The sequence below is a fragment of the Pseudomonas fluorescens group sp. PF-1 genome (genome assembly GCF_054481335.1).
Map to the genome: position 1 here is coordinate 1 of NZ_JBTMNG010000003.1, position 56,103 is coordinate 56,103.

General features: G+C 56.2%; 53 protein-coding genes and 11 pseudogenes (1 of these 64 only partly in view). 34 read left to right on the forward strand and 30 right to left on the reverse strand.

The window, feature by feature from the left end; genetic code table 11:
* The 10 genes from ACX3YD_RS31765 to ACX3YD_RS31810 all read left to right on the forward strand — a co-directional run.
* Nucleotides 1–529: hypothetical protein (locus ACX3YD_RS31765; protein ID WP_458962117.1), on the forward strand; the 529-nt coding region annotated here is incomplete at its 5' end.
* A gap of 26 nt (nucleotides 530–555) precedes the next feature.
* Complete coding sequence (locus ACX3YD_RS31770) at nucleotides 556–1,086, forward strand: protein-tyrosine phosphatase family protein (RefSeq protein ID WP_080963868.1); 531 nt, start codon at nucleotides 556–558, stop codon at nucleotides 1,084–1,086.
* Nucleotides 1,087–1,357: 271 nt separating this feature from the next.
* Nucleotides 1,358–2,101 (forward strand): hypothetical protein, encoded by a 744-nt coding sequence (locus tag ACX3YD_RS31775; RefSeq protein WP_047297025.1) that lies wholly within the window; start codon nucleotides 1,358–1,360, stop codon nucleotides 2,099–2,101.
* 76 nt (nucleotides 2,102–2,177) lie between these two features.
* A complete protein-coding gene (locus ACX3YD_RS31780; protein ID WP_047297023.1) occupies nucleotides 2,178–2,870 on the forward strand; it encodes a hypothetical protein in 693 nt (230 codons plus the stop codon).
* Between the two features lie 104 nt (nucleotides 2,871–2,974).
* A complete protein-coding gene (locus tag ACX3YD_RS31785) occupies nucleotides 2,975–3,286 on the forward strand; it encodes a hypothetical protein (protein ID WP_169715572.1) in 312 nt (103 codons plus the stop codon).
* Entirely contained in the window at nucleotides 3,255–3,581 is a 327-nt protein-coding gene (locus tag ACX3YD_RS31790) for a hypothetical protein (RefSeq protein WP_047297040.1), read from the forward strand. Before ACX3YD_RS31785 ends, ACX3YD_RS31790 begins: the two co-directional genes overlap by 32 nt.
* A 66-nt stretch (nucleotides 3,582–3,647) precedes the next feature.
* Nucleotides 3,648–4,001 carry a hypothetical protein gene (locus ACX3YD_RS31795; protein ID WP_084341938.1) on the forward strand — a complete coding sequence of 118 codons (354 nt, stop codon included), beginning with the start codon at nucleotides 3,648–3,650 and terminating at the stop codon, nucleotides 3,999–4,001.
* Between the two features lie 116 nt (nucleotides 4,002–4,117).
* Entirely contained in the window at nucleotides 4,118–4,375 is a 258-nt protein-coding gene (locus ACX3YD_RS31800; protein WP_047297019.1) for a hypothetical protein, read from the forward strand.
* A 332-nt stretch (nucleotides 4,376–4,707) separates the two neighbouring features.
* Complete coding sequence (iscB, locus tag ACX3YD_RS31805) at nucleotides 4,708–6,048, forward strand: RNA-guided endonuclease IscB (protein WP_099169972.1); 1,341 nt, start codon at nucleotides 4,708–4,710, stop codon at nucleotides 6,046–6,048.
* Nucleotides 6,049–6,095: 47 nt separating this feature from the next.
* Complete coding sequence (locus tag ACX3YD_RS31810) at nucleotides 6,096–6,491, forward strand: hypothetical protein (protein ID WP_047296792.1); 396 nt, start codon at nucleotides 6,096–6,098, stop codon at nucleotides 6,489–6,491.
* Between the two features lie 15 nt (nucleotides 6,492–6,506).
* On the opposite strand, the gene ACX3YD_RS31815 is transcribed toward ACX3YD_RS31810, so the two are convergent.
* Nucleotides 6,507–7,226, reverse strand: coding sequence for a hypothetical protein (locus ACX3YD_RS31815; RefSeq protein WP_084342284.1), 720 nt, complete (start codon nucleotides 7,224–7,226; stop codon nucleotides 6,507–6,509).
* A gap of 120 nt (nucleotides 7,227–7,346) precedes the next feature.
* Here ACX3YD_RS31815 and ACX3YD_RS31820 point away from each other — a divergent pair, with 120 nt between their 5' ends.
* From ACX3YD_RS31820 to ACX3YD_RS31865, 10 genes are all read left to right on the forward strand, one after another.
* A complete protein-coding gene (locus ACX3YD_RS31820) occupies nucleotides 7,347–7,847 on the forward strand; it encodes a hypothetical protein (RefSeq protein WP_099169459.1) in 501 nt (166 codons plus the stop codon).
* A 53-nt stretch (nucleotides 7,848–7,900) separates the two neighbouring features.
* Complete coding sequence (locus tag ACX3YD_RS31825; protein WP_033045051.1) at nucleotides 7,901–8,140, forward strand: hypothetical protein; 240 nt, start codon at nucleotides 7,901–7,903, stop codon at nucleotides 8,138–8,140.
* Between the two features lie 13 nt (nucleotides 8,141–8,153).
* Nucleotides 8,154–8,438 (forward strand): hypothetical protein, encoded by a 285-nt coding sequence (locus tag ACX3YD_RS31830; protein ID WP_099169458.1) that lies wholly within the window; start codon nucleotides 8,154–8,156, stop codon nucleotides 8,436–8,438.
* 14 nt (nucleotides 8,439–8,452) lie between these two features.
* Nucleotides 8,453–8,728, forward strand: coding sequence for an RNA-binding protein (locus tag ACX3YD_RS31835; RefSeq protein ID WP_099169457.1), 276 nt, complete (start codon nucleotides 8,453–8,455; stop codon nucleotides 8,726–8,728).
* 12 nt (nucleotides 8,729–8,740) lie between these two features.
* The gene (locus ACX3YD_RS31840; RefSeq protein ID WP_099169456.1) at nucleotides 8,741–9,091 is read left to right on the forward strand and encodes a phosphatase PAP2 family protein; all 351 of its coding nucleotides are present in this window, start codon (nucleotides 8,741–8,743) and stop codon (nucleotides 9,089–9,091) included.
* Nucleotides 9,092–9,149: 58 nt separating this feature from the next.
* Nucleotides 9,150–10,883, forward strand: coding sequence for a DUF4942 domain-containing protein (locus ACX3YD_RS31845; protein WP_169884892.1), 1,734 nt, complete (start codon nucleotides 9,150–9,152; stop codon nucleotides 10,881–10,883).
* A 123-nt stretch (nucleotides 10,884–11,006) separates the two neighbouring features.
* Nucleotides 11,007–11,396: a hypothetical protein gene (locus ACX3YD_RS31850; RefSeq protein WP_458962118.1), complete on the forward strand. Its 390-nt coding sequence runs from the start codon at nucleotides 11,007–11,009 to the stop codon at nucleotides 11,394–11,396.
* Nucleotides 11,397–11,421: 25 nt separating this feature from the next.
* Nucleotides 11,422–12,108: a GNAT family N-acetyltransferase gene (locus ACX3YD_RS31855; RefSeq protein ID WP_102685585.1), complete on the forward strand. Its 687-nt coding sequence runs from the start codon at nucleotides 11,422–11,424 to the stop codon at nucleotides 12,106–12,108.
* 365 nt (nucleotides 12,109–12,473) lie between these two features.
* A complete protein-coding gene (locus tag ACX3YD_RS31860; RefSeq protein ID WP_084342291.1) occupies nucleotides 12,474–12,881 on the forward strand; it encodes a hypothetical protein in 408 nt (135 codons plus the stop codon).
* Nucleotides 12,878–14,137, forward strand: a complete 1,260-nt coding sequence (locus ACX3YD_RS31865) for a tyrosine-type recombinase/integrase (protein WP_084342292.1) — start codon at nucleotides 12,878–12,880, stop codon at nucleotides 14,135–14,137. The genes ACX3YD_RS31860 and ACX3YD_RS31865 overlap by 4 nt, the downstream gene beginning before the upstream one ends.
* Nucleotides 14,138–14,238: 101 nt before the next feature.
* Here the strand turns inward: ACX3YD_RS31865 and ACX3YD_RS31870 are convergent, their stop codons facing one another.
* The 9 genes from ACX3YD_RS31870 to ACX3YD_RS31910 form a co-directional block, all read right to left on the reverse strand.
* Nucleotides 14,239–15,537 (reverse strand): hypothetical protein, encoded by a 1,299-nt coding sequence (locus ACX3YD_RS31870; protein WP_011600732.1) that lies wholly within the window; start codon nucleotides 15,535–15,537, stop codon nucleotides 14,239–14,241.
* A 65-nt stretch (nucleotides 15,538–15,602) separates the two neighbouring features.
* Nucleotides 15,603–16,088, reverse strand: coding sequence for a hypothetical protein (locus tag ACX3YD_RS31875; protein WP_011600731.1), 486 nt, complete (start codon nucleotides 16,086–16,088; stop codon nucleotides 15,603–15,605).
* 144 nt (nucleotides 16,089–16,232) lie between these two features.
* Nucleotides 16,233–16,592, reverse strand: a complete 360-nt coding sequence (locus ACX3YD_RS31880) for a histone-like nucleoid-structuring protein, MvaT/MvaU family (protein ID WP_011600730.1) — start codon at nucleotides 16,590–16,592, stop codon at nucleotides 16,233–16,235.
* A 187-nt stretch (nucleotides 16,593–16,779) separates the two neighbouring features.
* Nucleotides 16,780–17,406 carry a hypothetical protein gene (locus ACX3YD_RS31885; RefSeq protein ID WP_047229586.1) on the reverse strand — a complete coding sequence of 209 codons (627 nt, stop codon included), beginning with the start codon at nucleotides 17,404–17,406 and terminating at the stop codon, nucleotides 16,780–16,782.
* Between the two features lie 64 nt (nucleotides 17,407–17,470).
* Nucleotides 17,471–18,454 (reverse strand): ParB/RepB/Spo0J family partition protein, encoded by a 984-nt coding sequence (locus ACX3YD_RS31890; RefSeq protein ID WP_011600728.1) that lies wholly within the window; start codon nucleotides 18,452–18,454, stop codon nucleotides 17,471–17,473.
* A 966-nt stretch (nucleotides 18,455–19,420) separates the two neighbouring features.
* Nucleotides 19,421–19,726 carry a hypothetical protein gene (locus tag ACX3YD_RS31895; RefSeq protein ID WP_011600727.1) on the reverse strand — a complete coding sequence of 102 codons (306 nt, stop codon included), beginning with the start codon at nucleotides 19,724–19,726 and terminating at the stop codon, nucleotides 19,421–19,423.
* Nucleotides 19,727–20,120: 394 nt separating this feature from the next.
* A complete protein-coding gene (locus ACX3YD_RS31900) occupies nucleotides 20,121–21,137 on the reverse strand; it encodes a ParB/RepB/Spo0J family partition protein (protein WP_013100867.1) in 1,017 nt (338 codons plus the stop codon).
* Between the two features lie 155 nt (nucleotides 21,138–21,292).
* Nucleotides 21,293–22,426 carry a ParA family protein gene (locus ACX3YD_RS31905; RefSeq protein WP_011600725.1) on the reverse strand — a complete coding sequence of 378 codons (1,134 nt, stop codon included), beginning with the start codon at nucleotides 22,424–22,426 and terminating at the stop codon, nucleotides 21,293–21,295.
* A 209-nt stretch (nucleotides 22,427–22,635) separates the two neighbouring features.
* A complete protein-coding gene (locus ACX3YD_RS31910) occupies nucleotides 22,636–23,115 on the reverse strand; it encodes a hypothetical protein (protein ID WP_011154371.1) in 480 nt (159 codons plus the stop codon).
* A 1,024-nt stretch (nucleotides 23,116–24,139) separates the two neighbouring features.
* Here ACX3YD_RS31910 and ACX3YD_RS31915 point away from each other — a divergent pair.
* A complete protein-coding gene (locus ACX3YD_RS31915) occupies nucleotides 24,140–25,006 on the forward strand; it encodes a replication initiation protein (RefSeq protein ID WP_011154372.1) in 867 nt (288 codons plus the stop codon).
* Nucleotides 25,007–25,175: 169 nt separating this feature from the next.
* On the opposite strand, the gene ACX3YD_RS31920 is transcribed toward ACX3YD_RS31915, so the two are convergent.
* A complete protein-coding gene (locus tag ACX3YD_RS31920; protein WP_016502326.1) occupies nucleotides 25,176–25,517 on the reverse strand; it encodes a hypothetical protein in 342 nt (113 codons plus the stop codon).
* Nucleotides 25,518–25,617: 100 nt separating this feature from the next.
* Complete coding sequence (locus ACX3YD_RS31925; RefSeq protein ID WP_028622368.1) at nucleotides 25,618–25,938, reverse strand: hypothetical protein; 321 nt, start codon at nucleotides 25,936–25,938, stop codon at nucleotides 25,618–25,620.
* Between the two features lie 147 nt (nucleotides 25,939–26,085).
* On the opposite strand from ACX3YD_RS31925, the gene ACX3YD_RS31930 reads away from it, so the two are divergent.
* The 5 genes and pseudogenes from ACX3YD_RS31930 to ACX3YD_RS31950 all read left to right on the forward strand — a co-directional run.
* Complete coding sequence (locus tag ACX3YD_RS31930; protein ID WP_033050535.1) at nucleotides 26,086–27,588, forward strand: 3'-5' exonuclease; 1,503 nt, start codon at nucleotides 26,086–26,088, stop codon at nucleotides 27,586–27,588.
* A gap of 59 nt (nucleotides 27,589–27,647) precedes the next feature.
* On the forward strand, nucleotides 27,648–27,833 hold the full coding sequence (locus ACX3YD_RS31935; protein WP_016502325.1) for a hypothetical protein: 186 nt from the start codon (nucleotides 27,648–27,650) through the stop codon (nucleotides 27,831–27,833).
* A 196-nt stretch (nucleotides 27,834–28,029) separates the two neighbouring features.
* On the forward strand, nucleotides 28,030–29,001 hold the full coding sequence (locus ACX3YD_RS31940) for a DNA replication terminus site-binding protein (RefSeq protein WP_011077913.1): 972 nt from the start codon (nucleotides 28,030–28,032) through the stop codon (nucleotides 28,999–29,001).
* Nucleotides 29,002–29,377: 376 nt separating this feature from the next.
* Nucleotides 29,378–30,505 carry an integrase gene (locus ACX3YD_RS31945; RefSeq protein ID WP_458962119.1) on the forward strand — a complete coding sequence of 376 codons (1,128 nt, stop codon included), beginning with the start codon at nucleotides 29,378–29,380 and terminating at the stop codon, nucleotides 30,503–30,505.
* A 51-nt stretch (nucleotides 30,506–30,556) separates the two neighbouring features.
* A pseudogene (locus ACX3YD_RS31950) lies at nucleotides 30,557–31,627 on the forward strand (tyrosine-type recombinase/integrase); the annotation flags it as partial.
* Between the two features lie 63 nt (nucleotides 31,628–31,690).
* Here ACX3YD_RS31950 and ACX3YD_RS31955 read toward each other — a convergent pair.
* Both ACX3YD_RS31955 and ACX3YD_RS31960 read right to left on the reverse strand, forming a co-directional pair.
* Nucleotides 31,691–31,948, reverse strand: a pseudogene (locus ACX3YD_RS31955) (transposase domain-containing protein); the annotation flags it as partial.
* A gap of 316 nt (nucleotides 31,949–32,264) precedes the next feature.
* Nucleotides 32,265–32,786, reverse strand: a pseudogene (locus ACX3YD_RS31960) (IS5 family transposase); the annotation flags it as partial.
* A 96-nt stretch (nucleotides 32,787–32,882) separates the two neighbouring features.
* On the opposite strand from ACX3YD_RS31960, the gene ACX3YD_RS31965 reads away from it, so the two are divergent.
* Complete coding sequence (locus tag ACX3YD_RS31965; RefSeq protein ID WP_144000662.1) at nucleotides 32,883–33,110, forward strand: group II intron maturase-specific domain-containing protein; 228 nt, start codon at nucleotides 32,883–32,885, stop codon at nucleotides 33,108–33,110.
* Nucleotides 33,111–33,157: 47 nt separating this feature from the next.
* Here ACX3YD_RS31965 and ACX3YD_RS31970 read toward each other — a convergent pair.
* The 7 genes and pseudogenes from ACX3YD_RS31970 to ACX3YD_RS32000 all read right to left on the reverse strand — a co-directional run.
* Nucleotides 33,158–33,823 (reverse strand): annotated as a pseudogene (locus tag ACX3YD_RS31970) (IS3 family transposase); the annotation flags it as partial.
* A 171-nt stretch (nucleotides 33,824–33,994) separates the two neighbouring features.
* On the reverse strand, nucleotides 33,995–34,963 hold the full coding sequence (locus tag ACX3YD_RS31975; RefSeq protein ID WP_144000661.1) for an NAD(P)H-dependent flavin oxidoreductase: 969 nt from the start codon (nucleotides 34,961–34,963) through the stop codon (nucleotides 33,995–33,997).
* Between the two features lie 40 nt (nucleotides 34,964–35,003).
* A complete protein-coding gene (locus ACX3YD_RS31980) occupies nucleotides 35,004–36,416 on the reverse strand; it encodes a hypothetical protein (protein WP_144000660.1) in 1,413 nt (470 codons plus the stop codon).
* Nucleotides 36,417–36,427: 11 nt separating this feature from the next.
* Complete coding sequence (locus ACX3YD_RS31985) at nucleotides 36,428–37,570, reverse strand: acyl-CoA dehydrogenase family protein (RefSeq protein ID WP_144000659.1); 1,143 nt, start codon at nucleotides 37,568–37,570, stop codon at nucleotides 36,428–36,430.
* A gap of 75 nt (nucleotides 37,571–37,645) precedes the next feature.
* Complete coding sequence (locus ACX3YD_RS31990; protein WP_223817456.1) at nucleotides 37,646–38,785, reverse strand: acyl-CoA dehydrogenase family protein; 1,140 nt, start codon at nucleotides 38,783–38,785, stop codon at nucleotides 37,646–37,648.
* Between the two features lie 125 nt (nucleotides 38,786–38,910).
* Complete coding sequence (locus ACX3YD_RS31995; protein WP_263398594.1) at nucleotides 38,911–39,162, reverse strand: nitroreductase family protein; 252 nt, start codon at nucleotides 39,160–39,162, stop codon at nucleotides 38,911–38,913.
* A 208-nt stretch (nucleotides 39,163–39,370) separates the two neighbouring features.
* Nucleotides 39,371–39,550, reverse strand: a pseudogene (locus tag ACX3YD_RS32000) (nitroreductase family protein); the annotation flags it as partial.
* Between the two features lie 304 nt (nucleotides 39,551–39,854).
* Here ACX3YD_RS32000 and ACX3YD_RS32005 point away from each other — a divergent pair.
* Nucleotides 39,855–40,585 (forward strand): annotated as a pseudogene (locus ACX3YD_RS32005) (IS630 family transposase); the annotation flags it as partial.
* A 35-nt stretch (nucleotides 40,586–40,620) separates the two neighbouring features.
* On the opposite strand, the pseudogene ACX3YD_RS32010 reads toward ACX3YD_RS32005, so the two are convergent.
* The 6 genes and pseudogenes from ACX3YD_RS32010 to ACX3YD_RS32035 all read right to left on the reverse strand — a co-directional run.
* A pseudogene (locus tag ACX3YD_RS32010) lies at nucleotides 40,621–41,256 on the reverse strand (transposase); the annotation flags it as partial.
* Between the two features lie 688 nt (nucleotides 41,257–41,944).
* The gene (locus ACX3YD_RS32015; protein WP_319298043.1) at nucleotides 41,945–42,850 is read right to left on the reverse strand and encodes a transporter; all 906 of its coding nucleotides are present in this window, start codon (nucleotides 42,848–42,850) and stop codon (nucleotides 41,945–41,947) included.
* Between the two features lie 155 nt (nucleotides 42,851–43,005).
* Nucleotides 43,006–43,758 (reverse strand): glucose 1-dehydrogenase, encoded by a 753-nt coding sequence (locus tag ACX3YD_RS32020; protein WP_057006140.1) that lies wholly within the window; start codon nucleotides 43,756–43,758, stop codon nucleotides 43,006–43,008.
* 30 nt (nucleotides 43,759–43,788) lie between these two features.
* The gene (locus ACX3YD_RS32025) at nucleotides 43,789–45,384 is read right to left on the reverse strand and encodes a flavin-containing monooxygenase (protein ID WP_458962120.1); all 1,596 of its coding nucleotides are present in this window, start codon (nucleotides 45,382–45,384) and stop codon (nucleotides 43,789–43,791) included.
* Between the two features lie 117 nt (nucleotides 45,385–45,501).
* A complete protein-coding gene (locus tag ACX3YD_RS32030; protein WP_319298803.1) occupies nucleotides 45,502–46,404 on the reverse strand; it encodes an alpha/beta hydrolase in 903 nt (300 codons plus the stop codon).
* 743 nt (nucleotides 46,405–47,147) lie between these two features.
* Nucleotides 47,148–47,309, reverse strand: a pseudogene (locus ACX3YD_RS32035) (transposase); the annotation flags it as partial.
* Between the two features lie 78 nt (nucleotides 47,310–47,387).
* Between ACX3YD_RS32035 and tnpA the strand changes: the two are divergent.
* From tnpA to ACX3YD_RS32065, 6 genes and pseudogenes are all read left to right on the forward strand, one after another.
* On the forward strand, nucleotides 47,388–47,582 hold the full coding sequence (gene tnpA, locus ACX3YD_RS32040) for an IS66 family insertion sequence element accessory protein TnpA (RefSeq protein WP_458962121.1): 195 nt from the start codon (nucleotides 47,388–47,390) through the stop codon (nucleotides 47,580–47,582).
* 99 nt (nucleotides 47,583–47,681) lie between these two features.
* On the forward strand, nucleotides 47,682–48,020 hold the full coding sequence (gene tnpB, locus ACX3YD_RS32045; protein WP_319298805.1) for an IS66 family insertion sequence element accessory protein TnpB: 339 nt from the start codon (nucleotides 47,682–47,684) through the stop codon (nucleotides 48,018–48,020).
* Between the two features lie 63 nt (nucleotides 48,021–48,083).
* A pseudogene (gene tnpC, locus ACX3YD_RS32050) lies at nucleotides 48,084–49,406 on the forward strand (IS66 family transposase); the annotation flags it as partial.
* Between the two features lie 576 nt (nucleotides 49,407–49,982).
* Nucleotides 49,983–50,717 (forward strand): annotated as a pseudogene (locus tag ACX3YD_RS32055) (reverse transcriptase N-terminal domain-containing protein); the annotation flags it as partial.
* Between the two features lie 297 nt (nucleotides 50,718–51,014).
* Entirely contained in the window at nucleotides 51,015–52,769 is a 1,755-nt protein-coding gene (locus ACX3YD_RS32060; protein ID WP_319298807.1) for a recombinase family protein, read from the forward strand.
* Nucleotides 52,705–53,643 carry a group II intron maturase-specific domain-containing protein gene (locus tag ACX3YD_RS32065; protein WP_319298808.1) on the forward strand — a complete coding sequence of 313 codons (939 nt, stop codon included), beginning with the start codon at nucleotides 52,705–52,707 and terminating at the stop codon, nucleotides 53,641–53,643. Before ACX3YD_RS32060 ends, ACX3YD_RS32065 begins: the two co-directional genes overlap by 65 nt.
* A 223-nt stretch (nucleotides 53,644–53,866) precedes the next feature.
* Here ACX3YD_RS32065 and ACX3YD_RS32070 read toward each other — a convergent pair.
* The 3 genes and pseudogenes from ACX3YD_RS32070 to ACX3YD_RS32080 all read right to left on the reverse strand — a co-directional run.
* Nucleotides 53,867–54,070 (reverse strand): annotated as a pseudogene (locus ACX3YD_RS32070) (hypothetical protein); the annotation flags it as partial.
* Nucleotides 54,071–54,214: 144 nt separating this feature from the next.
* The gene (locus tag ACX3YD_RS32075) at nucleotides 54,215–55,207 is read right to left on the reverse strand and encodes a site-specific integrase (RefSeq protein ID WP_319298809.1); all 993 of its coding nucleotides are present in this window, start codon (nucleotides 55,205–55,207) and stop codon (nucleotides 54,215–54,217) included.
* A protein-coding gene (locus tag ACX3YD_RS32080) for a tyrosine-type recombinase/integrase (protein WP_319298810.1) crosses the window boundary here: on the reverse strand, nucleotides 55,204–56,103 show its 3' portion. The gene runs 45 nt beyond the window's last position; 900 of the gene's 945 nt are visible here — the last part of the coding sequence; its start codon lies off the right edge, out of view; its stop codon occupies nucleotides 55,204–55,206. Before ACX3YD_RS32080 ends, ACX3YD_RS32075 begins: the two co-directional genes overlap by 4 nt.

The window sequence follows — 56,103 nt, forward strand, 5'->3', positions numbered from 1 at the left end:
GGTGCCGATCACCAACGAAGATATGCGGAACGCATCGTTCCTCAGCCCTCGAGTTGGTCTTTACTGGCATGGCTCCGTAATGGGGGGACTACTCGCGCTGTATGGGCTAGGGCAACTGCTAAGTCTGCGCGTGGCCGGCTTCTTCCTGATCGTGCTGGGCATGTCCTTCATCTTCGCAACGTCCGAGGTAAGTGCTCTGCGTCAAGGCATCTTGGACGGTGATATGAAAATCGGCTGTTTCAGCTACGAGTCACTGGAGTGTCGGAAAATGCTCAAGCTGCCAGAGGGTGACGGACAATCCATCTACCGCAATCCGAGCCAAAAGAGAGGGGGTGGTTACGCGCCATGGTATGAGCCGATCCGGGCACATTTGCATACCAAGGTTACGGCGCTGCTGCCAAACACCATTCCCGGTGTTGCTTTTCTTCAGAGCCCGGTCATCGCCGCGTTTCATGTCGGCAAACTACAGAACGTAGTGGAAGCCCAGCGCAGCGATGTATCGAAATTCAGGGCCTCGGTAACCCAGTAGACATGCCGGTGGCAACGGAGAGAAAAATGCACCGAACCATACCCAGCTGCACCTTCTTATCGCGCAGCGAGGCTGAAGCATACTCGCCAGGCCCTGACTGCCATCTGATATCGATATCTGATGGCCTTGAAGATCAGGCCTGCATCGACGAAGCACGCTGGAAGAGCGTGAGCTACCACCACTTCATTGATGCTGGCTTTGACGAAGAAGTCATTGAGATATACGGGCCAGATTTTGAGCGGAATTACGTCGATTACCTGCTCAGCAGCAAGGCTGACGTGCTGCGGGAGCGCATACGAGAAATTGCAGATAGAGGGGAAAATATCGCTGTCAATTGCCAGGCCGGCCGATCCCGCAGTGCCGCGGTTGCTTTGTTTATCAGCAAACATCATGGGTACCAGCTGCATAAGCCGACCCCAGACGCAAACCAGTGCGTCTACCGGATGTTGGCCAACGATGTTCGCCTGATGGCAGCCTACCGTGCAGCATGCACCCCAGTGGAACCAGAAGCGCCGAGGCGAAGCCTTCTCTCGGCAATCAAATCGCTGTTCTCCTGAGAGAGCAGAAGACCGCAGCGAGTCATGGTAAATTAGGCCCTGGGCAGCTTCATGGTAGAAGCTACGCTCCCAAGGCACTCCTCCCCCCTCCTGTCTCGTCTGTGGTGTCGCTGAAGCTGCTCGTTTTATTACCGGAGCCCGCCAGGCTTGCCCTCGGCGGGCTTTTCTTTGAGCAACGCACTGTCGCTCCACCAGCCATTGGGTTTTCGGCTAGCCGCAGTACGCTCATAGCTGAATCTTTTGTCACCCACATGCAGTCAAGGAACGGATCATGAATGTTGAAACAACGCGAGCGGCTTACATCGAAGATCGCCGGCAGACAGAGGCCGAGCGCAAGGCCCGTGCCGCCGAAAAGCTCAAAAATCACCAGTACACCTGCCTGGTGAAGCAGGCCGACGTTGAGGTCTGGCGTTGCAAGGCCGAGAGCACCACCGCCTATGCCTTCGACATAATGATGACCCGGTTCGGAATCGCCGTTGTCGGCGATATCGGCGACCTGACGTTCAGTGTCGGCCTGGGCTATGGCATATCGTTCCTGGCGGGCGATGACGTCACTTACTACCTGCACACCAAGCTCAACGAGTCCCACAAAAAGCAGGTATTCAGCACAACCCTATTCCGTCAGGTGCTGGTGTCGAGCATCTGCAGGGCGTTGCATGACGAGTGCTCTGAGGAAATTTGGGACACCCTGCCGGCGTGGGCTCAGGATGCTGATCTGGTTCGTGGTTCGCACTGGCAGGAGTTTCGGGCGCTGACCCTGATTCATCGCCGCGACCTCGATAATGGCGATGATCGCTGGATGCACTGGGACGACCTCTTTGATACTGCCGAACAGATCGGCTGCACCGAGGAAGCGCACCAGTTCATGCGCGACAATGCCGAGGTGCTTTGCCTGGGTGAAGAATGGTACGAGCACCGCATAACGAAGACCTGCGACAGCCTTTATGCTCAGCTCTACATGATCAACCACGCGGCCAAGGCGATCATGTCTCAGGCCGATCAAGCGGCCGCTTGACGGAAAACGCCCAGCCCCCAAGCCCCGACTTCGCCGGGGCTGAGCCAGTAGAAGAGCCTAATCCAGAGGATGAGTCATGGTTACAGCAGCACACTATGTCGCAAATGCGAAGGAACTGTTGACCGATTTTGGCGTGCACCAAGTCGCTGAAGGCGTGTGGTCATTGACTGACGTGCAAACGGCCAGTGAAGCCTACATTCACCATTCCCAGCAGCCGGCAGCTCTGGCCGCATACGCAGCTGTGAACCCTACGTTTGCTGCTGGTCGGTTTCCAAGCTACGCCCTGGTTGATCTGGTCGACAAGATCCCGAGCATGGATTACGCAGAGTATGCGGCACTAGCCATCGTATGCGGTGCGCAACTGCCATCCTTCGATGGTTCCGATGCTCGAGCACGCATCTTCGGTCATGCTGTTTGGGGCATCGTCGACAAGTATCAGCTCCAAGGGTGTTTTGAGCGGCACGATCAAAAATACCCAAGCAATGGGGATCACTACAGCATGCGTCCCCGTGGCTATGACTGGGCCGGTGACTGGAGTGCGATCCCGGATGCACTCAAGGCCATGCGCAAGTCCTATCGCTCCATGACTCCTCTCCAGCAAGTGATGACGCTGACAATCATGCACCTGTACCGCCAAGGGAAGGACAAGATGTTCCTGACTGGCGGCTGCCCCACAAAGATCCACGCGGCCGAGGCACTGAAAATTCTTCGCGAGCATTCGGCTCTGTCCGACTGGGGTCACCTGGTCACGAACTACGCCGGCTGGTAAGGAAAACCGCACCAGGTACCCCCCAAGCCCAGCCCTAATCGAACTGGGCCGAGGCAGCTGAGAGAGGCGCGATTTTCGCGCCCGCGAAAGTGAAGGAAAGGAATATGGCCGCCAAAGCATCTGATACCCACCATCCACTGATCGACGGCCCTTGGCAGGGCGGAACGATGAGTTTTCGCCGAAATACCTTTTGCGTCGATATCTGCGAAGGTGTGGAAAATCTCAATGATATGGCACTCCCAGGCACAGTGATTCAGCAGGGCTGCACTCGCCATCGGTATTACCTTCAGCAACAAGAAGGACGTTCGGTCTGGAGTGTCATTGAGCCGCCCAATGCTGAGGCTATGGCAGCGAAGGAACTGGCAGATTTTCAGGCGTTTCTTGATGCACCCGAGCACGCAAAGGCGTATTGGTGACGCAACCCTTCAAGTGAACGCAAAACCCTACCAAGGCATGCTTGGCCAACTGCTCGTTGCTGGCCGGGCCGTTTCTCCCCACTACTGGATCGAGCTTGGGATTTACCGGGTCGACTACCGCGCCCGGATGTGGCTCGGCACCGATCCTGAAATTCCCCACGGCGTTTTTCCTCTGGATGGGAGGCCTTCAGCCCAATACACCGGCATCAGGGTGCAAATTGATCCCCTGCCCCCTTCTGTCTACGAAATCCTGATCATGCCGCCGCTTGGCATCGCCCCTCCCGTGGCTCGTTGAGTCTGGTTGGGATTCCCAGCTCATGCCGTAGCCTGATGGCATCTCCTGGATAACTCGGATCGCCATATGTCTTACACCACCGCCACCATCACCGAACTGTTTGGTCTACGCGACAAGGTAGGCCTTACAACCGCTTCGGGCTTCAAAGCTCGTGTGCGCTTTGTTCAGCTGGCCTACCGCCACAATCTCGTGCATGAGATCACCAGCTACCAGTTGTGGGATCGTGGGTTTGAAGGGCTGGGCGAGCGTACTTTTGATACCTGCTTCGAGATGGGAGATAGTCCCGAAGTTATCGCAGAGCTGATCCGTGACGCGCGCACCCACGGCTATGCCGGAAACATAGAGATGGAGGTAGGAAATCCCGACTGCTTCGCCCGTTGGTGCGGCTACGCAGACCGCCAGCAAGAGCTTGCATTTTGAGGACTAGCACCTAGAGCAATCTCAGCCCGGTTCGCCGGGCTTTTTGTTGGCTTGGGATATTCCGGAATGGAAATAGCCTGAAGGCATCTCCCCCTCTGACAACAAGGAGTTGCCTCATGCAGTCCCCTTCATTCAAGTCGAGCTATTTGCCGGAATACCTTGCATGGCTCATGTTCCTAGCCGGGGTGGCCAATGCCACGCTGATCTGGTCTGGGGTGTTCGCAGCCGCGCCTCAGGCCTTCCTGCTGCTTTTTGGCGGGCTTTTCGGCACCGCTGGCATCGCACTCCTCGGCTTACTCATGTTGGCCACCTGGTGCGCCCTGGGGTTGCTGCTGGCCGCTCTTACCCGCCGGGCGCTGGAGTGTCGGTCATGAGATTCAAGAAGTACCTGCTACGTCAGGAAAAACGCACTGTCACAGAGCGAGTCAACTACCCCGGCCTGAAGGTCGGAGCTTGTGAAAGCAGGCTGGGTTGACCAGGGAAAGCGGTATTAACCCGCTCCGTTTGCACCAGGTCGAACCGACCCACCCCGGAATGCTTCCTCAGTTCCGGGCACTGGAAGGTCGGGATCATGCTGGCGAAAGGTAAAACGCCGAAGATTCCGACCGCCGCGACAGCGGGAGCCGGGTGCAGACATTCCCGAGGGGAGCGAGCCGCAAGGCTCCGTCACCAGGCCCGTAAGGGCATAGTTCAAAGGAGGATCGCCGTGGCGGTCTATGTGTTGGATAAGACAGGCACGCCGTTGATGCCATGCAGCGAGAAGCGAGCGCGATTGTTGCTGGAGCGCGGTCGCGCCCGCATACACCGGCAGGTGCCGTTCGTGATCCGTCTAGTGGATCGGCGGCAGGCCGATAGCGCGCTGCAATCGCTGACGCTCAAGTTCGATCCGGGCAGCAAATTCACTGGCATTGCCTTGGTACGCCAGAAGGGCCAGCGGGTGTCTGTTCTCTCACTGATGGAATTGGCCCATCGGGGCGCAGCGATTCGCCAGGCCATGCAGCAGCGGGCGGCGTTTCGCCGTCGCCGCCGTGGTCAGAACCTGCGCCACCGCACACCGCGCTTCGACAACCGCACCCGGCCGGAAGGCTGGCTGCCGCCAAGCTTGCGCCACCGGCTGGACACCACGCTGGGCTGGGTCGGGCGGATGCGTAACTGGGCTCCGATCAGCGATCTGGCAGTCGAGCGGGTCAAGTTCGACATGCAGGCCATACAGAACCCGGAGATCAGCGGCGTCCAATACCAGCAGGGCGAGTTGGCCGGCTACGAGGTGCGTGAATACCTGCTGGAGAAGTGGGGCCGCTGCTGCGCCTACTGCGACGCTGAAAATACGCCGCTGGAGATCGAGCACATCGTTCCGCGCAGTGCCGGCGGCAGCGACCGGGTGCCCAACCTGACCCTGGCCTGCCGGCCCTGTAATCAGCGCAAGGGCAACCAGCCAGTCGAGGTGTTCCTGAAGGCCAGGCCAGAGCTGCTGGCCCGAATCAAGGCGAAAGCCAAAGTCCCACTTCGGGATGCCGCCGCCGTCAACGCCACCCGCAATGCCCTGTTCCGTGCCCTGCTGGATACCGGCCTGTCGGTCACCACGGGCACCGGGGCGCAAACCAAATTTAACCGACGATGCCTCGGCCTTCCGAAGACCCACGCGCTCGATGCAGCCAGTGTCGGTGAGATCAGGGCCATCGAGCACTGGCAACGCCCCACGCTGGCGATCAAGGCCACCGGACGCGGCGAGTACCAGCGCACCCGCCTTACCGCCCACGGTTTTCCACGCGGCTATTTGACCCGACAGAAACGCCATTTCGGTTTCCAGACCGGCGATCAGGTGCGCGCCGAGGTGCCGACCGGCAAAAAGGCTGGCACCCACCAGGGTCGCGTCGCCGTGCGCAAGACCGGCAGCTTCAACATCCAGACGCCTGATGGCGTAGTGCAGGGCATCCACCACCGCCACTGCACCCTGATCCAGCGAGCCGATGGCTACGCCTATTCCGACACCCCGACCGATAGCGCCCAACCCCAGAAGGAGGCAGCGAGAGCAGGGGCGCGCTGAGCGCGCCGCGCTATCCTCGCCGTTCAGGCAAGGTTTCTCGCCGCAAAATGATGAAGAAGGCCTTTGAGCGCAAACAGGCGCGGGAAGCTGAATCACTGCCACTCTTCGGCGATCAGATTCGCGAGATCCAGCACAGCTGGGAAGAAGAAAAGCGTCTGCGTGACCTTCACGAGGGCAAGGTCACCGACCGTATGCGTCAGAACCATGCCGCCGTGTGGCGTAAAGCACGAGCTGCGTATTTCGCCTTGAATGCAGAGACCCGAGCCAAATGCCGTGCAGCCTGGAACGCCTGGGTAGGCCCGAGCGACCCGCTGTACCTGATCTATGTCGTAAACCAGTTCAACGGCGTAGGTGCTGCCAGAGAGGCCAGAATGGCCGCAGACCGGCGGGCCTTGAACAGCCGAATCATGGCCCGCCTTCAGGCTCAGCCTGAATTGCTGTGAGAAGGTTTGCTGTGGCTACCTGCCGGCCGGCTTCTTCTTGACCGGCAATCTCTCTACGTTGGCCGAGTGCTCAATCGCTATTTGACGATGGACAAACTCCAGGAATTCTTGCGCCGTCCGGTGTTTTGGCTTCCAGCTTTCACACAAGCTAAGTGCGGCCGCGATGTCCGCCTTTGGACTCCCACTCTGCCGATAGTCGAGGGTTTCAGATAATCCGCGCACGATGTCTGTATGAGCGTAATCGACGTAGCCACCCAGTGCCTTTTCCTTGAGCGCTCGCTGTAGTCGCTCCTGATACTGACTTGTCATGGTTGGGACATCATAGAAATCCAGGATGAATTTCTCCTGGTGAAGCGCCATCGCCAGCGTTGTAATCCGTATTGCGTCCTCCGCCGTTGCCTGGGGCCTCCGGAATGCAGCTCTAACCTCGGCGTCAATCAGGGCCTTGCGAGCTTTAAGCCGAGCCTCCCTCTGCTTCTCCTCCCGGCGCTTGATCTCTTTGGCGTGCTCAACACGAATATTGATCGAGCGGACGATCTCCCCGGCCTTTCGGATGGCGTCAGCCTCCTCCGGCTCGAGGAGTTTATGCAGTGGGCCTCCCAACAATTTCTCAAGCTGGGTCGCCGTGCCAGAAAGCGCCGTTTGTTGGGCCTTCAGGCTAGCGGCGTTGTAATACTCCAGAACGGCCAGGACATCCTCCGCGCTGATTCTCCAGTGAATTTTATCTTTTCCCATTTTCACTCTTCGCTTGTCCGGGCAGCCAGTGCGTTCAATCCAGCTTCAGGCCAGGTGCTTGGGTTGTGCCTGGCAAGTGGGATAATCCATAGATCTTAGTAGCTCTCCAACAGGAAACCTATGCGCAGCGGACTAGATTCGGCTGAGGATGACTTCAAAAAATGGCTCAGCCCTTCCGTGGTGGTTGACTCCTCGGGTTCTCCTTTGCTGCTGGAACATCGAACCAATGAGGAGTTCGACACCCTCGATCCGTCCAAAACGGTAGACGGTGGGCTTCATTTTGGTACCGCAGTACAGGCCTCCATGCGAGCTGGCAAGGGTTCTCGTGTGATCCGGGCCTATCTGAAGGCGAAGAATATTCGCCGAAGCAAAGATCGCGGCGGAAACTGGAAATCCATTATCGCGAGCGCGAAACGTGCGGGGATGGATGCAATCGTCTATCTCAATCGCTACGAAGGGCTCACCACTGAGGTGATTGAGCGGCTAAGCGCTAGTGGCGACCTCAGCCGGCTCGACGACATGACAGATGCGCAGTTTAGAAAGGTAGTGCCCGAGGCTCGGGACAGTTACATCGTGTTCAGTCAGGATCAGCTTTGGATTCAACGCGAACGCTCTGAATAGACACCCTAAACCCAACCGATAGCGACACCCAACCACAGAAGGAGAATGACCAAATGGCCGATCAACTGGATTACCTCGACGCATTGGCGCTGCGCGTGGCCAAGGGCGACCTTGACTGTGTTGGTGCCCTGAGTCGTGGCGAATACCTCTATGTCGCACTGGCCGCGAACAGCGCCGAGCTGCTGAACCAGAGCAATGACACTATCGCCGAAGCACTGGCCCGCCTGGGGCCTGAATGGACTGCGGCGCTGATCGAGCGCTGGCAGTACAAAGGCAATCCAGCCCGCTACTGAGGGAACTCGTGCCATGCGTGCCGACCTGCTAGACCGCTACATTGCCCGCCTGTGCGCCGAGTCGGCGGGCCTCGATTCACTGCATATTGACGTGCCCTATATGGCCGGCCGCAAGCGCTACGAAGCCGGCAGGCCCTGGCCCAACCCGCTCGGCCTGGTCTACCGCGCGCAGCGTATCGCCCGCCTGGGTTATGCCGACGCCGCGCACGGCCGCCCGGTGCGGAAACTGCGCGACCGCGCTGCGCCAGTTACTAACGTGACCTACCCAGCGCCTGACCCCGTAACCGTAACGAACTGAAAGGAACCCGCTCCATGCGAACCCTGACGCTGCCGCTCAAAGGCGAGTATTTCGACGCGATCAAGGCTGGCGTCAAGCTGGAAGAATTTCGGGCTGCCACACCCTATTGGCGTCGGCGTTTGGAGGGGCAGGGCTTCGACCAGATAGAGCTGACACGTGGCTATCCGAAGCGCGCAGATGACGCACGAAGACTTGTGTTGCCCTGGAAGGGCTATCGCTTGACGACGATCGTTCATCCGCACTTTGGGGCAGATCCAGTCGAGGTTTTCGCCATTGATGTATCGCGCTAAGGAAACGGTTCAGTGAATCCGATCAAGCAGCACTTCCGACTGAAAAAACCATGTGCGAATTGCCCGTTCCTGAAGGAGGGAGCCATTCCGCTAAGCCGCGGGCGCTTGGAGGGGATTATTTCTACCCTGATCGAGGATGATCACTCGACTTTCCAGTGTCACAAGACCGTGCATTCAAACCGGGGTGGCAACTGGGACGATGAGGGGAACTATGAACCCTCGGGGCACGAGTCGATGTGCGCAGGCGCTGCGGCATACCTCATGAAGAAAGGCAGGCCGACCGTGGGTATGAGATTTGCCTTCGCCACTGGAGATGCTGCCCCCAGCGACTGGGATTCAGCGAGAGAAGTCGTGATCGACTGACAGCTTGGGATTTTTCGGGACAATGAGAAGTTGGTGGAAACCAAGGAGGTTTTCACTTATGCAGCTTTTCGAGAACGACCGTCATTCCAGTCCAGTCCTTCATGGCGATGTCATCGACCAATTTTTTGCCCCCGTTCAGTTTGACGCGCTGACGTTGCTGGCCGGCGATTACGAGCGCGAGAAGGCCCGTGTCATTGAGGTACATGGGATCATCACCCAGGAAAAGGTTTCTGGTGTGCTGGGTTATTTCTTCGATGGTAATGGCAATGACCAGTACGGTCGTAGCGCAAGCATTCGCCATACCAGCGCCTTCGGCGAAATATTCCAGCTTGAGGGCGCGCTGAACGAGTTGACCGCAGCCTATTGGCAGCGTGCGCTCAATCAAACTGACCTTATGGAGCACATGCCGCAGGCCCGCCGTAGCCAATGGCACAAAACCCTGAACGCCTGGCGCGACCACAACTACAAACGCGGCGAGAACCCTGAGCTGGATATGCCAGAGTTCAATCTCGACAACCTGCGTGCAACGATTCAAAGCCTCCTCTCCCGCCGTGTTGAATTCTTGGCCGAGCGTGTTGATGGCATCTTCCGAGCCCTGTCGCGTACCCATGTGACCAATCAGCCAGAAGGCTTTTACAAGCGCGCAATCATGAGCCACGTCTATAACGACTGGGGATCGACCGATCATGACCGTGAGGGCTATATCCACGATCTACGCATGGTGGTAGCCAAGTTCATGGGCCGCGATGATCCGTGCCGTGCTTCTACCACTCGCATCCTGCACCTGGCACGGGCAAGCCGGGGCGAGTGGGTTGAGATAGATGGCGGCAGCGTTCGCGTTAGGGCATACAAGGTGGGTACCGCTCACCTTGAAGTCCATCCGGACATGGCATACAGGCTCAATAGCGTGTTGGCGTTCCTGCACCCGATGGCCATCCCGGAGAGCTTCCGCAAGCGCCCAGCAAAGCCGAAGGCATCTGGCTTCAACAGCAAGACACTTTACGAGCGCCCCCTATCGAACGCTGTGACATCGCTGCTCAGCAGCGCTGAGACATACTGCTACCTGGAGAAGACGACCAACTTCCGCCGCGAATACGACCAAATTAACGTACCCAATACGCTGTGTATCTCCGTGCGCGAGCGTGCGGACAGCAAACACCTGCTTGATGAGGTGGGCAGCGTCATGGCGGCTCTGGGCGGGGTTCTGACCACCTGCCCCAAGCATGGCCGCCTAACCTACTGGCAGTTCGACTATGACCCGCGTGACGCTGTTGCAGAGGTTGCCGCACGTGGCAGCATTCCCGACCAGAAGAGCTATCAGTTCTACCCGACCCCTCCGAATCTCGCACAGCGCCTAGTGGACTGGCTGGATATCAGCCTGCTCGACACTGTATGCGAACCTCAGGCTGGCCAGGGCGGCATTGCTGATCTGCTGCCCAAGGATCGCACCCGTTGCGTCGAGGTCAGTCCGCTGCATTGCCAAATACTGAGAGAGAAAGGACACAACGTCATCGAGGGGGATTTCCTCGCCTGGAAACCTGGTACCTCCTTCAGCGTGATCGCGATGAATCCGCCATACAGCGAAGGCCGCTGGCAGGAACACCTCCGTCACGCCGGCACACTTATTGAAACCGGCGGACGACTTGGGGCAGTGCTGCCGACAAGCGCCCGGAGGCTCGCTGCCGATCTGCTACCTGGCTTCAAGCTCGAATTCTCCGAGGCGATTGATAACGCATTCGACGGTACATCTATCAGCGTTCTGCTGCTCAAGGCCACTAGAAAGCCCCTGTAATCACCACACCCGCTTTACCCAGACGGGCGACGGCTATAGCGCGGTGCAGTAAATGCACCTACTTGAGTTGGCAATTTCTCCCGCGCTGGCATGCTTATGCGACAAATCACTGGAGCTTCATCTATGCGCAAATTGTTCATCTACGCCCTTGTTGGCCTCTCGCTGGTCGGCTGCAATTCGTCGCGAGATTCGGGGGGCGCAGCCGGTACCGCTGCTGTCGAGCACGAGCGCACTCTGCGCTACAGCAAAGCAGAAGACGGCTCGACGGTGATTCAAGCTATTCGCATCACAAACGGCCAGCGTGCGGTCGATACAGCAGCTGGGAAGGACGCAGTTCAAAGCAGGGGGGGATTCATGAACCAAGTCGCCTTCAAAGAATGTGGCCGTGTGAACTTTGCCAGCACGGGGCCTGGTGAGGGCGTTGTTCAAGGCATCCATACAGGGCGTGGGATGACTGCTAAATGCAAAATCCGAAACTGGGACGGTCAGTGGCATATTGTTGAAAGCAGATAATCGAAGCGAGCACAAAGGAGTAATCATGGAAGTTGTTGCAATCAAAAGCCTTAGAACACTTAGTCATTCGCAGAAGGAAGAAATACTGCGGATGGCTGAACGCTATAGCCTAGATTTGGTCAACCGACCAATCAGCGCTGATCACCCCATGTTCGGCGTAGTTCGCGCCTGGATGCTGACTGATATCGCCCTTCAGCTTGATCCAGCAATTAGCCTTCAGATCAATTCTGAAGTAGTAATCGCTGTAAATGTTGCATCAAAAGTTATAGGTTTCATGACCCTGAGCCGAGCTAATGACTCCGCAACTGCTTGTGGAATAAATTATATCTGCGTTGATTCAGCACATCGCAATCAGGGGGTCATGACTGCGATGATTGACAGCCTGAAACCACGCTTCACCGATATAGCACTCAGCTGCTTTCCAACACTCGTAGAAGCGTATGAAAAGATCGGATTCGTAATGTGCGAGTCCCAAGGAGCTCAAGTCGCTATGCGAATTGGCGACTCGTACAATATGAATGTCATAGACCCCAATTACTTGAACAGTCAAAGAGCCGTTTCGCTGGAAGCACAACGCTTGATCAACGAGCTCGGCCCTAAGCGAGCAGTCGCTATCAATGATGAGTATGACGCGGAAACAAAGCGCATCTCTAAAGAGGTCACGGCTTTCGTTGAGAAACGCAAAACAGCGGCATCGAAAACGGGCTACTGACCACGGTCGGACTTAGCGGTTCATGACCCATCTACATAGGTTGGTCAGGCAACGACCCGGCCGAGAACTTAGGCCACCTGCCGGGTTGGTTGCCCCTCCCCCTCCCCCTCCTCCCCTACCTCTTCTATTCCAAACATACATGCTCTCGCCGGGCTGGGTCCTCTTCATTCCTGGTAGGGTCAAACAGCTCGAGCGCAACTGTGGGCTATGGTGTGGGACATATCATTTGGGATTTTCCAAACGTCTTATAGGTTCTGGCCTGTAGCCGATTTGTATGGGGATACCTTATCCTCCTACATTCCGGCGAGATCTGGCGCGATTGCAGTATCAGCGCCTGCGAACAAACGAGCCGCGAGGAATCCGTAGTGAAAAACCATGCTTCGAATGAGCACGCTCAAAGCGAGCCGATTTCTGGTGAGATTTACCACGTCACGCCAACCCGTAATCTTGAGTCCATCTTCCGTGACGGTTTACGGCCGCAGATTGGACCTCGCTCCGAACTACTCGGTGAAGCCAAGGAAATGGTCTATTTCTTTGGGTCGATGCTGGCAGTAGAAGACGCACTCAGTAACTGGCTTGGTGAAGCGCTTGATGACGAGCCTGGAGCGATTTCCGTTCTCGCCGTTGATCGCTCCGGTTTACACCTCGTTTCAGATGCGGGGTACGAGCTTGCTTGCCTTCACCTTGTCCCAACGGAGAACATTTCTCTCGCTTTTCAGGATGACGTGCCGGTGGATGAAAAGAATGGCCCGGTGACCGAGGGCACCTCATGAGCAAACTGACCCCTAAGTTCGTCAAGGATGTCGACCAGCCCGGCTCCTACCAGGACGGCCGAGGGTTGATTCTTCGTGTGTCAGCTACCCTGCGAAAAAGTTGGGTCTTTCGCTATATGCTGGCGAAGCAGCGGCACGATCTGGCCCTGGGGACATTCCCTGCCTTGAGCCTCAGAGACGCACGGCTGGAGGCTGACAAGTACCGGCTCGATATCGCCCGTGGCGTCGATCCAGCCGCTGAGCGTGCGAAGGCCAAAGCCGCCAAAGCCTCACGAACTACAACGAGCCACACGTTTCGGTCTTCGGCGGAAAGGTACATACGCACGCATTCGTCGAGTTGGTCTAAGAAGCATCACCAGCAATGGCAGAATTCACTCACGAAGCATGTCTACCCTGTCATAGGCGGATTTCGGATAGCCGAGGTCGACACGGACGATATCCTGGATGTGCTGACGCCGATCTGGAGCAAGATCCCCGTCACGGCGAACCGCGTCCGGAATCGCATAGAGCTCGTGCTCGATGCAGCGAAGGCACTGAAGCTTCGGCAAGGTGAAAACCCCGCACGGTGGCGTGGTCATCTCGACAAGCTCTTGCCCAAGCAATCGCATACGGTAGTCCCCTTCCCGTCTCCGACACCTTTACGCACTGCCGAGCTGTTGGCCAGGCTCGATTCCCTGGATGGGGCAGCAGCTCGTGCTGCTGAATTCGCAATTCTGACTGCGACCCGTAACCAAGAGGTGAGCGGGGCCCAGTGGCCGGAAATAGATTGGGAGGAGAAAATCTGGTACATCCCAGCAGAACGCATGAAAGCGGGCAAGGCTCACCGGGTACCCCTTACCGAGCAAATGCTCGAGGTGCTACGGCAGCAGGTCGGAAAGCATGACAAATGGATATTTCTCAACTCCTGGCGAACAGGCCCTATTCCCGGCAATGCCATGGCAAGGGTGCTCGATCAGCTCCAGGTCGATGGCGTCGTACCGCATGGGTTCAGATCTACTTTTCGGACGTGGGCCGCGGAAGAAACCGATCACCAGCGAGAGGTTTGCGAAATGGCTCTCGCGCATACCCTCAACAGTAAGGTTGAAGCAGCATATAACCGAGGTGACTTGCTAGATAAGCGTCGCGCCCTGATGAAGGATTGGGGGGACTTTCTTGTCGCCAACGCTCCCCAGGTGAAAGGTGAGGTATCGGATCTGGTTTCGGAGCTTGCCCCTGATGCTGGGTCGGACCTGGCCAAGGTGCAGCCGGCCGCTTGACCACCGAGGTGAGGGCGCTCAGCCAGAAGCGCCCGAATAACAACCAATTTTGCCTGAACTGTGCCCCCCTCCCTCGCAGTTCCTATATTTCATAGGTGAGATCAGAATGGAAGTTTCTGCTCCACCACCATAGCTGTGGCGTTGTACTTCCTGCCGATCCGGAATGTGTCCCCCATAGTCGTGATAGTACGACCACGAAGATCGGTCGCTTTCTTGTCCTCAGCCAGGAAGCGCATGGCATCGGCAATCCGGTGCGCGAGCTTGCCGATCGCCTGGTTGTATCGGTCAGCACTACGACCGATCTCCAGGGCAGCATCCAAGGTTGCACCATGCAACAGGGCGTCGGCCACCCACTCACCGACCTCTTTAGCCGTGTCGTGATCGTTCTTGCGGTCTGCGACCTTACCGAGCAGATAGAACAGAAAATCGTCGTCACGGTTCGCCGCCCACCCGTTGATGAAGTGGCACTCCATCTGGAACACGTCGAACAACGAGTAGAGGGTGCCATCCGACAGCATGGACAGTTCTGGGTAGAGAGCTCGCAGCTGCGGGAATTCTTCCTCCCCGTACTCCGGCACCTCCTCCGTCGGGTCGTTCAGCGTTTCCAGGCGCAGGCCGGCAGCCTGGGCCCAGACCTCTGCAGCTCGTTCTTGAGCATGCTTGGCGGCATGAGCGATATCACCACGCCACTTCGCTTCAGCTTCCTTCACGGCGTTGAACATCACCTCCGAGACTGGCTCAAAGCCCGCCTCGAACTCGACGTTACCCAGCGCCGTGTAGACCCAGCCTTCAGCCGCCGGCCCTTCGGGGATTTCAGGCCGGGCCGGCAGCAGCGCCAGATCCAGGGGATCGCGCAGCGTCATCGGCTGCCCGCGATAGGTGAAGTCACCACTACCAGGGAGAACACCACCCACCAGGAGGTTGGCGAACGCGGCTTTCACGTCGCCCTCCTCCTGGAAATCCCCCGGCAGTCGAGCATTGAAGGGGCGGTGCAGGATTAAGCGGCCAGTCGCCCGAGATTCAAGGGTGGCTGTGTCCATCGCCGCAAGAGTTTCCGTTTGGTAGGGAACCGGCACTACTCCCCAGGCCTCGACGGCTTCCTTGGCAGAAACAGTTGCTTCGGCAATCAAGCTGAGAGCCAGTTCTTCGACCGTTAAGCTGCGGGCCATCTCTTGCAGCTGTGCATGCGGCTGCTCCTTCTGGCGCTCTTTCACCAGGTGCACCAGCTTGTCGAAGACGAATACCTTCCCGTCATTGACCAGGTAGGTTGCATTCGGGACGCCAGACACGTTTCGCAATTCTTCCTTCAGCGTGTCATTCAGGCCCCCGAAAAAGTTGCTGTACTCGTCCACGACCAGCATCCGCGGCCGTTCAGTTTTAACGTTTTTGTCGTTAGACATGACTCATTTCCTTTCCAGTGCCTCAATGGGCATAAACGGCGACCAGTCACTCGCCGAGCAACAATTCATTCGCTGGCTTGGCCGAAAGAGGTGCCTCGAATATTGTTGGCCTCGTCACAGATCCGGGCCACCTCCAGCATCGCTTTCAGCGCTCGCTCCTCCGTCTCCCTCGTGGCGAATGCAATCATGAACCCATGCAGCAGACCGGCGAGCATTGCCCCACTGTCCGCAACGTTACGGTTCCCTGCCACGGCGGAAAATTGCTCCAGGAGGGGAGCAGGTGCCTTCAGAAGAAATTCCTGGCCGAGGGATTTTCCGATACTTGCCGCATGGACACACTGGTGAGCCAGGGCTTCTTCAGGCGACATCGGTGTACCGTCATAATGCTCGAAAGACGCCTTCACATGGTTGCGACCGTGCATGCCGGCGGCGATGCTTTCAGCTCCCTGACGGATCTTCTCAACTGCAATACTGGCTATGCTGAAGTCTGTTTGCGCTTCATCCATAACCGCGGCCAACAGGCGTTCATCGACGTTTTCAGTGCTATCCATTTGATCCTCCGTTGATAGTTATTTACCTCCATTTCAAGTTCTCATTCAATTGAAAAAACCCAAGCTCCCGGTGGCCAAACCGAGCTCACAAAAAAGGCCGGGATCACCGGCCTTTTATTCTGGAAGATCAGCGGAAGCGCAAACTCACTGGGTTCGCCATGTCTCGACTACATCAGCGCCATGCTCTTGCTTCCACTCCTTGAGCGTCTTGTGGTTGCCGCCCTTGGTCTCAACGAGCTCACCCGTGTTGGGGTTGCGGTAGATCTTGACTGCTCGTTGCGCACGAGGTTTGCCAGGCTGATGGGTAATCTGCTTTCGATAGTCCGGGTCAAGAATCGCGATGATGTCACGCAGGCTCTTGCCATACTCAGACATCAAGGCCCGCAGCTTTTCCTCGAACTCCATCTCTTTCAAAAGGGCTTCATTTCCGCTCAGCTTCTCCAGGCGGTCCTGAAGCTCCTTGATGGCTTCCTCTGTGGCTCGGTACTCGGTGATGAGGGACATCTTGTCTCCTTGGTTTTGGTTTCATGGCCCTGAGCCGTGACGGGGCGCGCCAGGCTTGCTAGGGCTGCTGGTTAGATCATGCCTGCCGATGCAAGGAATGCATAGCCTGCAAGGTATCCGGCGCAAGGCCAGAAGGCGTAAAACTGAATGTTGGCGAACAGTTTCTTGTTCATGGCGTCCAGGAGGGCTAAGCCTCCTCCTCCAAACGGTTGATTTCGGCAATTACGCCCTGCATGTTTTCGATCGCAATTTCGGCGGCTTTCCGGGCCTTGCCGAACAGTGATTCCTTTCCTTCAAGCAGGGAGTCGAGGCGGTTGTTCTCGCGCCGGAGCTGCTTAGCAATGGCATCAAAGTCTTCACCCTCGGAAGGTTTCTTGCCCTGGAGCTTGAGTTCCATGGCTTCGGACTGCTTTAACATCAGATCGCGAACAACGGTACGCTGAGTCGCGCTTTGCTCGTCGAAGCCATTGATGCTTTCGAAAACCTTCACGGCTGCTTTCACACTGGACAAGGCTTTGGTGCCTACTTCGGACTTCCCTGCCTTGGTTTGAGTGGCTGCCTGTTGAGTGTTCACGCCAGGTGCAACATTGCTGCTCGAGGGAGCGCTGTTACCTCCAGCCTGGCCGCCGCCGGCCTCGGCTGTCTTCTCTTCGATACAACCTTCAGTCATCTGATGAGAAACACTCGCCGCACCCTCCAGGGCCTCGTTCGTAGCATCTGCATCATCAGCGGAAGGGATGGGCGCGGAGCCACCCTCGCCACCGAAGAGGTTCGGGCCAAAATCCATTACGGTGTCGTCCTGAGGTGTTTGCATGTGGGTACTCCTTTTCTGTTCGGGCTTTAACCTATGAAATCACCCTTCCAGAAAATCCCAACCCTCACGTCTCCTCAGCATATCGGGCCTGCATTTTTGCCTTCACCCGATTCTCCAACCTCTTTGCTACATCCACAACAAAAGCAAGGAACTGAAGATCGAGGCCTTCTTCAACCTCATTCATGATGTCGTCGGCAACGCCCTCAGCTTCTCGACCAAATTGCATTCCGGCATCAGCCATTTCGAACAGTAGCTGAGCCGCTGGCTTTCTCTCCGAGGTATAGAAAACGTCCGACTCTTGCTCAATCGCGGCTATTTGGTTAGCCGGCGCATCCTGTGCTGAATCAACATCTTCATCATCGTCAAGCGGCACCGGCGGAGGCAGGGAACCGTTTTTTTCTGAGGGCGGAAGTGGCTTATTGGTCAATTCAGGTTTCGATCTGCCCTCCTCCCTCATGTCCTTCGCGGCCTTACGAATAGCCTTAGGCCCACGGCTACACAACTCTTGCTGTGCTTCTTTACCCAGCTTAGCCACCTGTTCAGCTGCGGATACGCTCACTTCGCCGGACTTGACAGCATCCAGCAGCTCTTGGGCACCGTCCCGCACAACCTTGCACGCAGAAGACACAGAGCGCGGACTGATACCCAGGACTTTGGCTGCCTCCTCAATAGCCATTTTGGCGGCTTCCAGCTCCTGCCCGGCGGCCTTCTCCAGGTCAACAGTGATAGCGCTACTCCCGCGCAGTGAGGACAGCTCGGCAGCGATCAAAGCCCGTTGTGCCACGGTGAGCTGCCGTCGATAGAGGTTCAGAGAGAGGACATAACCCAGGGCATCATCTCCTGTGTATTCCTCTGTTCGGGGTTCGATCAGCAGATCCTTGCAAACGCGGTATCGGTTTCGCCCATCAAGGATCTTTCCTTCATGGAGAACGATCGGGGCACGCTGTCCGTTGGTATCGATATCTTCAAGCAGGGCTTCGTAGTCATCACCAATGATTAGCGGAAATAGCTGAGCGTAATCGTGAAACTCCAAATCATAGCTTTGCATAAGCAGCTTCTCGTTCCATGTTCATCTAGGAACGATAAGTCGAATACATACATAAATGACGCTTTTTCAGGTCGTTTTTGCGTCTGAATTTGCGATCATTTTGTTGACCTGTCGTCGATATTCACGCAAAAAAAACCCTGCCATTTAAGCAGGGGTTGTGATCTACAGAAGCCCAGGACAATAAATCTAAATCAATATTAAATCTTCTCTTGAAGTTGGCTTATTAATTCCTCGAGAGCTTCTTGATCTGGTTTTGTGTCAACGAATCTAAGCGACTTGTCTGAAAGGACTTCCATGACACCCCATTTCAATTCATGTAAATCCTGGCCCGGCTCCGGTGGCGTCTCCCAGTAGGGAAAGCTTCTGACTACATGAGGCGGCATCTTTGTGATCATGGCTGAATCTCGGTATTTTCTGTCAAGGCAAAGGCTGCATGCTAATCAGTGTATAAATATACAGTTCTGCACCACCACACAAAAAACGGCGTCAAAAGTTCGTCATCTTTTCAGCTCGTAAACTGGTTGCAGAACGGCAACACCTATAAAAAAGTTGTCTCATAGCACAGCATAAGCTAGGGCCATGCCTACAGCAAACATTAGGCCATCACTGACCATTTAAGGCGTGATAAGTTTCATTAATTTGATGCTTTTTGAGTTTTTTGACCGCCGTAAGCTCGATCCCTTCCTACAGAAGGAAAGTGAGCTGGCTGTGGTTGAAGCATAGGTTATCGCGGAGATCTATGTAGATCATTTCCTGTCCGGAGCCTGGGACAGCGCGTGGACAGCCTCCCTTGGAGCTTCTGTGCTAGGCCTGCGGCTCTCGGCCTACTCTCCGTGCGTACTCAAGCAACCAGAGTAGCGAATGATCTGGGCGGTCAATTGCGATTCCTGCAAAGGGGTGCGCTTGTGAGCTTCCTGGATATCGATTTCAAGCGCCTCGACCTCAGAGCATGGCATCGGCCTCGGTTCACTCACACTCACTCACTGACACCTTCGGCCTTAGCCAGCCTTGCCTACGCACCTCCCCCATCGCCGCTTCCAGCTCAGGAATCGAGGAGATGTCGCAAGACACCGTTGGCTTTTTTCCTTTGCGGTCTGTGGGCAACTGCAATATGACTTGCTCAGGATCGCTTAGAGAAACCTGGAATTTTATGCTCGGAAGCCCGCTGAAGATGATGCTCGCCTTCGTTAGGTTCAACTCAGCTGAAGCCTGCCGCACCTCACCTTCGTGCTCATACGCCAGCGAGATACGGTGTTTGGTTGAATTGCTCATAGATAACCCCTGGCGCTTGGTCTGCGCAAATTTGCGTGACGCTTAATGCTTTGTTTTGAGCCCGCGCCTCGCCGCGGATGAACCGATCTTCGCTGCTCAACATGTGAATCCGCGCGGGGGCTGAACACTTCAGCCAGTGCTCTGAAATCACTGAAAACAGCTCGATACGGCTTAGGCCGAGCAAATGCTCAGGCTCAATCTTTGGCAGCTGTGCGAGAGCGGTGAATCGTGTCTGCGGTTGCACCACTCTGAGTTCTGGTTGCGCGACTGCGGTTGCCATATATCCCTATCTCGAAGTCTGAAAAACCATATTCTGTCATGGCACTTCGCCTTCGTGTTCACGTTTTCTAACCAGTTTCGCGTCTGAAATCATTCATTACAATATAATTGATAATCATTCGCTTGCAATGAGGGAGCGATCTATGGTCTTCAAAAAGGCCTCAAATTGTTCAGCCAGCCGCTTCGCGTCGACAGTTTTCTCGCATCGAAGCTCGAACTTTTTCCCATCTACACGAACCTTGCCTATCCCACTGATCTCTTTGTCGGTGAACTTGCTCGGCGTTTTCTGCTGATCACGCGAGGCAACCTCCTTCGCTAACCACCGAAGAGCATGTTCCTGCGTCCATTGATGATCGCGCATAGAGGTAACTGCTTGCAGAAGCAGCGCCGGCTCGGTACGACTGAATTCAATGAAGTCTTTTGCCCATTTCCCACCGATAAGCCCTGGATTCGTGTCGAGTATCGCTCGAACCTCCTCTGGCAGATCCATTAGGAGAAGGCATCTGCTAACTATCGAATGGTTGACCCCTACTCTGCGCGCCAGAGCACGAATCGAACTTTCTTCCCCAGCTCGCATAATCGCGGCATAGGAACGACCGCGCTCATACTCGGTTAGAGCTTCCTGTCCCTCGTTGTCGGTCAAGGCCAGGATTTTCGCCATTGCATCCGTAACGGAGCGAACATAGGCGGTGACGGTTTCTCTGCCCAGCAGCTTGTGAGCACGCCAACGACGCTCGCCGCCGATCAGCTCATACGCTCCTTCCCCTATAGGACGAACCGTCAACGGCTTTACCAGCCCAACAGAGGCGATCGAGTTCGCCAGATCCTCAATAGCAGCCTCGCTGAAGGTCAGGCGAGGCTGAAAGGGAGATACCCGAATCGACTCGACCTTTACTTCAGCGAGGACGCCGCTATCACTTGCGGCAAGAGATTCATCGCTATGGCCTGGCGTTGGAGCTGCAACCGGGGTTGGAACTGGAGCGCTGTCCTCCTGTTCCGCCCTTTGCGCTGCGAGCATGTCTGCAACGGAAACCCTGAGATTCGGCTCAGCAATTTCCGCTGGCGGGCGAACCCCGGTGACCCAAAGAGGGGGGGTCTTTTTTTGACCTGGGTAATCCTCCGACTTGGCCATACTTCCTCCGAAACCTAGTGGTGGTGCTCCGAGCACCACTCATATTCTCAAGTTATAAGTGGTGCTCCGAGCACCACCATTTTCTGAACTCGCTGAGTGGTGCTCCGAGCACCACTCAAATCTAACGGCTCTGGTGCTCCGAGCACCACCTCAAATCACTGAGCGGCCAGATCGCGTATTCGTTTCAACGCCTCACCGAAAACACTGCGCATCGAGTCAATAGTCTTGGAAGAGGCACCTTTCCAGACCAGCAGGGGAACGCCTTGATCAAGCGCTTTACCGTAATCCTCGGAGTAATAGAGTTTTTCCTCAGATACCCGACCAGGGAAAAGATCGTTCAGGACGACCAGGTTGTTGAGGATGCGTTTGCGGTTGCGGATGAACATCGTAGGGATAGCGAGCACTCCCGGAGAGCGGCGATATGCTTTCGCAAATCGAACCATCCAGTCGTTTAGCCGCATCAGCGCCCTGAATGAAAACTTATCCATCCGTACAGGGCAGAGCACAAAGTCGCTGGCAACAATGGAGTTCTTGGTGAGCCTGGAGGCGGTAGGCGCGTTGTCGAACAGAATCACATCATAGGAGGAGATATCGACACCTGGGATTTCTCCGCTACGCGCCCGCTCAAGCCACCCTGCATACCAGAAGTCCATATTGTTTTCGGCATCGAGTGCCACGGCCAGGTCTTCCAGATATGCATCGGCAGGAATCAGGTGTGGCCCGTTCTCACCGAATGGCTTCTTGACGACTTCCTCGAAAGTCATTGGATCAAAGCATCTCACCCGGAGATCGGGACTCAGGAGGCTGCCAAAATGGCCGGCGACATAGCGATCTGCTGGTATTCCCATCGCCTCGAGATCTGATAGTGCGAGATCTGGATCGTAGCCAAACACGCTGGACGAATCGCCCTGAGGATCGTTATCAACGCAAAGCACCCGCAGACCTGCAAGCTGAAGGAATACAGCAAAGTTGACTGAGGTTGTCGTCTTTCCGGTACCGCCTTTCTGCACGAACGTTGAGATAACAATCTGCCGAGGCAGTCCCTTTGCGTAGCCTTTCGCTCGGCGAAGCGCAGCGATGTCAAAAATATCGCGAAGCGTATAAGCCCTTGAGGTGACAGTTCCTCGCGGAACCCGGCGAATCTCGATGCCGTTTTCGTCTTCAATATCTTTGAGGCGACGGGTGGTAAGGCCGAAGCAGTCGGCCGCGAACTGGGGAGGATAGAGGAGGGCGTCGAAGTCGGTGTAGTTGACCGTTTCTTCTTCAAACTGCTCGCTTGACTGCTGCATGACAATCCCTGCATTTGCTGAATACAGGGGGATGATAATACGTAACGCCATATTTTCAAGGCTAAATCATGGTACGGGCCTTTTTTCCGCTGCTTATCCCGAACTGATGGCTAGGTATCCTGCCGATCAGTTCGGGTTTATGGCTGTTTTTTATGGTTTGAAGCGAACTGGTTTTTGTATGGAAAGAGGAGGGCTGTTCTGTGAATTAATTAGGCGTACTGTTTTTGAGCTTGGGTGCGTGCGCGTTTGAAGTCGGCGCTGATGTAATTGACTGTGAATTGGGTGTCCAGGGGATGCGATTCGACAACCACCTCGGTGGAGCCAGACAAGAAAGTCACGTTCTCAAAGCCAAGGCTGGATTCATCAGTGCTGATTTGCAGCTGGCTCCTCAAGCCATTCAGCACCTCCTCCAGGTGGAGCTTGTCAGCTTTTACCGTAGCGACATCCAGGACCCCTTCAGCGTTGAAGGCCAGCTGAATGTCAGTGACACCCTCGAGGTTGACCTCCCACTCTGAAAGGTTAAGTACCGGCCCGCCGGTGTAGGAAGTACCAATCTTGTCGATGATGGTGTAGTGCTGCTGGACGTCTACGATCGTCGTAACGCCTACAGCTAGGCTTACCGGCTCCGGCGCTATAGCAGCCATGCTGAGCAGATAAGCTGCGACGCCCGCGAAAGCGGCAGTATTCATTGGGTTCCTCCAGGTCGTGTTCGGTTGGGATCATTTTCTCCTCGCCGACCTGGTGGGTGTGCTGCTTTCGAACCGAATTGTCGTCGGAAAAACGGCCCTCGGATTCTGAGTCTGCTTTTGGCTTTGGTTTTGGCCTTTGCTTCTCAACCTTCAGAAAATCAGCTTTTCAGTTTTAAAAGCCTTTTAATTGTTTTTCTCTTGTTGTTCTCTTGTTTTTAGAAGGCTGGAGCCCTTGTGCCACGGGGCCTCCAGAGGACTATCGACTACAAATTACGGCATTGCGACTACAGATTCCGGCTTTGCGACTATGGATTACGGCTGATGCGACTACAGATTCCGGCTGTGACGACTACAGATTCCGGCCGTTATCCACAGGCCAGATGAAGGCCCTGGGCTGCGTCTAACGACTACAGATTCCGGCTGTTGGGTTGTGCACATAGCACGAGTTTGAGTTTTTATGGCTCGATTTCAAGCCATTTTGTGCTTTGAATTTGCCAGACTGGCCTTTGCCTACGGCAAAAACTCTGTAACTCCTTGTTTTTAAAGGATATTTATGTTTATTCGCCGTTTCTTTGACGTTTCTCGATGTTTTGCCCCAATCCTGCGTGGAATCGCCAATAAATAGTCTTTCCTGTCCTCACCTGAGCCTATCGACTACAGATTACGGCTGCGATAGCAGCCATTTGCTCGATACGACTACAGATTACGGCTATGCCTGGACGGCCATTGCCCGTAGCAGTGCCACCAAATTCTTTGCTATCGACTACAGATTACGGCTGCGGATCGAAGGTGCCGCGGACCATCGACTACAGATTACGGCTGTTGTACGGGGTGGACGGAAGCCTATCGACTACAAATTACGGCTGCTATCTATCGACTACAGATTCATGCGATGCCGAGCCAAGTGAACAGGCGGTGATCTGCGGGGCCCGTGGTTACTGGGGTCGAGAGATTAAAAAATTCCTGGGTATCGACTACAGGGGAAACTCTCTGTAGGGTTTCGTTACTAATCGTAGGGCCAGTTATGTCCAATTTACCCAAACCTACCAAGCCGGAACCTAAGCCGCTCCGGGTCACGAAATCCAATACGCTGATTACCGCATCGTACCGGCTGACTCTCAACGAGCAGCGATTGATCCTCGCGGCTATTAGCAAGCTCGATCCAAGAAGGCCCATGCCGAAAAAGGTGTCAGTGTCGGCCGTGGACTATTCGGATATCTACGGCGTCCAGCTCAGGCATGCCTATGAGCAGATGAAAGTGGCAGCTGATGAGCTATACGAGCGCGATATCAAGACCTTTGACGGGTCTGGAATGGAGCGAAAGCGGTGGGTTGATCGGGCCAAATATCTGGATGGTGAAGGTCGCGTTGAATTGTCGTTCACCATCCATGTCATGCCCTATCTCACGATGCTGTACAGCAAAGTGACCAGCTATGATCTACGGCGCGTTGCCTGCCTGGACTCAAGCCATTCGTTCCGGCTATTCGAGATGCTGATGCAGTTTCGGAAGACTGGATGGGCCTACATCGAGGTTGAAGCCTTGCGGGTCGCCCTTGGCTTGTCGGATGCCTATCAACGATTCAACAACCTTCGCCAGAGAGTCATAGATCCGGCAGTTGAGGAGCTGAAGACTAAGAGCAATCTGGATGTCAGCTACGAGTTGAGGAGGGAAGGGCGGAAGGTGATCGCAATCAAGTTCACCTTCTGTGACCTCGCACAGCTCCCGCTTAATCTGGAACTTGACCCTGAAGATCTTCCCCCGCTTCCTGAGTATGACCCTGCCGAAGAAAGCGAATGGCTGATCACGAAGCCTTTGGGTGAGTTGGCTGAAGCACAAGAAGCCGGTCTGCTGTTCGCTGTTTCGGCAGAGGAAGGAGAGCAACCAGATTAGCTTGCGTCGTCATCTGACGACCGTTTGTGCCTTTGTGAGCAGTGTCGCCGGTGCCGGTTTTTTCCGCTTAGGTATTCGAATCGTCATTTGCCGTCCTTTTGGTGCCACTTCCACAAAAAACCCGCCTTAATGGCGGGTTTTTCTTGGCCCGGTCTGGGGCGCGCAGCGCTCAGTAATTAGGTACAAGCGTGAAGAGGCTTCGCCGCCATTGGCATACATCCTCGCCTGATGCTCGGCCTGCATTTTTGAGCGCGTCGAAGACGCTCAGGGCAAACGACATTGCAGCCTGGTCGTCTTCGTGGAGGTCGACAATCACAACCGGAAACTGGTCGCCGTCATCAGCATCAGGTGTTGCTATGGCGACTGTCTGAATCCCCCAGGTGATGCCGTCATCGTAAGGTTCTACAACAAATCGCTTGAGCCGGCGAATCATGCCGTCACGAATCATCTGAATCAGATCGGTGCATACCGGCTCCGATTGGCGCTGCTGGAAAAGTTGGATGGCTGTCATAAGCTACGGCTCCCTTGATCTGCATTCATCCTGCCAGCAGTCCCGTAAATCCCAAACGGAATTCCCCTGGCTTTGTTCGGCATCGGATTGGCGGCGAACCCTAGCATTCTTTTTTCCCTTGGTTGGGCGTGCCATTCCCCGCGGGTGGTGGCGGAAGTTCAACAAGGGAGGGAGTGGCTACGCAAAATGCTGTTTGCATGCCAGAAACATCGCCGTCCCAACACTCGCATTCGGCATCCCAAGCTTCTCGATCAAAGTGGAAGATTGTCCCAAGATCAACAGCCCCATCCAGGGTGGCGTATGCCCCACTCAAGGTTCCGTTGATCAGCACCGCGTAGCAATCGTCGCCGATTTGCAATGCTTTCCCTGGATTGGCTTCAAGAAGGCGCTGATAGGAAGCAAGGGTCTCGTTGTAAGTCATGGTTGCTGCTCTGATTCCGGGTGTGAGAAGACATTGCCACCTCTCCAGGAATACCCAAATCCTTTAGAGGGCAGAGCTAGCAGCCCCCGCTTGGGTTTGTGCGTGGCTATGCAACCATGGAGGCATATCAGAACGGAGATCCAAGGGATGAACTTCACCCACGAACAGGGGCCAGCGATTAACTCGTTGGCCCGTATCGTCAAGCTGGTGGCTTTTGCTGGAACAGGGAAGACCACCACGCTTGTTGGCTATGCCAAGGCTCGGCCTCAATGCCGTCTGCTCTACCTCTGCTACAACAAAAGCGTCGAGATTGCTGCCAAGCAAAAGTTTCCGCCGAACGTGACGTGCAAAACAGCCCACGGCTTGGCTTATGCGTCGATCGGATCGAAGTACAGACACAAGCTCACGAGCAACCTGCGCCTGACCGACATCGCAAGAATTATCGGCTCACAGAACTGGGAATTGGTGCGCAGCGTGCAAGAGACGCTGAACAATTATTTGGCCAGCGCGGATGACGACATCGAGCTATGTCACTGCCCCGTCAACAAGCTCAAAACGGAGCGAATGAAGCGCGCCGCCGGAAGCATCGTAGAGGGAGCCAGGCAGCTTTGGTTGCAAATGTGCGACATCCAAAACGAGGCTGCGAATATCACTCACGACGGCTATCTCAAGCTTTGGGCACTCTCGAAACCAAATCTGCGGGATCGTTACGATATTGCGCTTGGAGACGAGGCGCAGGACATCAATCCAGTGATTGCTGGTGTGCTTGCGCAGCAGGCGGCATACGGAATGGGCGTAGTCGTTTGTGGTGATGGCCATCAGATGCTGTACCGCTTCAGGGGGGCCGTAGATGCTCTCAATGCAACCTGGCTCGACAAAGCGGAAGTCCACTACCTCACTCAGTCGTTTCGGTTCGGGTCTGCCGTTGCGCACGTCGCCAACATGGTTCTCGCGTTCAAGGGTGAATCCCGCCAACTGGCTGGGCTTGGCGGCGAGACTCGTGTTTCCAAGGCACTACCTGCTGACCTTGAACATCGCACCGTACTCTGCCGGACGGTGGTTGGAGTGATCGAGACGGCGCTGGCCAATGTAGAGACTGGTGCAAAGATCTACTGGGTTGGGGGGATCGAGGGTTACAACCTCCAGGATCTTGAAGACCTACATGCGCTATCGAAGGGGTGGCGTGACCGAGTGAAGGGAAAAAAACTCCTCCAGGAATATCCTGATTACGATCTCTACAAGCAGATTGCCGATGAAAGCCAAGACCCTGAGATGAACCGCTCGATCAAGATCATCGAGCAGTACAGTGCGGATCTCCCGGAGTTGTTTGCCAAGCTGCGGCGCAATGCGGTCACTGATGAGCTTGAAGCCACCATCACCCTCAGCACCGCGCATCGTTCGAAGGGCTTGGAGTGGGATGCGGTGCAACTGGCTGAGGATTTCACCTTCGATCCATTCAATCCAGAGAACGAAAAGGAACCATGGATTGATGAGATGAACCTCCTCTACGTCGCGTGTACCCGCGCGATGCGAGTTCTTGCGGTCAACTCGACGATGTTGGAGATCATGAAAGAATTCGTCGACCGGCGTGACGGCCGCAAGCCAAATACCCCGATGGTTTTCAGGAAGAAACAGGTGGCTGCCGCGTAGTGCTCCTCGAGCATGCTTCGACTTTTGAAAATCACCCACTGATCACAGGAGATATTTTCATGCCCATTTCCAGCGACCAGGCAGCTTTGCTTCAGCAGCTGCGGAATCAAGGCTATGTAGTCTTGCTCGTTGAGCCGAGCGAAACTGAACACATCAATCGAGAAAGGTTGGAGAGCCGTTTGCGGGCCGATGCAGCGGATCACATTGAGGATCTGTTGTCCCTTGAGGCAGTCCAAATTCGTTGAGCTGACACGTAGCAAAAAAAGCCCGTTTCGAACGGGTTTTTTTATGAGCGGATTTTGGGATACTCGATAATACCACCCCTTCAATCGCGAGATCGTTTTCGCACCCTCGGCGTCGCTCCTGGTTAACATGGAGCGGAGGGGGAGGAGGGCATACGGTATAGCCGTAGTGAAGGGGTGGTATTATGAGGAATCCTAGATGACTGACGCAATTGTCTCCGCTTACGAGCGCTTGGTCGAAACCGTTGAGGCTTTCAATGAGAAGTGGCCCGCATTGGTTGTCGGCGGGATGATATGGCGCATCCCGCTCCTCACTGAACAGAGGACGCCATCTCGAATTAACGTCCAGGTACTGACAGGAACTGACGCGATCAAGGCCGCTGTAGAGGCGTTACGCGAGTTTGAGCGCGATCTCGGCCAGGCTCCAGGTACCGTGCTGCGTTTGCCGGGGTACTTTATCCTCTCCGGATCGATACTCGATGAGGGCAGGGCGGTGAACCGCTGCAAGAGCGAGCTGGTGGATGCGATCGAGGCTGAGCGAGTGTTTCGCAACGTTGCCGTCAGCCGCCGTTCCCACATCATGCGCCAGGCCCTGGGGAAAAATTTCTCCCTCAACCAGCTGAAGCGCGCAATCCAGGTTTTTGATGCTGCCCCAAGACAGATCACATTCACCTGGGCCGGTCACACCTCAGGAAAAGAGCGTGTCACTGTTGGCCACGTCCGTGAGGTGCTGCTCGCCGAGGCCCATGAAAAATCTATGGCCACCGGCGAGCCGGTGGTGAATAGCCCCCAGTGGATCGATCTGCGCAGCATTGCGAATATGGCTGAAACCGATATGCTGGATGTGCCAAAGCCCATCGCTCCGCATCCGCGGGCCATGCTGTGGTTTTCCGAGCGCAGCCGGTATGACGCAATGCTGCATGCCAACCTTCCATTCTTCGTACTCGATGGGCAACCCGCTGCAAGGATCGTTGGCCTCAAGAACTTCGATAGAGACTCGCGATCAGCAAAACGACCAGACGTAAAGCAACGGTTGCCGGCACTCCCTGGGGGGCGCTTTTTCGTAGCCTCATCCACTGCGGACCCAGTTGCTCAGGAGCCCGGCGCGCCAGAGACACCTGAGGTGCTATCGACGTACCGAGAGTCAGTAAAAGGCGTCGTTGATCAGTAGACTTACCCTTTATAAACAACAGCTTAGACTTCTTATAATCTTTGTTATGTTAAATTCGGTAGCAGCCTAATAATTAGGATGCGTCCTTTAGCCTCGCTGTGACGCCTGATGAAAAAGTAGAAAATGACTGATTAAAAAAAATACCAAGATATCAGTGAGATGCAGCATTCTCCGCTGTCAAGGTTTCCCTTGCCCCCCCTCGTTAACGGTTAAAAAAGGAGAATCCTGATGAGGCTTTTGCCTGTTTAAAAAGCCTAAAAAGAAGACTAAATACTGTGCTATTTTTCAAGAGTACTCGTGACTTCCTTTTAGACCAATGGGATCGTCAATGTCAAAAGTCATAGACCCTCGGCCTGTCCTTGCTGGTCCCGAAAGTATGTCTCTCGATCTCGGGCTGTACTACGCTCGCTACCCCTGCATCGAAGCCTTCCTCAGTAGTCTCTCCGCTAATCTTGATGTAGAAACGGACTTAAAATGCGCTATCCGCTTTCTTGCATATCATAGTCACCCGCTTGGAACCTTTAATAATTACCGAACATTCGTTGAACGTTTGCTCCTATGGAGCTGGATTGTTGCCGAAAAAACTGTACTGACACTAGATAAAGAGACGTTTACGAATTTTATTACTTTTTGCAAGATGCCACCTTCAAATTGGGTTGGATTTTCTACAACCGCTAGATTCTCTCAAGTCGATGGTAATTCGGTTTTCAATGAATCATGGCGGCCTTTCAATATTCGAGCATCTAAAGATGTAGGGGCGCGCAGCCCTAAAGTAGAAACCTTGCGTTTCATTCGTAGCGTTTGTAGTTCATTTTATGGTTTTCTCTGCGAGGAAGATGTGATAGCGATAAATCCAGCTATATCATCACGAACTTTCTATGGAAGAGGAATGCGCGCTACTTACCCTGTGGAACGATATTTGACTTCCGAGCAATTAGGTCAGGTTCTGCAAGCGCTAGAATTTCATGCGCTGGGTGATCCTGCTGGTGAGCGTGCTCTTTTTATAATAGCAGCAACGACTCTTATGTGTTTGCATGCTGCAGACCTTGCAAATGCTGATAACTACTGCCCATGCATGAATTGCTTTGTTCTAGACGATGCCAGATGGTGGTTGATACTAGAGGCGCCAGGTCGGCTGCTAAGGAAAGTTGAAGTCACTCCAGAGTTCCTGCCCTACTTGAGACGCTATCGAAAAAGCCGAGGACTACCCCCGTTCCCAGAGCAGAACGAAGAAAACCCTATCTTGGAGGCTAGTCACGGGCGCCCCGGTCTTTCCGTGCGACAAATACGAAGCATTGTTAAAGAAGCGCTTATGAAAGCTCATGAAAGCATTACTTCTACAGACAAAGGCGGTGAGCACTGGAATATCCTGCTTGGTGGCAGTATGCGTTTTTTGAAAGAAAGCGGCGCAAAGATTCGTGCGCAAAGCTTCCGCCCTGCCGAGTTGCAGAAACATCTAGGCATTTTCAGCTTGGCTTATACCTATGGAAGGTATTATGGTTGATAGAGCGTTCCCCGCTAGCTTAAATTCCTGGCCTATAAGCTTCTCTGGCGGGACGCCGAAGCCTTCATGGAGTTCTGCCTTAACCCGCCAGCCGACTGGATAGGTCCCATCGTGAGGTCCCGATTCCTGCGCATGGGAAGTCGAAAGAGACTCGATACAGACACCTACATCGTTAATTTGCAGTGGCGACCTTTCAGTCGCACCATAGCCAAGCGCGAACGTAAGATTGCCGAAGAGACCGATGCCCGTCTTGTTTCCCGCCCGTACCGCTTGTCTCAGGCATCGGTGGCTCAGGTATTCGCGGTCTGTGGTAGCTTCTATCAGCATGCCATTGATGAGGGGCTAACTGAGGCGAACCCCTTCCGGGCGGTAAAACAGAAATCCATCTTTAAACAACGTAACACCTTTGACGTGACGTCGCGTTCCCTGACCCAGCTGCAGTGGAGCTATGTGATCGATACCGCCGAGCACATGGCCACGACAGACCCTCGGCACGAACGCACGTTGTTCATCGTTGCGACACTGTTCTCCATGTATCTGCGGATCTCAGATTTAGTCGGGCGTGACAACTGGACGCCCACCATGGGCGACATCCGCCGCGATAGCATGGGTAATTGGTGGTTCCATGTGGTAGGTAAAGGTAACAAGGCGGCTAAGATCAGCATCCGCGACGAATACATTAAGAACTATCTAATACGCTATCGCCAGTATTTACATCTCCCTGCCCTACCCTCTGCCCACGAGAAAACACCGTTGCTAAGCTCATTGAAGGGGCGTGGCGGACTTTCTGATCGGCATGTTCGGCTGCTGCTCCAAGAACTATTTGATCGTGCTGTGGGGCGTATGCTTGACGAAGGCTGGAGCGATGACGAGATAGACAATCTGCGTTCAGCTTCATTGCATTGGTTACGTCACACATCCGCAACCTTTGATGCACCATACCGAGAAATGAAAGACCTCCAATCTGACCTTCGACACAATAGTCTTAGCACCACACAAAACACTTACTGCAACCCGTTAGATGAACGTAAGCGTCTAGCTAACTCACCTTGCGTATCTGTATCACAGGCTGCACGGGTAGCTGTATCACACGCTGAACGCTTACCGCGTATCACATCGTGAACGCCCAAAAAATCAGTGCGAGACTATTACGGGTAGGCTGTTTGGGGTGATACACCGCTGTGGTTACATGCCTGCTTCAGGCTGTATCCACTGATGCGGCAGCAGTTGACTGATTTCGCTTGCCCGCTGCGTTGGTAGCCGCATGAGCACGTCCTTCAGGTAGGCGTACGGATCGTGACCGTTGAGGCGTGCTGACTGGATCAGGCTCATGATCGCAGCCGCCCGTTTGCCGCTGCGTAGTGAACCGGCAAACAGCCAGTTCGAGCGCCCCAATGCCCAAGGCCGAATCTGGTTCTCGACCTGATTGTGGGGTTTGGGGAGCAACGGAACAGAAAGTGCACTTAAGCCCAGCGCCTGCCCGCAAACCCTTGTGGCGTCTGGTTAGTTCGGGAAAACCATCCTTTTGTCGAACCCTGGCAGGCACTGACGCCAGGCCGTCCAAACGCATGAAAAGCAGTGCAGAAAAGTCGTTCAGTAAAACAAAGTCTGGATAACCGCCCCTATTTTCGGCAGCGGTGAACTCTAGCTAAGCCTTACGTTGGTTTTTGGTTCCACTGCTCCCCAAACCCCTGGAACAGTCGGTTCCGTCGGGCGTTAACCTGCGGAACAGAAACCCATGCGACTTTCAGGTCGCACTGCCGAAATAGAATTGGTTGCCTTTCTTGGTCTGATGCATCTCAGGGTCGCGCTTGCCTTCCTTATTCTTGGTCGAACTGGGCGCATGAATGATCGTGGCATCGACGATGGTGCCGTGGCGCAGCAGTAAGCCGCGGTCGCCGAGGTAATCATTAATGACGCCCAGAATCCCGGCGGCCAGGTCGTGTTTCTCCAGTAGGCGGCGGAAGTTGAGGATGGTGGTTTCATCCGGGATGCGCTCCAGGCTCAGCCCGGCAAAGTGGCGCAAAATCGTGGTCTCGTAGAGTGACTCCTCCATCGCCGGATCGCTGTAGCCGAACCAGTTCTACATCAGGTGAACACGCAAAATCGCCATCAACGGGTATGAAGGCCGTCCACCTTCGCCTTTGGGGTAATGCGGTTCGATCAAAGCGATCAACCCCTTCCACGGCACCACCTGATCCATCTCGATCAGAAAGCGTTCACAACGGGTTTGCTTACGCTTACCAGCGTACTCAGCATCGGCGAAGGAGATCTGCTTCATTGATTCACTCGAAAAAACGGATGGGCGTATTTCACCAGATTCGGGAAGTCTTTTTCAGAGTTTCCCTATATCGGCACCAAGCCTGCGAAGCGGGCGATGAAGGCGATCATTGGTAAAATCCACGACGAAACGGCGATCAGCATGACGTGGGACACGGCGGAAAATCGGATAGCTGAACTCAACTCGATCATTCGGGACTGGGCCGGTTACTTCGATCAAGGCCCGGTGCTCAAAAGCTACCAGATCCTGCAAACCTACACGGAGCGCCGTATCCGACGCTGGTTGGTCAACAAGCATAAGCAGCGAGGTCGCTCGGGGTACTGAATCGCACCGGCTATTGTGGAGGCCGTTTCGTTTAAGTCAGGCTGGGCCTGACCTGCTTGTTGCCGATGGAAGTTTGCCTCAGCCTCCGCAGGCGGGATATATCCAATTGAGCCCAGCAGGCGCTGGTGGTTGTACCAGTGCACCCACTTCAAGGTTGCCATCTCAACGGCCTCGCGATTTTTCCATGATTGACGGTGTATCACTCGGCCTTGTACAGCCCGTTGAATGCTTCGGCCAGAGCGTTGTCGTAGCTATCGCCCTTACTGCCAACCGAGGGCTCGATACCGGCCTCTGTCAATCGCTCGGTGTAGCGAATCGAGACGTACTGGCTGCCACGGTTGCTGTGGTGGATCAGGCTGCCGGCGCGGTGCGGTTGCCGGGCATACAGTGCCTGTTCCAGAGCATCCAGCACGAAGTCGGTCACTGACTCGCCAGTCGACGATGCGCCGCGCAAAAACGTCAATCACGAACGCCACATACAGCCATCCTTGCAAGGTCGACACATAGGTGAAGTCCGATACCCACAGCTGGTTGGGTCGGTCGGCATGGAAGTGCCGCGGTACACGATCCAGCGGACAGCCAGCCTTGTAGGCCGGCACCGTTATGCGCACCGACTGACCTCGCTGTATGCCCTGCAAACCGGCCTGACGCATCAAGCGCTCCACAATGCAGCGCGCGACATCAAAACGCTCACGCCTGAGCTGCTTCCAGACACAGAGGGATTAAGCGATCTCGCACGTAGCGACGTACGGTGTCGATAAATTGTCTGAGAGTCTCTTGCTCAAATGCCATATCGGTCTCCGAATCCAATGAGTGAGCTTATGCAAGTGGTCAGCATAACCAACACCCAGGAAGGGGGCAGCCAGGCCATTCGCCGTCTGTGTTCAGTTTTCCTGGGTGACTTGTTGTCTGGCGGTTTCGTATTCGTCACGTAATTTGGCGACGGTATCCGCCACTGACATCAGCTCAGTGATGCCACCTACACCTTGGCCGGCCCCCCAAATATCTCTCCATGCCTTACTCTTGCTGCTACCTCCAGAGCCGAAGCTCATCTTGCTCTTGTCGGAGGCTGGTAGGTTTTCCGGGTCCAGCCCGGCCAGTTCGATACTGCCCCGCAGGTAGTTGCCATGAACGCCGGTAAAGAGATTGGTATAGACGATGTCGGATGCCGAGGATGCCAGAATCATGTCCTTGTAGGCTTGTTCGGCATTGGCTTCTTTGGTGGCGATAAAACGGGTACCCATATATGCCATATCCGCCCCCATTACTTTGGCACCAAGAATATGGTTACCCTTGGTAATGGCTCCGCCGAGGATGACCGGGCCATCAAAGAAACTGCGAATTTCCGACAGCAGCGCAAAGGGGCTGAGGGTGCCGGCGTGGCCGCCCGCGCCGGCGGTGACCAGAGTCAGGCCATCCACCCCCAGGCTCAGCGCTTTTTTGGCATGACGAATGTTGGTGACATCATGAAACACCAGCCCACCGTAGCTGTGGGCGGCCTCCACGATCATCTGGTTGGCCTGCAGGCTGGTGATGATAATCGGCACCTTGTGCTTCACGCACACCTGGGTGTCGTGTTCCAGCCGGTCATTGGTGGGGTGGGCGATCTGATTGACAGCATAGGGCGCTATTTTGGCATCCGGGTATTCCGCTTTGTATGCCGCCAGTGCCTCCTCGATTTCTGTCAGCCATTCATCCAGTTTTTCAGCCGGTCGGGCGTTGAGGGCAGGGAAGGATCCGACGATGCCCGCTTTGCACTGTTCAATGACCATTTTGGGGGTGGAGATGATGAACATGGGTGAGCACAGCACTGGAATGGTCAGTCGGTTTTTGAGTTTATCTGGAAGGCTCATTGCAGTTTTCTCCTGCTGTTATGTTTGTGATGGCGGGGTGTTAAAGCACCAGATAGAGGGTCAGATACATGATGGCCAGTACACTGGCGCTGAATCCCCCGTTCCACTCGAGACCGAAGCGCAAGGGTGAGATTCCTGAGAAACTGGAAATAAAGCGTAAGGAGGCCGTGAACGGCGAAGCTCCGGCAAAAACCGCCCACGTGATGGCGATAACCGAGGCTTGTATCAGCGGGTGAATATTGAGCTCGGGTAGCTGCTGCAATGCCCCCAGCATCAGCGTAACGGTAATGATCGCGTTAATGCCGATGAAAGAAAACGTCAGCATAATCAGTGAAATGCAGACCATCAGGGTGGCGTTGCTGATATTGGCCTGGGTGAGAAAGGCGCTGGCAGCTGCTGGGTCGATCAGTGGAATCAGAATCACCCCGATAAACCCCGAAGAAGTGAACAGCACCACCTCGTTACGCTGGCTGGTGAAGGTTTCCGGGAAGGATCGCCTCATGCGCCTTAGCATCAGGCCTGTTTTTATGCCGATAGGCTTGCCGCGATACTGTACCCAGATCCAGATCAGGCCAATGGCCGGAGCGCACATCAGCAACGTGGAGAATAATTGCAGCCCGGTGATTCGTGAGAGCACAAAGGCCAGACCGGGAATCAGGGCTACAAGTGCCACCAGAGGGATGAGTTGGACCAGGCCGCCGCCATTGACGGATTGAACCTTGGGGCGCTGGTAGGCAAAACGGTCGAGCACGGCACCCCAGAGAATAAACAAAAGAGTCCAGAACAGGCCCAGGGGAGCGTATTGCTCCCAGCTCAGGTCAGGAATGCCAGACAGCACCAGTAGCATGGTTACCGAGGTGGGAGCCCAAAGGGGCACGCCGCAGAATCCCCGTATGGTGGCCGTCAACATACGTTTGCGGCGGATGGTGCCAATGCGCAGGGCTTCCAGATCGGATGACGGCCGGACGGCGCGGCGTACCATGGTGCCTAGTACATTCAGGGCACCAATGTTCAGCATCACACTGAACAGATGGGAACCAAAGGCCATCAACAGATAGCGTCGCCCCGGTGGCTGATTGACTAGCACCTTGCCACAGCTGCGTACCAGGGAAGAGGTCTTGGCCGACTCCCTAAGTACCGCTAGGGAGGTCAGGAAGAAGGTAAAAAACGCAGCCCGGTCGAGCCCGGCCGCCAGCGCCGCGCTGTCGATCTTGGCGGAAAACCACAGTCCGGCCGCGAGCCCTGGAGCCACAATCGCAAAGATGCGGTAGGTAAGACTGATGCCCGACCATTGCAGCAGGACAAATACCAGCAGGGCAATTCCGGCTACCGGGCTGAACCAGGGTATTGGCGAAAGCTCCCGGGCTATGGCGCAGGCCGACACCAGCAGCAGACACAGCGTCGCCAGGTTACGGCGGGTCAGGGCCGAGCCGGTGGCTACGGTGGTGCTCAAGGCGACGCTATTCACGCGGTTAATGACAGGGCTGCCAGTTGCTGCTGATGAAAATCCGCATCACCGAACAATGAGTTGAGCACCATCAGGCGCTTGACATAGTGCCCGACATCCAGCTCATCGGTAATGCCCATGCCACCATGCAGCTGGATAGCGTCATTGCCTACGGCCTTGCCTTTGCGACCGGTAATGACCTTCAGGGCATGGAGATCTTTGTGGTGTGCCGGGCTGTCGGGCTTGTCGGCGGAACAGATGGCCCGATAGAGCAGTGAACGCACCTGTTCGCAAGCGGTAAACATATCTACCATCCGATGCTGCAGTACCTGAAAGGAGCCAATGGCAACACCGAACTGCTGGCGGGTCATACTGTATTCAATGGTGGTGTCGGTGAGCCGGTTCATCAGCCCCAGTGCCTCGGCTGCAATAGCGGGTATAGCCCGCGCAATGACTCTCTGCAACAGTGTCAGGCCAGCACCTTCCGCACCAATCAGCCGGTCGGCTCCGACACATAACTGCTGCAGCCGGAGGTTAGCCACCTGCTGGCCGTCCATGAGCCGGTAGTTTATGCGTGCAAGACCAGCCGCATCCGCGTCCACCAGGAACAGGCTGATACCGTCTTCGTCAAACTGACCGCCCGATGTCCGTGCAGAGACAATCAGTTTGCCGGCGCAAGGTCCGTTTAATGCCAGGGCTTTTTCCCCGGTGATCTCGAACTGGTCACCCTTGGCAATGGCCAGCGTTCGGGTATCGGCAAGCTGATAACGACTCTGGCGCTCCATAAACGCCAGACCGCCCTGCAACTGCCCGTCAATAATGCAGGTGATCAGGTCCTGTCGCAGGTCCTCTGTGGCACCTAGTTCCAGCAGCCGACCGAACAGCAGAATGGTGGGCAGATAGGGGGTGGCCACCAACCCCTTGCCGAGTTGCTCCATCAGTACCATGAGGTCTGTGGCATCGCCACCGAACCCACCGTTGCACTCGCTGAAGGGAACCGCCAGCCACCCAAGCCCGGCAAACTTCTTCCAGAGCTCCGGGTCGAAGCCTTGGGGATGATCAATGTCCTTTTGCCGGCGGTCAAAAGGATAATCCTGGCCGACAAAACGCGCGGCACTGTCTTGGAGCATTTGTTGTTCTTCAGTCAGAGAAAAGTCCACACCCCGATCCTTCAGTTAAACCGTGATTACGCTCAAAGCCCCAGTACACGCTTGGCGATAATGTTCTTCTGGATTTCATTGGATCCGCCGTAAATGGTGTGCTGCACGGCCGTACATCAAGTCCTTGCGGGCCTGATCACCGAAATCGTGGCCGATATCCGCGGCGGTCGGGCCGTCGCGAACTATCAGGCCGCCGTAAACTCCGGCCAGCTCAATGTTCAGTTCGTGAATGGCCTGGTGGATTTCCGTGCCCTTGATTTTCATCAGCGAGGACTCCGCCCCGGGGCTCTGGTTATTGGCCATCGCCGCCAGTACCCGCAGCTCCATATATTCCAGCGCCATCAGTTCCACTTCGATGTCGGTATAGCGGGCTCGGAATAATGGATCTGTGATCATCGCCTTGCCGCCCTGGAATTCACGGCGAGCTTGCTGGCGCAGCTTTTCCAGCTGGCTTCTGGCCTCGGCAACCCGGGCAATGACGGTGCGTTCATGGACGAGCAGCGATTTGGCGTAGGTCCAGCCCTGACCTTCTTCACCGATCCGGTTGGTTAGCGGCACCCGCACGTTATCGAAATGAACTTCGTTCAGCGAATGTACGCCATTGATGCTGCGAATCGGCGACACCGTGATACCGGGGGTTTTCATGTCGATCAGCAGAAGGCTGATGCCATTTTGTGGCTTATCGGTCTGATCGGTACGGACCAGGCAGAATATCCAGTCTGCATACTGGGCGTAGGTGGTCCAGATCTTGGAACCATTGACGATGTAATCGTCGCCGTCCCGGTCGGCGCGGGGTTTCAGTGAGGCGAGGTCGGACCCGGCACCAGGTTCGGAATACCCCTGGCACCACCAGTCATCACCATTAAGAATGCCTGGCAGGAAGCGCTGTTTCTGTTCGTCATTGCCATAGGTGTAGATTATCGGCCCAATCATTTTCAGGCCAAACGGCACTACGTCCGGTGCATTGGCGGCGACCCGCTCGCCCTCGTAGATGTAGGACTGGGTGACTGTCCAGCCAGCACCGCCATACTCTTTGGACCAGAACGGGGCGACCCAGCCCTGCTCGTAAAGCTGCTTCTGCCACTGAATAACCCCCTGTTTGTAGGTCTCCGGTTTGTTAAGCAGTCGTTGTGCATGCGCGGGAGCCGCTTTGCCGAAGAAGCTCTGAACCTGTTTCCGGAACTTCAGATCATCTGCTGATAGGGTGGTATGCAAAACACAGTCTCCACATGTAAATAGCTTGCTTATTATTCTTGCCCGAGAGAGTCCCGGTACGCGGGGCCTGGGTGTTGCGATCAGTCACCGAAGATCACGGAATTTTCCAGGGGCTCCCGCACAGTTCATGTCCGGTTAGCATCGACTTCCGGGTCTTCATAACCAAAACTGATGCCCAGCAGGATGCCGGTCTGTTCCTCAAGGCCGAAGGCCTCGCGCACCAAATCCGGGTAAGCCCGCATGCTGCCCATGGCGCAGGAACTGATGCCGAACGCCTGCAGGGTGAGCATCAGGGTCTGGGCATAAATACCGACGTCGAGGGCGATGGTGGCACCGAAACTCCGGTCCATGCCGAGGAAGGCGATGTGGGGGGGCATCAAAGAACTCGAAGTTACGCCTTACGGCCCATGACCGGCCGTCCTTGTCATCCCGGGCGATGCCCATCTCGTTGTAGAGCGCGACGGCACAATCGACCTGGCGTTTGCGATATTCGCCTGCAAAGCCGGAGTTGTATCCAAAGTCGGGAGTGCCGGGAATACCTTGTTGCTGGCGGTCCAAGAATTTCTGGCGAAGGCGCTCTTTCAACTCTCCGGAAGCGACGAATGCTTTCCATGGCTGGGTATTGCAGTTCGATGGAGACTGCTGGGCAAGCTCGAACACCTGCTCAAGAATATCCCGGGGCACGGGCTCGGGAAGGAACCCCCTGACCGAGAACCTGGAGGTGACGGCGTCAACCAGTGTCATGGCGGGTGTGGATCTGACCATAGTGCTCTCCAGGGGAATTCTGGGTGCTGCTTTCGGCCTTACGTTAGCAAGTTACCCGCCCGCATAGAAAAGCATATTTTCTATTGAAGTTATGCTGAAAATGTATGGCTTTGCTGTGGCTGAGCTGGTGGCGAAGTTTCAGCCGCTCTATCACGACGAAGATCTAAGGGGGCTCGGGGAGGATGGTTCAGCGCCGATCGTTGGATGCTATTAGTGCGCGGCTAGTGGGCTGTCCGTAAAGTTCGTTTACCTATAGAGGGATAACAAATATACTGTGCATTCCTCCTTTTTCGGCGTATGTAGTATGGCTCGACCAGCGGCTTCTTTTTGTTTAAAACCCACTGATGTTGAGACGCTGCAAAGCTGGTTGTGCATGGGATCTCTGCCTCAAAACATTGGCCAACGCGCCCGGATTCTGTTGTTGCTGGCTAGCGGCCTCACGCCCAAGCAGGTCAGTGATCGGTTGGAAATTTCGTCGCCAGTCGTATTCAAATGGCGCAAGCGTTATCAGGAAGCGGGCCTCGATGGGCTGAGCGATCTCCCGCGTAGCGGACATCCACGCAAGCTCGACGAGGCGAAGATTAAGGAAATCCTCACCCTGACGACCCAGCGTGTACCGCGTGAGGCGACTCACTGGAGCCTGCGCCTGATGGCCAAATACGTCGGCGTTACCGTCTGGCAAGTCGCCCAGGTATGGGCCGCTGCCGACCTCAAGCCCCACCGGCTGAAAACCTTCAAGATCAGCAACGACCCACACTTTGCTGACAAAGTGGTCGATGTGGTTGGGCTATACCTGAACCCGCCTGACAATGCGATGGTGCTGTCCGTGGACGAGAAAACCCAGATCCAGGCGCTGGATCGCACCCAGCCATGCTGCCGCTCAAGCCGGGTCAGATCGAACGCAGGACGCATGACTACAAGCGTCGCGGTACGGCCAGTTTGTATGCCGCCTTCGACATCCTGACGGGCCAGGTCATCGGTCGCATTACCCAACGACACCGGGCCAAAGAGTTTCTTGAGTTCCTTCGGCAGGTAATCCCCCCATTTTTAGCACTCGCCAAAAGTAGAGGTCAGGCCGCGCGGGCCAACTTCTGTTTGGGGGTGATACCTCCCTGGGCCATGTTTGGCCGTTCGTGATTGTATGTCCACATCCAGCGAGTTGCATGTTCCTGCACCTCGGTGATCGACTCGAACAAATAATGCCCCAGCCAGTCGTAACGCACCGTGCGATTGTAGCGCTCGACGTAGGCGTTCTGCTGTGGATTTCCTGGCTGGATGTACTCCAGGCGAACGCCGCGCTTTTCCGCCCACAGAACAAGCTTACTGCTGATGTACTCCGGGCCGTTGTCACTACGGATGGTCTGTGGTTTCACACTCTTGCGAGCCGGAGTGATGAGTAGCTTGCCGGTGTACTTGCGTACGTTCTGGCCCAGAAAATCGAAGCCTTGCGAGATATGCGTTATCTGAGTCTTTTCATCAGAGAGTTCCAAACCTCGCTCTTTCAGGAACGCCTCAATTGCAGGACGAACCTGATGTTGCAAAACAGCTTTCGTGGCCCCTGTGATGATGAAGTCATCGGCATATCGTACGACGTGTATCTTGAATGGCTTACGCTTGCGCTCTGTCGAAGCCACGCTTGCATGGACGACATCTTCCAGGCCATCCAGCGTCCAATTCGCAAGTACCGGAGAGATAACGCCTCTCTGGTTGAATCGCTCCCTTGGCATCGCAATGACAGATTTCCATGTTCCGTACATGTGCCTGAATGATCGTCACGCCACCTCTATGCCGGATACCGCCAGACCAGAACCCGGGCGCCCGTCTGACTTGTCCCAGAGCGTTGTCGAGTCTCTGGTTTCGATATCGTCTGCAATTATCGACACTTCTTCGATGGTTCACTTACGTTCGTCTCAATCACTCATACCTGACTGACTCTTGGTCAGCCTTTTCCCGTGGCGCTCACCACACACGCTCTTTACGTATGCAGCCCAGGGTGGTTTGGAATCACCGCCTGATCGGCGAATCCGAGGGGCCCGCCCTCATCACAGATACAGCATGGCAGGCATCCTCCAGATGCTCTGCCTTCATGGCACACCGACAACTACCTTGAAAAACGCCGATCAACCGCTCCGGCCGTGCTGGCGCATTGGCCTTTCTGATTATGCAAGCTCAGTCGTCTTCAGGAAGCGGTACACCAGCAGCCCGCTAAAATGCATGAAAATACGCAATGCTTCACAGTGCCCTGACTGCGCCATACCCTAAGGCGCGATGCCTCAGGCCAGCCTTGGGCGCTACCCTGAAGCATCACGCGGATAAAAAAACAAACGGCCTGAATCAAGGATCCGGAGTTCATGGAGCCATTTCGAATGGTTCGGCCCACGCGCCCCGCACCATTCAGAAGAACTTTGCAAGTCGGAAGGTCAGTGTTGCATCGCGCTTGAACGTATTCTCTGCATCCACATCATGCCCGATCTCCATCAAAAACTGCGTTGTTGGGCTGAGCATTTGAGACCAGGCCGCCCGGATCGTGGTTGATTTCACATCCGAGCCATCGACGCCTTTGACCGACTCCTCCCCGCCCCGGGTTGTCGTGAATCCCAGCGAGAACATTGTCTTGGCACTCGCCTCATAGTTGAGCCAGCCAAGCATGGTAAAGCTTGGATCCTTTTCCAGATCCGCCCCGCCAGGGCCATCGTTGTTGTCACCATAGAAAGTAACGTCCCCCGCAAGATCGACCGACCATTGAGGGGCGATCTTGAACAGGTAAGCTGGCTGAATGGAGAGAGACCATCGGTTGGAACCCAAGCCCGGTTCGGAGGCAGAATAGTTGCCAGTCGGCAGGGTGAGATAGGTGGCAATGGCAAAGTAGCGTTCATGTTCGGGATCGTTCAGCGGCCAGAGCGTACCGACCAGCGTAACATCCCCGATGGAGAAGTCTTTGGTGTCGATGTCGCTACCCCCGACTCGCATATTGTTCAGGCTTCCGAAGGGTTGCAACACGTTCACATCGGCACGCATTCCGGCAATGTCGAAATAGTAAACGTAGCGAAGCAGGCCCACATTCGTGTCGAGGCTCGAGTCATCCACTTCATGGCCATGGCCATCGATATAGGTATCTGAAGTGCTGCCAAGATAATACAATAGGCCGATCTGCGTTCCCGCCGGCGCGGGCACGAAGTCATGCGGCTGCAAGTCCACCCCATACGCGATGGTCCCCGACATCAGACACTGGACAGCAGTTGTGACAAGTGTAAAATTCCGAACCTTTCTTCCGAGCCCCAGCTTCATCAGCTTCATCATTTTTCTTCCCCTTGATGCCTAATTATTTTTTATTTTTAATTTTCCCGCAGCGCCCAGCAGTTGTCCGAAGCAGAATGCGGTTTCCGACTGTCCCGATGGTTGGCTGCCGACAGGCATGCTGCCGGAAGTCCTCAGGTTCTCAGGGTTGTGAACGGTCAGTTGGCGGTGTAGCCGCCATCGACCACCAGCTCTGCGCCATGCACGAAGGACGACTCGTCCGACGCGAGGAAGAGCACTGCCTGTGACACTTCGATTGGCTGAGCCGGACGCTTGAGCAGGGTTGGTCCGAGCAGGGCCGGGCGGATGACGGAGTCAGCCAGCAGATCCCGCGTCATTTGTGTCTCAATTACGCCTGGATGCACCGAGTTGACACGGATGTTGAAGGGGGCCAGATCCACCGCGCACGACTTGGTAAACATGCGTACAGCTCCCTTCGATGCTTGATAGGCGCTGGCACCGGGGGCGCCGACCAAACCATAGATGGACGATACGTTAACGATATTGCCTTTGCCTGCTTTCTTCATGAATGGAATGACCGTCCGCGTGCCAATGAAGACACTACGCGCGTTAACATCGAAGGTGCGGTCCCAGTCCTCATTGGTCGTGTCTTGCACAGGCTTCAGAATAAGGATACCGGCGTTGTTGATCAGCACGTCGATGCGACCTGCACGTTCGATAACCTGACCCACCGCTGCATGCCAGTCAGCCTCGTTTGTTACATCCAGTTTCAGGAAGTCGGCCTTGCCGCCGCTCTTGCGGATACCAGCCACCGTGGTCTGGCCCAATTCCACATTCATGTCTGCCACAAACACCCATGCACCGTGCGAAGCGAGCAGTTCGCTGTGCGATTGCCCCATGCCCATTGCGCCGCCGGTAACGATAATAACTTTGTCTTGTACGCGATTCATGTTGCCCCCCCTTAGTTTTCAAGTGATTTTTTACTGAAACTGGAAGCCTTGATAACCTTGATTTCGGACTTCGGTGAGCTGCTGCCGATAGGCACCGAGTCCGGCCAGGTAGAAGTACACGGTGTTGGTTTTGCCTGGGATATTGGCGCCGAAAATCCATGACTCTGCTTTCGGGAAAAGCGTCATGTTCGCTATGTCCTGGCAGGTCTTGGTCCAGCAGGCCTCGGCCTCGGGCGTAGGCTCTACCGTCTTGAGGTTCTTGGCATTGGTTTCCTGAATCAGGTCGCTGATCCACTCGACCTGGGTCTCGATTGAAGGCGGCAAGTTGGTGAAGGGGCCGTTGGGGCCTAGTACCATGAACATGTTGGGGTAATTCACGTTCGCAACACCTAGGTAGCTGGTCGGGCCGGCCTTCCAGTGGTCCTGGATGGTCAGGCCTTTACGGCCTCGGATGTCGATCTTAGTGTAGTTGCCGTCCACCGCGTCGAAGCCAGTGGCGAAGATGAGCATGTCCAACTCGTGTTCGACCCTATCTGCGGTTTTCACGCCGGTGGGGTTTATCTCCGTGATCGGATTGGCCTTGACATCGACCAGACTCACGTTTGGCCGATTGAATGTTGCGTAGTAACCGCTGTCGCACAGTGGGCGCTTGGCATAAAGATCGTGCGGAGTAAGCTTGCGGGCGGTTTCCGGATCCTTGACGATTTCGGCGATCTTGGCGCGGATGAAATCCTGCGCGGCCTTGTTGGCCTGTTCGTCCGTGGCGATGTCGCAGAACGTCTCGAACATGAAACGGAAGCCGCCACCGTTTTCCCAGGCTTTCTGGAATACTGCCTGGCGCGCCTCATCAGAAAGACTCATCGCCGGCACGGTACTTTCCTCGAAGCCGAAGGCGACCACAGAGTTCTTTACCTGCTCCCAGATTTTTTCGTAGTTCTTCTTGATGTTGTCGACATATTCCTGGCTGACCGGGCCGTTACCGACCGGTACGCTGTATTGCGGCGAACGCTGGAACACTGTGAGATGCTCGACCTGTGGCGCAATGGCGGTGATCACCTGGGTACCTGTGGATCCTGTACCGATCACGCCCACACGTTTTCCCTCGAACTGAACATCCTGGGGCCAGTTACCCGTGTGGTAACACTCTCCCTGGAAGGTCTCGAGGCCCTTGATTTTTGGAATATTGGTGGCAGAGAGAAGGCCAAGTGCAGTCACGATAAACTTGGCGGTGTACGACTCGCCGGTGTCGGTGCCTATCTCCCAGAGGTTTGTAGCTTCGTTGAAATGCGCTTGCGTGATCCCTGTATTGAATTGGATATCCGGGCGCAGTTCGTGGCGATCCGCCACCGTTTCGAGGTACTTGAGAACTTGCGGCTGGGTGATGTATCGCGTGGTGATTTCCATCTCCTGCAATAGCTCTTTATCCCACGAGTAGCAGTAAACGCAGGTTTCGGTGTCTGAGAGGGCGCCCGGATAGCGGTTCCAGTACCACGTGCCGCCCACACCACCAGCCTTGTCGAAGACGCGGACCTTGAGGCCCAGCTCGTCGCGCAGTTTTTTCAGCATATACAGGCCGCCAAAACCTGCGCCAACGACGATGGCGTCGAAATTTTTTGTTGTTATCACAGCGTGTCTCCTTATTACGGCCAAAGCTCCGCCTTGCGGAAGCGTGGGCCCGCATTAATTGGTTGGAATGATGAAACCCCGGGCAGTCAAATCCGGGAACAGCAAGCGGCTATCCCGTCACGCGGACTTGAACCACTTAGCGATACGGCTGAGTTCGGCATCGGCCTCGCGGGCACGCCCAGCCAAGATCGGGAATACGTGCTGCATGCCGTCCACCACAGAAAGGGTCACGTCCCCGCCGGCGGCCTTGGATATCTGTGCCAGGTCAGTGGCGTTATCGAGCAGCGTCTCTAGCGACCCGACGGCGACATACAGGCGCGGAAAGCCCCGGTAGTCGGCCTTAAGTGGATTAGTAAGCGGATTGGTACGAGACACAGTCTCGCCGAGGAACATGCCCGACATACCCTGCAGAAGAGCTTTACTCACCAGCGCATCAGTTGCGTGGTTGGCCTCAAGGGTCTTGCCAATATGCTCCATGTCGAGCCACGGGGAGAGCGCGATGACGGAACCCGGCAAGGCAATGCCGTCGTCACGCAATTTGAGCACTGTTGCGATGGCTAGGTTGCCGCCAGCCGAGTCACCGCTTGTCGTAATGTTTTGTGCCTTGAAGCCGCGAGCGAGAAGCTCGCGGTACACCGCAGTCGCATCCTCCAGTTGTGCGGGGAAGGGATACTCGGGCGCCCGACGGTAGTCGATGATGACCGCTGTGACACCCAATTGCTTTGCAAGATGTCCTGCAAGCTTGCGGTGGCTAGCGGCTGAACCCACCGCGAAGCCGCCCCCATGGGTGTACAATATTACTTTCGAGGAGTCGGCTCCTGCCGGCAACGCCCAGATGGACTCGACTCCAGCGACAACATCTGATTTGTAGGTCACGCCCTCGGGTTCCAAGGTAGGTTGGTGCCATTCGTCAAACAGACTGCGTAAGTCAGCAATTGTCAGATTAGGATTGGCCGCCATACGGTCGGTCCAGGACTGGTAGAGCGCGCGCAGGAAATCTGCTTCGGATGAAATATTCATGGTAATTGTCTCTATTATTATTGTGAGTGTGGAACAGCTAGCACGTATACTGATTGTTGAACCGATTGGGGGTATTGAACGTTTTTTACATTTTTTGGAATAGAATTGCTAATCATGGAGCTGTCTACCGCTCGCCAAACCCTGGCTTGAAAGTTGTACAAAAGTAACCAGCCTACTCGATTGTCCCGCTAGTCGGGTAGCCCCCAGGCCATTGCTGGCCTAGGGCCCCTAAGAACCGTACGTGCGACTTTCATCGCATACGGCTCAAGCCGTTGTAAGCCCGATCAAGAGCCGATCTATCTGCCTTGATTGCTTCTGGGTACAGATGGATCTTCACAATCCGCTCTGAGCTGGTCAGTTTCCGCTATACGGACTCAGGCCGCGGACATGGGAAACCCATGCTCTTACGCGCTGACCTGCACCCTTTCAGGCCCAACCTCATCTTCGCTCATGTGTTCAACGACCACGCAGAAGTCTGCCTGGTTTCCCGTGGAGTAATGTTCCAACCCCTATCCGAACCATTACAGCCCGGCATTCGCTTTCTCTGCGATCCCATACCCGCACCGCCAACAGCTCACCTTACGGTTCACCTGCCACAAGGGCAGCAATACGGGCTTACCACGTTCCTTACCTGTCACACGTCCAGGTTAGAGCCTGCCTTTTTGCCGGAAGTCTGATGACGACGTATTCCCACATCCCACAGAAATAACCGACCGGGCGCTTCGCAGGGTTCATTCCCCGCATTAGGGGCGCACCTCTCCTGCAATCATTAACTGTTTGCGCACCATCCACAGGTTCGACAGCGCAAACAGCGTGACCTGCTGGGCTGTGTTTTTCACCAAACCGCGAAAGCGCACCTTGGTGTAGCCGAACTGGCGCTTGATCACACGGAACGGATGCTCGACCGTAAGCGTCCAGCCCGCCCACCTTTTGCTCGAACACCCCCGGCCCGCATCCTCTGCATTTTTCAGCAGGGGATTCACATGGAAACGATGCACGCGCGGCGCGAGTCCTGGGCTCGGCATGTTCAGGCCTGGCGGGACAGCGGGCTGACGCAGGTCGCCTACTGCCATCAGCATGAACTCAAACCCAAGGCGCTGGCCTACTGGATCAGGCGCAGCAAGCAGGCCCAGTCCGCTGACTCTGGTGCCGCTGGCGGTGCAGGGGCCATCCGTTAGCGGGGAGTTGCTGTTGCAGCATGCCAGCGGCTGGCAGATGACGTTGCCGGCAGGCGTCGATGCGGTCTGGCTGGCCGGGTTGCTGCGGGGGATGGTCTGATGCTGACGCCCGCACAGGTTTGGCTGGTGGTCGAGCCGGTCGATATGCGCCTGGGGATCGACGGGCTTTCGGCGCACGTTCAGCAGGCGCTCGGACGTCAACCTCGCGACGGTACGGCCTATGCTTTTCGTAATCGGCGCGGCTCGCGGCTCAAGCTGTTGCAGTGGGACGGCACCGGTGTGTGGCTGAGCCAGAGGCGTCTGCATCAAGGCCATTTCCGCTGGCCCGGCGCCGGCGACAGGCTGTTCACCTTGACTCAGGCGCAGTGGCAATGGCTCATCACCGGCGTCGATTGGCAGCGCCTCGATGCGCTGCCAATGGAGCATTGGAAGGTGTGACAAATAACACCTTAGGGCCAGTATTTACGGGTCTTTCAGGCGCCTCTAAGGTAAAATTCGTGCATGCCTTTAACCGTCGAACTCGCCGCCCTTAACCTCGATCCTGCCCAGCAGAAAGGCGTCGCAGCAGCCGTCTTGCCGCTGCACGCCGAGGCCGAAAAGCTACGCGCCCAAGCCAAGCTCGATGCCCTGAAAATCCAGGCGCTGACCTTCGAGCTGGCGCAGTACAAGCGCATTCGTTTCGGCGTCAAAAACGAGGCTCTGTCGCCGGAGCAGCGGGATCTGTTCCGCGAGACGGCTGACGCCGACTGCGCCGCCATCGAGGCCGAAGTCGAGCAGCAGGTGCCGGAGCTGCGCAGCCAGCGCCAGCGTGCCGGTCGCCAGCCCTTGCCGGAGCATCTGCCGCGCATCGAACACCGTCACGAGCCCGCCACCTGCACCTGCGGCCAGTGCGGCGGCGAACTGGTCAAGATCGGCGAAGACGTCAGCGAGCAGCTCGACGTTACGCCTGCCAAGTTCTTCGTGCACCGCCACATTCGTCCGCAATACGCCTGCCGCCCGTGCGAAAGCATCACTGCCGCGCCGATTCCACCAGCAGTGATCGACGGCGGCATGGCTGCCCCAGGCCTGATTACCTGGGTGCTGATCGGTAAGTTCCTCGATCACCTGCCGCTCTACCGCCTCGAACAGATCGCCGCCCGTGACGGTGTCACCCTGGCCCGCTCAACCCTGGCCGAGTGGGTCGGGCGCTACGGCGTGGCCTTGCAACCCTTGGCGGATCGGCTGCGCGAATTATTGCGACGACGACCCGTGCTGCACGCCGATGAAACGCCCGTGCAGCAACTTGATCCCGGCAAGGGCAAAACCAAATGTGCTTATCTCTGGGCCTACCGCAGCAACGACCTGGACAAAGGGCCGCGCATCGCCGTGTTCGACTATCAAGCCGGACGCAGCGGTGAGCATGCGCGCGACTTTTTGGGCGACTGGAAAGGGCACCTGGTGGTGGACGGCTTTGCCGGCTACAAGGCGTTGTTCGCCTTGGGCGTCCATGAGGTCGCTTGCATGGCTCATGCCCGACGCAAGTTTTTCGACCTGCACGCGGCCAACCAAAACCCGGTGGCCGCCGAGGCCTTGCGGCGCATCGCCGAACTCTATGCCATCGAAGCGCGCGGCCGCGACCTCGACGGTGCCGCACGGCACCTACTGCGCGAGCGAGAGGCCCTGCCCAAACTGCAGGCCATGCACGACTGGCTCCAACTGACGCGACAAGGCGTGGCCAACGGCAGTGCCCTCGCCAATAAAATGGACTACAGCCTGAAGCGCTGGACTGAGCTGTCGCGCTACGCACGTAGCGCCAACCTGCCGATCGATAATAATCCGGTCGAGGTGCGACACGAAGTCGCTTAATGAAGTTGTTCCCCACCGCGGGAACCACCCGTGTCACCGGGTGAATCTAGAAGGCTGAATCAAGAGCGCCTTCGACAATGGAACGAGGCACCGCAAGGTGCGGGGTACCAATCGTGAGAGGCGTACCCTTCTGGCAGCCATAGCCGGACAAGGGCTAGATAGTCGGTATGGTGAACGCATGTGAATCTGCGCAACGATCGTTAAGTTGAGCGAGCGGAAATGGCTTATACGCTCGAACCAAAACGGTAATGGAGGTGGGAATAGCGTCTTTCGACTACGCGTTCGTGACCCACATGCCTCCCGGTCGATAGCAGGCACCTAACCCGACGTACTTCAGTAAGCGGAACGTGGAAATCCCGTATCGCTCCCATTGGGAAAGCAGTTTGCAAAAACTGCCCATGGCGGTGCGGGCGAAGGAACGAGGAAAAAGCGAACGCCAGCCTGTAACGGGCTGGATAGAGGTTGAAACATCACCTTACGCGAAAGCGGGCTGACGTCCTCATGGTCTCTCATCACAAGAGAGTGTGTAGAACCCTTTCAACGGAGGGAGAGCAAATGAACGCAGCAGCATTGGCGTGTGCACCTTCCGGCACGTCGTGGGACGGCATCGATTGGATCGCCGTGCAACGTCGTGTCAGAGGGCTGCAAGCGCGTATTGTGAAGGCTGTACAGGACGGCAGACATAACAAGGTGAAAGCCCTGCAATGGCTGCTGACTCACTCGTTCAGTGGCAAGGCATTGGCCGTGAAACGAGTGTCTGAAAACAAAGGCAAAAACACTCCTGGGGTCGACAAGGTTACTTGGAATACGCCCAGGGCCAAGATCGGTGCGATTACGTCGTTGAAGAGGCGAGGCTACTCGCCGCTTCCGCTTCGGAGAGTCCTTATTCCGAAGAAAAACGGTAAGACGAGACCTCTCGGGATACCCGCCATGAAATGCCGGGCCATGCAGGCGCTGCATTTGCTGGCTCTGGAACCCATCGCGGAGACCACCGCCGATCCGAACTCTTACGGGTTCAGGCCGGAACGCTCAACAGCGGATGCCGCAGCGCAGTGCTTTGGTGTGCTGTCACGAAGAGCAAATGCGGAGTGGGTGTTAGAGGGCGACATTGAAGGCTGTTTCGACAATATCAGCCATGACTGGTTGATCGCCAACATCCCTACGGACAAGGCGATTTTACGGAAATGGCTCAAGGCCGGTTATGTCTACCAAAGCAAGCTGTTCTCCAGCCACGCCGGAACACCGCAAGGAGGCATCATAACAGCGGAAACAATAGAGCAAACTCTCGAGTAAAATGGGGCTTGCGCATTAGCCGGGATTGCCTGGGCCCCGGGTTTGCGGGATGTCCGGATGTCGGGATTACCCTCGTCATCGATGTCGTCACCTCCACCGACGGGGAGCCTCAGCCATGACCCGACAGCCGCGCAACTGGCGCGTTCGCCTGGCTTTCGAGCCGAATCGATTCTCCGCCGAGCAGTTGGAGCGGGTCTATGAGCAGCTGAAGCCGACGGGCGCGCGTACCACGTCGGCGCCATCGAGATCCCAGCCTGCAGCGACAAAACGCACGAACGCGAAGCGGGGTGGGCGATGAGCGATACCCGGATGGTGGCGCTGTATGCCCGCGTGTCTTCGGATCAACAAGCCAAAAGCGGCACGATCGAAAGCCAGATTGCCGCGTTGAAGGAGCGCATTGCGGCCGATGGCGAGCAAATCGCCGAGGACATGCGCTTTATCGATGCGGGTGTCAGTGGCGCCACGCTGATTCGCCCGCAATTAGAACGGCTGAGGGATCGCGCGGCACTCGGCTTGATCGAGCGTCTCTACGTGCTGTCACCGGACCGCCTATCGCGAAAGTACGCGCACCAGGTTCTCCTCATCGAGGAACTATCGGCGTGCGGCGTCGAGGTCGTGTTCCTCAATCACGCCATCGGCGCGACCCCGGAAGAGGCGCTGTTGCTGCAGATGCAGGGCATGATCGCTGAATACGAGCGCGCCAAGATCATGGAGCGCAATCGTCGCGGCAAGCTTCATGGCGCGAAGCGCGGCAGTGTCAATGTGCTCTCGACGGCGCCCTATGGCTATCGCTACATCCGCAAGCAAGCCGATGGCACGCCGGCGCAGTATGTGATCGACCTGTCACAAGCGGCGACGGTGAGACAGATCTTTGCCTGGATTGGCGTCGAGCGTCTGAGCATCGGTGAAGTGGTGCGGCGTCTTGCCGAGGCGTGCGTCCCGACTGCATCGGGCAAACCGCACTGGGACCGCAGCGTCGTGTGGGGGATGCTGCAGAATCCGGCCTATATGGGCCGAGCGGCCTTTGGCAAGACGCAGGCGCGCGATCCCTTGCCCCGCGTGCGTGCACCGCGCCACAGCGCCGACACGCCCAAGAAAGGCTATTCCGCAGTGCGCACCGAACCGAGCGGCTGGATCGAAATCCCGGTGCCGGCGATCATCAACGAGGCGTTGTTTCTGGCCGTTCAGGAGCAACTCGACGAGAATCGCAAGTCGGCGCGGCAACGCCACCACGGTGCCGTCTACCTACTGCAGGGCCTGACAGTCTGCGGCCAGTGTCATTACGCCTATTACGGCAAAAAGGTCAGTAAAGCGGCGGGCAAGGGCCGCCAGCACTATGCCTATTATCGTTGCATTGGAACCGACGCCTACCGCTTCGGCGGCGCACGCCTCTGCGACAATCAGCAGGTGCGGACCGAGCGGCTCGACGAACTCGTGTGGCAGCAAGTCGTCGCGCTGCTGGCCCATCCTGACCGACTGAAGACCGAGTACCAACGCCGCCTGGACGTTCTCGAACAGACCGAAAGGGAGAGTGCCGATACGGCGGCGCTGGAGAGACAGAAGCTCCATCTGGAGAAAGGCAAGTCACGGCTCATTGACAGCTATGCGGAAGGGGTGATCGATAAAGCGGACTTCGATCCGAAGATTCGGCAGCTGAAGATCAAGCTCGAACAGATTGATCATCAGATCGAAGAGTCCCGGCGCCATGAGGCAGGACAATTCGAGCTGTTTCTCGTGATCAATCGTCTCGAAGAATTTGCCGCCGCCGTCAATGGCCGATTGAGCACGATCGACTTCGCCACGAAACGGGAGATCATCCGCGCGCTGGTAAAACGCATAGAGATCCACAAAGAAGAAATCATCGTCGTCTTTCGGGTCGACCCGGATCCGGGGTTCAATGCCGGCGAGGGCTCGCCGGATTCACAAGCGGGGGAGCAAAGTATGCAAGATCGTACGCGGAGTAATTTCCCCGGTGTTGGCCAACATGACGCTGGACGGGCTGGAAACGATGCTGGCGAAGAGGTTCCCTACCGCCAAATGGACAGGTAAGAAGCTGCGATTGGTACGGTATGCGGACGATTTCATCATCACTGGGTACTCCAAAGAGTGGCTCGAAAATGAAGTTCGCCCTGCCGTGGTTGAATTTCTGGCGGAGCGCGGTCTCGTGCTCTCTCAGGAAAAGACCAAAATCACGCATATAGGGAACGGGTTCGACTTTCTCGGCTGGAACGTGCGCAAGTACAACGGCAAGCTACTGATCAAACCGTCAAAGGCGAACATCAGTGCTCACCTTGCCAAGCTACGAGAGTCGATCAAGGCGAACAGAACGACACGGCAGACAAATTTGATAGGTTTGCTCAACCCGGTTCTACGGGGCTGGGCGAACTATCACAGTCATGTCGTCGCCAAGAAGGTCTTCAACCAGGTGGACAGCGCAGTGTGGGAAATGCTCTGGCGATGGGCGGTACGTCGCCACCCTCGCAAGACGCGACGATGGGTGAAGGATCGGTATTTCAAAGTACAAGGGGCGCGTCGATGGGTGTTCTCATGTGCTGAAAAATCCGCCGATGGTCGGAAGCGTCAGTACACGTTAGTGGACGCCTCGGACACGCCAATTGTGCGACATATCAAGATCAAGGCCGCTGCCAACCCTCACGACCCTGCATGGGATGAGTACTTCGAATCCCGATGGGGCAAAAGAATGCTTATCTCCCCAAAGGGTCGGGCCAAGCTATACCGGGTGTGGCTACAGCAAGGTGGCCGCTGCTGCGTATGCCTTAAACCGGTCACCAAAGACACACCATGGCACAGCCGCCATGGTGTGAAGCTGAGTCATGGTGGGACGGATGCGGCCGCTAATCTTGAGATCTACCACCTACGTTGCCCAAGGGATGTGCAATTTGCCAATGTCGACGATGTATAACCGGGTGCCCAATGGCGCCTTAGCAGAGGCTTGAGCCGTGTGCTGGGAAACTCGCATGCACGGTTCTTAGGGGGTTGGACGCGGGTAACCGCGTCTGACTACCCGACAACATCATCCGGCCGATCGCGGTGGGTAAGAATTATCCACAGTCGGAAATTATGTCGGGTATGCAGCAGTGGTGGCGGCGCGCCTGACTGCCAACCACTGCCGACTTTGCATAATTTCAGAGGCTTTCCAGAAACTTCAGCAGGGCGTCAGTCGGACGATAGCGCGTGCACTTGGTTTCAGGTGGGCCAATGGTGGCAAGCGCATGTTCCTTCATGGTTAGGTCGGCTTCGACATAACCGTGGGTGGTGACCGGGCTTTCGTGGCCCAACCATAGAGCGATGACGGTGATGTCCACTCCGGCCTGCAGCAGGTGCATGGCCGTCGTATGGCGTCTATGTCGCTGAAGACATAGGCGCCACTATCTACCCTTCCTGACTATGTCGAGTGACCCGGATGAGCTTTCACGATCGTTCGACAAATCGCGGGATGCCTTACAAATCACCCGACATAGTTTTTGTCTGCCCTACAGACTATTCAAGAAGTTCAGGAGCTGGTCTCCCGGTTTGTAGCGCCCGGGCGTGCCGTGCGGTGGAGCTGTCTTGGCAAGGGCCTGCTCCTTCATCTCGAGGTTCGCATCAAGATAGATCTGCGTGGTCTGCACCGATTCGTGTCCGAGCCACAATGCAATCACAGAACGATCAACGCCCGCTTGAAGCAGGTCCATGGCCATCGTGTGCCTTAAGCGGTGAACAGTTACTCGCTTCTGCTTCAACGAAGGGCACGCCTGCGAGGCCGTCAAGCGATGCTTGTTCAGCAAGTACTGCACGCCGTGGACGCTGAGACGCTCGCCCTTGGCACTGGGAAAGAGCACATCGCCGTCTCCGCGTTGTGGCTCGCGCAGCCAGGCTTTCAATACGGTGAGCGTGGACTTGGCGAGGGGCGTACAGCGTTCCTTGCGCCCCTTGCCAACCACGCGCACGTGAGCGCCGGCTCCAAGGATGAGGTCGTCGCGTTTGAGCCCGGTCATTTCAGACAAACGTAGCCCCGTCTGCACCGCTACCAGCAAAAAGGCGTGATCGCGCCGGCCAGACCACGTGTGCTGATCCGGCGCCGCCAGCAAGGCATCAACTTCGGCACGTGCGAGAAAGGGGAGCAAGTTGCGCGTGAAGCGCTTGCTGGGGATGGCGAGCACGCGCTGGATCTGCGCGGAGTGCTCGGGTGCCTCAAATGCCACGTAACGAAAGAAGGAGTGGATCGCGGTGAGGCGCAGATTACGGCTGCGAATGCTCACCCCTCTGCACTTCTCCAAGTCATCGAGAAACGCCACGATCAATGGGGCATCGATCTCCTCCAAGCTCAGCCGTGACGGCGGCTTGTGCAGCCGTTGCTGAACGAACTTCAGAAATTGACGAAAGGTATCGCGATAGGAGCTGATCGTGTGCGGACTCGCTTGCTGCATCAGGCGCTGGGTAAAGAAACGCTCCAACAGCGCAGCAAAGTTGGCAGAGGTGGTCATGGCCGATCCTCCCAGCGCCGCTCGAGCCGGCGCATCGCCTCGCGCATCAGTTCCGGAGAGCTGCTCAAATACCACTGCGTATCCTCGACGTGGACATGGCCGAGGTAGGCGGACAAGATCGGAAGCTGACGCTGCGGATCTTGGTCACATTTGTACCAGCGCACGAGGGTATTTGTCGCGAATGCGTGCCTCATGTCGTGCAGGCGTGGTCCGTGACTGTCCGATACCCCGCGTAATCCAATCTGCCGCGACAAGGCGTAGAAAGTTCGGTGAATATCTCCGCCGTCCAAACGATTGCCCGAGCTGGATACGAACAGGTAGGGGGACACCGGCCGTCCTGACCAATGACGGTTACGTCGCGCGATGTAGTCGGCAAGTACTTTGCAGGTGGAGCCATGCAAAGGGACGAGTCGAGACTTGCCGAGCTTGGTACCGTGAATCGTCAACACCGCCGCCTCGAGATCCACGTCCTGAAGCTGGAGGTTGCGCGCTTCGCCCAGGCGCAGGCCCGAGACGCTCAGTAACCCGAAAAGGCCATGGTAGGTCCACGGGCGCAGCGCACCGCGTTCATAGCGGCACGGCATCTTGAGCGCCGCGCCCAGCAAGCGCCGAATTTCCTCATCCGAGTACAGGTAGGGGCGCGCTCGCTTGGGTTGAAACGGCAACAAGCCCGGCGGCGGGATCTGCGTGCGTGGGTCCGTCGCACTGCGATGGCGAGCAAATCCGCGTACGAAACACAGTCGCTGCGCCCAGTGCGTCGATTGGACGTTTGAAGGTTGTTGTGCCCAGGCGAGCGCCAACTCATGCGTTACATAGTCGGCGCGGCGCTGCTCCATGAACGTGACGAAGTCATGCAGCGCCTTGCCTGCCTCGCGCAGCTTGAATCCCAAGCCGCG

Excerpts from the sequence above, each read along its gene's own strand:
- ACX3YD_RS31935 (WP_016502325.1), top strand. The coding sequence starts at position 27,648 with ATGCCCATTTCCAGCGACCAGGCAGCTTTGCTTCAGCAGCTGCGGAAT.
- tnpB (WP_319298805.1), top strand. The coding sequence starts at position 47,682 with ATGCTGACGCCCGCACAGGTTTGGCTGGTGGTCGAGCCGGTCGATATG.
- ACX3YD_RS31850 (WP_458962118.1), top strand. The coding sequence starts at position 11,007 with ATGCGCAAATTGTTCATCTACGCCCTTGTTGGCCTCTCGCTGGTCGGC.
- ACX3YD_RS31815 (WP_084342284.1), bottom strand. The coding sequence starts at position 7,226 with ATGGGAAAAGATAAAATTCACTGGAGAATCAGCGCGGAGGATGTCCTG.
- ACX3YD_RS31875 (WP_011600731.1), bottom strand. The coding sequence starts at position 16,088 with ATGGATAGCACTGAAAACGTCGATGAACGCCTGTTGGCCGCGGTTATG.
- ACX3YD_RS32075 (WP_319298809.1), bottom strand. The coding sequence starts at position 55,207 with ATGACCACCTCTGCCAACTTTGCTGCGCTGTTGGAGCGTTTCTTTACC.
- ACX3YD_RS31810 (WP_047296792.1), top strand. The coding sequence starts at position 6,096 with ATGATGAAGAAGGCCTTTGAGCGCAAACAGGCGCGGGAAGCTGAATCA.
- ACX3YD_RS31930 (WP_033050535.1), top strand. The coding sequence starts at position 26,086 with ATGAACTTCACCCACGAACAGGGGCCAGCGATTAACTCGTTGGCCCGT.
- ACX3YD_RS32065 (WP_319298808.1), top strand. The coding sequence starts at position 52,705 with ATGACGCTGGACGGGCTGGAAACGATGCTGGCGAAGAGGTTCCCTACC.
- ACX3YD_RS31870 (WP_011600732.1), bottom strand. The coding sequence starts at position 15,537 with ATGTCTAACGACAAAAACGTTAAAACTGAACGGCCGCGGATGCTGGTC.
- ACX3YD_RS31940 (WP_011077913.1), top strand. The coding sequence starts at position 28,030 with ATGACTGACGCAATTGTCTCCGCTTACGAGCGCTTGGTCGAAACCGTT.
- ACX3YD_RS31880 (WP_011600730.1), bottom strand. The coding sequence starts at position 16,592 with ATGTCCCTCATCACCGAGTACCGAGCCACAGAGGAAGCCATCAAGGAG.
- ACX3YD_RS31975 (WP_144000661.1), bottom strand. The coding sequence starts at position 34,963 with ATGAGCCTTCCAGATAAACTCAAAAACCGACTGACCATTCCAGTGCTG.
- ACX3YD_RS31800 (WP_047297019.1), top strand. The coding sequence starts at position 4,118 with ATGCAGTCCCCTTCATTCAAGTCGAGCTATTTGCCGGAATACCTTGCA.
- ACX3YD_RS31890 (WP_011600728.1), bottom strand. The coding sequence starts at position 18,454 with ATGCAAAGCTATGATTTGGAGTTTCACGATTACGCTCAGCTATTTCCG.
- ACX3YD_RS31900 (WP_013100867.1), bottom strand. The coding sequence starts at position 21,137 with ATGGCCAAGTCGGAGGATTACCCAGGTCAAAAAAAGACCCCCCCTCTT.
- ACX3YD_RS31920 (WP_016502326.1), bottom strand. The coding sequence starts at position 25,517 with ATGACAGCCATCCAACTTTTCCAGCAGCGCCAATCGGAGCCGGTATGC.
- ACX3YD_RS32030 (WP_319298803.1), bottom strand. The coding sequence starts at position 46,404 with ATGAATATTTCATCCGAAGCAGATTTCCTGCGCGCGCTCTACCAGTCC.
- ACX3YD_RS31895 (WP_011600727.1), bottom strand. The coding sequence starts at position 19,726 with ATGAGCAATTCAACCAAACACCGTATCTCGCTGGCGTATGAGCACGAA.
- ACX3YD_RS31925 (WP_028622368.1), bottom strand. The coding sequence starts at position 25,938 with ATGACTTACAACGAGACCCTTGCTTCCTATCAGCGCCTTCTTGAAGCC.
- ACX3YD_RS31775 (WP_047297025.1), top strand. The coding sequence starts at position 1,358 with ATGAATGTTGAAACAACGCGAGCGGCTTACATCGAAGATCGCCGGCAG.
- ACX3YD_RS31865 (WP_084342292.1), top strand. The coding sequence starts at position 12,878 with ATGAGCAAACTGACCCCTAAGTTCGTCAAGGATGTCGACCAGCCCGGC.
- ACX3YD_RS31795 (WP_084341938.1), top strand. The coding sequence starts at position 3,648 with ATGTCTTACACCACCGCCACCATCACCGAACTGTTTGGTCTACGCGAC.
- ACX3YD_RS31835 (WP_099169457.1), top strand. The coding sequence starts at position 8,453 with ATGCGAACCCTGACGCTGCCGCTCAAAGGCGAGTATTTCGACGCGATC.
- ACX3YD_RS32015 (WP_319298043.1), bottom strand. The coding sequence starts at position 42,850 with ATGATGAAGCTGATGAAGCTGGGGCTCGGAAGAAAGGTTCGGAATTTT.
- ACX3YD_RS31910 (WP_011154371.1), bottom strand. The coding sequence starts at position 23,115 with ATGAATACTGCCGCTTTCGCGGGCGTCGCAGCTTATCTGCTCAGCATG.
- ACX3YD_RS31965 (WP_144000662.1), top strand. The coding sequence starts at position 32,883 with ATGAAGGCGATCATTGGTAAAATCCACGACGAAACGGCGATCAGCATG.
- ACX3YD_RS31885 (WP_047229586.1), bottom strand. The coding sequence starts at position 17,406 with ATGCAAACACCTCAGGACGACACCGTAATGGATTTTGGCCCGAACCTC.
- ACX3YD_RS31830 (WP_099169458.1), top strand. The coding sequence starts at position 8,154 with ATGCGTGCCGACCTGCTAGACCGCTACATTGCCCGCCTGTGCGCCGAG.
- ACX3YD_RS31915 (WP_011154372.1), top strand. The coding sequence starts at position 24,140 with ATGTCCAATTTACCCAAACCTACCAAGCCGGAACCTAAGCCGCTCCGG.
- ACX3YD_RS31820 (WP_099169459.1), top strand. The coding sequence starts at position 7,347 with ATGCGCAGCGGACTAGATTCGGCTGAGGATGACTTCAAAAAATGGCTC.
- ACX3YD_RS31945 (WP_458962119.1), top strand. The coding sequence starts at position 29,378 with ATGTCTCTCGATCTCGGGCTGTACTACGCTCGCTACCCCTGCATCGAA.
- ACX3YD_RS31995 (WP_263398594.1), bottom strand. The coding sequence starts at position 39,162 with ATGCCCCCCCACATCGCCTTCCTCGGCATGGACCGGAGTTTCGGTGCC.
- ACX3YD_RS31855 (WP_102685585.1), top strand. The coding sequence starts at position 11,422 with ATGGAAGTTGTTGCAATCAAAAGCCTTAGAACACTTAGTCATTCGCAG.
- ACX3YD_RS31790 (WP_047297040.1), top strand. The coding sequence starts at position 3,255 with ATGCACCCGAGCACGCAAAGGCGTATTGGTGACGCAACCCTTCAAGTG.
- ACX3YD_RS31905 (WP_011600725.1), bottom strand. The coding sequence starts at position 22,426 with ATGCAGCAGTCAAGCGAGCAGTTTGAAGAAGAAACGGTCAACTACACC.
- ACX3YD_RS32060 (WP_319298807.1), top strand. The coding sequence starts at position 51,015 with ATGAGCGATACCCGGATGGTGGCGCTGTATGCCCGCGTGTCTTCGGAT.
- ACX3YD_RS31825 (WP_033045051.1), top strand. The coding sequence starts at position 7,901 with ATGGCCGATCAACTGGATTACCTCGACGCATTGGCGCTGCGCGTGGCC.
- ACX3YD_RS31785 (WP_169715572.1), top strand. The coding sequence starts at position 2,975 with ATGGCCGCCAAAGCATCTGATACCCACCATCCACTGATCGACGGCCCT.
- ACX3YD_RS31780 (WP_047297023.1), top strand. The coding sequence starts at position 2,178 with ATGGTTACAGCAGCACACTATGTCGCAAATGCGAAGGAACTGTTGACC.
- ACX3YD_RS32020 (WP_057006140.1), bottom strand. The coding sequence starts at position 43,758 with ATGAATCGCGTACAAGACAAAGTTATTATCGTTACCGGCGGCGCAATG.
- ACX3YD_RS31845 (WP_169884892.1), top strand. The coding sequence starts at position 9,150 with ATGCAGCTTTTCGAGAACGACCGTCATTCCAGTCCAGTCCTTCATGGC.
- tnpA (WP_458962121.1), top strand. The coding sequence starts at position 47,388 with ATGGAAACGATGCACGCGCGGCGCGAGTCCTGGGCTCGGCATGTTCAG.
- ACX3YD_RS31770 (WP_080963868.1), top strand. The coding sequence starts at position 556 with ATGCACCGAACCATACCCAGCTGCACCTTCTTATCGCGCAGCGAGGCT.